Annotated in this window: 39 protein-coding genes and 2 pseudogenes; 19 read left to right on the plus strand and 22 right to left on the minus strand. The window is 63.1% G+C overall.

Annotated elements, in window-relative coordinates:
* A partial coding sequence (locus VGP39_RS11075) for a glutamate--tRNA ligase (RefSeq protein WP_327568146.1) occupies positions 1–548 on the minus strand: 548 nt, incomplete at its 3' end.
* A gap of 145 nt (positions 549–693) precedes the next feature.
* Here VGP39_RS11075 and VGP39_RS11080 point away from each other — a divergent pair.
* Together VGP39_RS11080 and VGP39_RS11085 are read left to right on the plus strand one after the other, a co-directional pair.
* Positions 694–2,376: a glutamine--tRNA ligase/YqeY domain fusion protein gene (locus tag VGP39_RS11080; RefSeq protein ID WP_327568147.1), complete on the plus strand. Its 1,683-nt coding sequence runs from the start codon at positions 694–696 to the stop codon at positions 2,374–2,376.
* A 70-nt stretch (positions 2,377–2,446) separates the two neighbouring features.
* Positions 2,447–4,714 (plus strand): ComEC/Rec2 family competence protein, encoded by a 2,268-nt coding sequence (locus VGP39_RS11085; RefSeq protein WP_327568148.1) that lies wholly within the window; start codon positions 2,447–2,449, stop codon positions 4,712–4,714.
* A 213-nt stretch (positions 4,715–4,927) separates the two neighbouring features.
* Here the strand turns inward: VGP39_RS11085 and lexA are convergent, their stop codons facing one another.
* The 4 genes from lexA to VGP39_RS11105 form a co-directional block, all read right to left on the minus strand.
* Positions 4,928–5,638, minus strand: a complete 711-nt coding sequence (lexA, locus tag VGP39_RS11090) for a transcriptional repressor LexA (RefSeq protein ID WP_327568149.1) — start codon at positions 5,636–5,638, stop codon at positions 4,928–4,930.
* Positions 5,639–5,802: 164 nt separating this feature from the next.
* Positions 5,803–7,014, minus strand: coding sequence for a gephyrin-like molybdotransferase Glp (gene glp / locus VGP39_RS11095; protein ID WP_327568150.1), 1,212 nt, complete (start codon positions 7,012–7,014; stop codon positions 5,803–5,805).
* Between the two features lie 11 nt (positions 7,015–7,025).
* Positions 7,026–7,655: an HAD-IA family hydrolase gene (locus VGP39_RS11100; RefSeq protein ID WP_327568151.1), complete on the minus strand. Its 630-nt coding sequence runs from the start codon at positions 7,653–7,655 to the stop codon at positions 7,026–7,028.
* Positions 7,656–7,721: 66 nt separating this feature from the next.
* Positions 7,722–8,918: an MFS transporter gene (locus VGP39_RS11105; protein WP_327568152.1), complete on the minus strand. Its 1,197-nt coding sequence runs from the start codon at positions 8,916–8,918 to the stop codon at positions 7,722–7,724.
* Between the two features lie 317 nt (positions 8,919–9,235).
* On the opposite strand from VGP39_RS11105, the gene VGP39_RS11110 reads away from it, so the two are divergent.
* Positions 9,236–10,534, plus strand: a complete 1,299-nt coding sequence (locus VGP39_RS11110; protein WP_327568153.1) for a phospholipid carrier-dependent glycosyltransferase — start codon at positions 9,236–9,238, stop codon at positions 10,532–10,534.
* A gap of 139 nt (positions 10,535–10,673) precedes the next feature.
* Here VGP39_RS11110 and VGP39_RS11115 read toward each other — a convergent pair whose 3' ends face one another.
* The 8 genes from VGP39_RS11115 to VGP39_RS11150 form a co-directional block, all read right to left on the minus strand.
* Positions 10,674–11,510 (minus strand): hypothetical protein, encoded by an 837-nt coding sequence (locus VGP39_RS11115; protein ID WP_327568154.1) that lies wholly within the window; start codon positions 11,508–11,510, stop codon positions 10,674–10,676.
* Between the two features lie 851 nt (positions 11,511–12,361).
* Entirely contained in the window at positions 12,362–13,051 is a 690-nt protein-coding gene (locus VGP39_RS11120) for a FecR family protein (protein WP_327568155.1), read from the minus strand.
* 229 nt (positions 13,052–13,280) lie between these two features.
* Positions 13,281–13,748 carry a BA14K family protein gene (locus VGP39_RS11125; protein ID WP_327568156.1) on the minus strand — a complete coding sequence of 156 codons (468 nt, stop codon included), beginning with the start codon at positions 13,746–13,748 and terminating at the stop codon, positions 13,281–13,283.
* A gap of 154 nt (positions 13,749–13,902) precedes the next feature.
* Positions 13,903–14,202: a BA14K family protein gene (locus VGP39_RS11130; RefSeq protein WP_327568157.1), complete on the minus strand. Its 300-nt coding sequence runs from the start codon at positions 14,200–14,202 to the stop codon at positions 13,903–13,905.
* Between the two features lie 84 nt (positions 14,203–14,286).
* A complete protein-coding gene (gene moaC, locus VGP39_RS11135) occupies positions 14,287–14,799 on the minus strand; it encodes a cyclic pyranopterin monophosphate synthase MoaC (protein WP_327568158.1) in 513 nt (170 codons plus the stop codon).
* Positions 14,800–14,801: 2 nt separating this feature from the next.
* Positions 14,802–15,623, minus strand: coding sequence for an indole-3-glycerol phosphate synthase TrpC (gene trpC / locus VGP39_RS11140; protein WP_327568159.1), 822 nt, complete (start codon positions 15,621–15,623; stop codon positions 14,802–14,804).
* A 13-nt stretch (positions 15,624–15,636) separates the two neighbouring features.
* Complete coding sequence (gene trpD / locus VGP39_RS11145) at positions 15,637–16,650, minus strand: anthranilate phosphoribosyltransferase (protein WP_327568160.1); 1,014 nt, start codon at positions 16,648–16,650, stop codon at positions 15,637–15,639.
* Positions 16,651–16,787: 137 nt separating this feature from the next.
* Entirely contained in the window at positions 16,788–18,689 is a 1,902-nt protein-coding gene (locus VGP39_RS11150; RefSeq protein ID WP_327568161.1) for a peptidylprolyl isomerase, read from the minus strand.
* Positions 18,690–18,923: 234 nt separating this feature from the next.
* On the opposite strand from VGP39_RS11150, the gene tpiA reads away from it, so the two are divergent.
* From tpiA to VGP39_RS11165, 3 genes are all read left to right on the plus strand, one after another.
* The gene (gene tpiA, locus VGP39_RS11155) at positions 18,924–19,697 is read left to right on the plus strand and encodes a triose-phosphate isomerase (RefSeq protein ID WP_327568162.1); all 774 of its coding nucleotides are present in this window, start codon (positions 18,924–18,926) and stop codon (positions 19,695–19,697) included.
* A 131-nt stretch (positions 19,698–19,828) separates the two neighbouring features.
* The gene (gene secG, locus VGP39_RS11160) at positions 19,829–20,215 is read left to right on the plus strand and encodes a preprotein translocase subunit SecG (protein ID WP_327568163.1); all 387 of its coding nucleotides are present in this window, start codon (positions 19,829–19,831) and stop codon (positions 20,213–20,215) included.
* Positions 20,216–20,388: 173 nt separating this feature from the next.
* On the plus strand, positions 20,389–22,020 hold the full coding sequence (locus VGP39_RS11165) for a CTP synthase (protein ID WP_327568164.1): 1,632 nt from the start codon (positions 20,389–20,391) through the stop codon (positions 22,018–22,020).
* Between the two features lie 14 nt (positions 22,021–22,034).
* Here the strand turns inward: VGP39_RS11165 and VGP39_RS11170 are convergent, their stop codons facing one another.
* Positions 22,035–22,316: a BrnA antitoxin family protein gene (locus VGP39_RS11170; protein ID WP_327568165.1), complete on the minus strand. Its 282-nt coding sequence runs from the start codon at positions 22,314–22,316 to the stop codon at positions 22,035–22,037.
* Positions 22,317–22,684: 368 nt separating this feature from the next.
* Between VGP39_RS11170 and VGP39_RS11175 the strand changes: the two genes are divergently transcribed.
* The 4 genes from VGP39_RS11175 (at position 22,685) to VGP39_RS11190 (ending at position 25,235) form a co-directional block, all read left to right on the plus strand.
* Positions 22,685–23,011 (plus strand): NIPSNAP family protein, encoded by a 327-nt coding sequence (locus VGP39_RS11175; protein ID WP_327568166.1) that lies wholly within the window; start codon positions 22,685–22,687, stop codon positions 23,009–23,011.
* 22 nt (positions 23,012–23,033) lie between these two features.
* Positions 23,034–23,903: a VOC family protein gene (locus VGP39_RS11180; RefSeq protein ID WP_327568167.1), complete on the plus strand. Its 870-nt coding sequence runs from the start codon at positions 23,034–23,036 to the stop codon at positions 23,901–23,903.
* 51 nt (positions 23,904–23,954) lie between these two features.
* Positions 23,955–24,800, plus strand: coding sequence for a 3-deoxy-8-phosphooctulonate synthase (gene kdsA / locus VGP39_RS11185; protein ID WP_327568184.1), 846 nt, complete (start codon positions 23,955–23,957; stop codon positions 24,798–24,800).
* A gap of 192 nt (positions 24,801–24,992) precedes the next feature.
* Complete coding sequence (locus VGP39_RS11190) at positions 24,993–25,235, plus strand: hypothetical protein (protein ID WP_327568168.1); 243 nt, start codon at positions 24,993–24,995, stop codon at positions 25,233–25,235.
* Between the two features lie 96 nt (positions 25,236–25,331).
* Here VGP39_RS11190 and VGP39_RS11195 read toward each other — a convergent pair whose 3' ends face one another.
* From VGP39_RS11195 to VGP39_RS28155, 3 genes and pseudogenes are all read right to left on the minus strand, one after another.
* Complete coding sequence (locus VGP39_RS11195) at positions 25,332–27,059, minus strand: hypothetical protein (RefSeq protein WP_327568169.1); 1,728 nt, start codon at positions 27,057–27,059, stop codon at positions 25,332–25,334.
* A gap of 59 nt (positions 27,060–27,118) precedes the next feature.
* Complete coding sequence (locus tag VGP39_RS11200; RefSeq protein ID WP_327568170.1) at positions 27,119–27,592, minus strand: hypothetical protein; 474 nt, start codon at positions 27,590–27,592, stop codon at positions 27,119–27,121.
* 226 nt (positions 27,593–27,818) lie between these two features.
* Positions 27,819–28,217 (minus strand): annotated as a pseudogene (locus tag VGP39_RS28155) (chitosanase); the annotation flags it as partial.
* Between the two features lie 254 nt (positions 28,218–28,471).
* Between VGP39_RS28155 and VGP39_RS11210 the strand changes: the two are divergent.
* A complete protein-coding gene (locus VGP39_RS11210; protein WP_327568172.1) occupies positions 28,472–29,647 on the plus strand; it encodes an MFS transporter in 1,176 nt (391 codons plus the stop codon).
* A 233-nt stretch (positions 29,648–29,880) separates the two neighbouring features.
* Here VGP39_RS11210 and VGP39_RS11215 read toward each other — a convergent pair whose 3' ends face one another.
* Positions 29,881–30,552 carry a tectonin domain-containing protein gene (locus VGP39_RS11215; RefSeq protein WP_327568173.1) on the minus strand — a complete coding sequence of 224 codons (672 nt, stop codon included), beginning with the start codon at positions 30,550–30,552 and terminating at the stop codon, positions 29,881–29,883.
* Between the two features lie 283 nt (positions 30,553–30,835).
* The gene (gene queF, locus VGP39_RS11220; protein WP_327568174.1) at positions 30,836–31,312 is read right to left on the minus strand and encodes a preQ(1) synthase; all 477 of its coding nucleotides are present in this window, start codon (positions 31,310–31,312) and stop codon (positions 30,836–30,838) included.
* 66 nt (positions 31,313–31,378) lie between these two features.
* Between queF and VGP39_RS11225 the strand changes: the two genes are divergently transcribed.
* Positions 31,379–31,912, plus strand: a complete 534-nt coding sequence (locus tag VGP39_RS11225) for a GNAT family N-acetyltransferase (protein WP_327568175.1) — start codon at positions 31,379–31,381, stop codon at positions 31,910–31,912.
* A gap of 11 nt (positions 31,913–31,923) precedes the next feature.
* Here VGP39_RS11225 and VGP39_RS11230 read toward each other — a convergent pair whose 3' ends face one another.
* Both VGP39_RS11230 and VGP39_RS11235 read right to left on the minus strand, forming a co-directional pair.
* Complete coding sequence (locus tag VGP39_RS11230; protein WP_327568176.1) at positions 31,924–32,298, minus strand: hypothetical protein; 375 nt, start codon at positions 32,296–32,298, stop codon at positions 31,924–31,926.
* Positions 32,295–33,284, minus strand: coding sequence for a virginiamycin B lyase family protein (locus VGP39_RS11235; protein ID WP_327568177.1), 990 nt, complete (start codon positions 33,282–33,284; stop codon positions 32,295–32,297). Before VGP39_RS11235 ends, VGP39_RS11230 begins: the two co-directional genes overlap by 4 nt.
* Before the next feature lie 169 nt (positions 33,285–33,453).
* Here VGP39_RS11235 and eno point away from each other — a divergent pair, with 169 nt between their 5' ends.
* Together eno and VGP39_RS11245 are read left to right on the plus strand one after the other, a co-directional pair.
* The gene (eno, locus tag VGP39_RS11240) at positions 33,454–34,737 is read left to right on the plus strand and encodes a phosphopyruvate hydratase (protein WP_327568178.1); all 1,284 of its coding nucleotides are present in this window, start codon (positions 33,454–33,456) and stop codon (positions 34,735–34,737) included.
* Positions 34,738–34,917: 180 nt separating this feature from the next.
* A complete protein-coding gene (locus VGP39_RS11245; protein ID WP_327568179.1) occupies positions 34,918–35,958 on the plus strand; it encodes a LysR family transcriptional regulator in 1,041 nt (346 codons plus the stop codon).
* A gap of 221 nt (positions 35,959–36,179) precedes the next feature.
* On the opposite strand, the gene VGP39_RS11250 is transcribed toward VGP39_RS11245, so the two are convergent.
* Positions 36,180–36,704 carry a GNAT family N-acetyltransferase gene (locus VGP39_RS11250; RefSeq protein ID WP_327568180.1) on the minus strand — a complete coding sequence of 175 codons (525 nt, stop codon included), beginning with the start codon at positions 36,702–36,704 and terminating at the stop codon, positions 36,180–36,182.
* Between the two features lie 370 nt (positions 36,705–37,074).
* Between VGP39_RS11250 and VGP39_RS11255 the strand changes: the two genes are divergently transcribed.
* The 5 genes and pseudogenes from VGP39_RS11255 to VGP39_RS11275 form a co-directional block, all read left to right on the plus strand.
* Positions 37,075–37,512, plus strand: coding sequence for a helix-turn-helix transcriptional regulator (locus VGP39_RS11255; RefSeq protein WP_327568181.1), 438 nt, complete (start codon positions 37,075–37,077; stop codon positions 37,510–37,512).
* Complete coding sequence (locus tag VGP39_RS11260) at positions 37,509–37,886, plus strand: helix-turn-helix transcriptional regulator (RefSeq protein ID WP_327568182.1); 378 nt, start codon at positions 37,509–37,511, stop codon at positions 37,884–37,886. Before VGP39_RS11255 ends, VGP39_RS11260 begins: the two co-directional genes overlap by 4 nt.
* Positions 37,887–38,340: 454 nt before the next feature.
* On the plus strand, positions 38,341–39,300 hold the full coding sequence (locus VGP39_RS11265; protein ID WP_327568185.1) for an ABC transporter substrate-binding protein: 960 nt from the start codon (positions 38,341–38,343) through the stop codon (positions 39,298–39,300).
* Between the two features lie 29 nt (positions 39,301–39,329).
* Complete coding sequence (ilvD, locus tag VGP39_RS11270) at positions 39,330–41,024, plus strand: dihydroxy-acid dehydratase (protein WP_327568183.1); 1,695 nt, start codon at positions 39,330–39,332, stop codon at positions 41,022–41,024.
* Positions 41,025–41,061: 37 nt separating this feature from the next.
* Positions 41,062–41,377, plus strand: a pseudogene (locus VGP39_RS11275) (NADH oxidase); the annotation flags it as partial.

The raw sequence follows: 41,377 nt of genomic DNA on the forward strand, positions 1-41,377 counted from the left end.
GTCGGATTGCCGTCGCCGCGCAGCAGCACGAGATCGTCAAGGCTCTCGTTCTGCCAGACGACGGGGCCCTGGACCTGATCTTCGATCACGGTTTCGCCGGTCTGCGGAGCTTTAAGGCGGATCGTCGGTTTGATCCCGGCCTGTGCTTCGGCCGGATCGCGGTCGCGCCACATGCCGTCATAGAAGCGCGTGCGGCCCTCGGCGCGCGCGGTCTCGCGCATCGCCTTGAGTTCGTCCTGCGTCGCGTAGCAGCGATAGGCCTGGCCCGAGGCCAGCAGTTGCTCGGCCACCTCGCGATGCCGCGCGGCCCGCTGAAACTGGTAGATGACCTCGCCGTCCCAATCGAGCCCGAGCCATTTCAGCCCGTCGAGGATGGCGTCGATGGCTTCGGCGGTTGACCGCTCCCGATCGGTGTCCTCGATCCGCAACAGCATCTTGCCGCCGCGCCCTCGCGCATAGAGCCAGTTGAACAGCGCCGTGCGGGCGCCTCCGATGTGGAGAAAGCCGGTGGGCGAGGGCGCAAAACGGGTGACGACGGGATCGGTCATTTGCGGCGGGGTCAGGAGATGGAGAGGGCATGCGCGAAGCGCGGTGTGTATAGCAGGAACGATGCATAACTAAAGCCCTATGCGGGCTTGGCGGGGACCGCTGGATTTGGCAGAAGGTCCGCTATTCCCCGAACAGGAAATTGGAATGACAGTGGAACTGGCGGCGGCGGAGGTGGGGCGCGATTTCATTCGTGACATCGTGCAGGCCGATCTTAATTCACACAAGCACAGCCAAGTCGTGACCCGCTTCCCGCCGGAACCGAACGGCTACCTGCACATCGGCCATGCCAAGTCGATCGCGCTGAATTTCGGCATCGCGCAGGAGTTTTCGGGACGCTGCCACCTGCGCTTCGACGACACCAACCCGACCAGGGAAGAACAGGAATATATCGACTCGATTCAAGCCGACGTTCGATGGCTCGGCTATGACTGGGGAACCGATCTGTTCTATGCCTCGGACTATTTCGAGCGGCTCTACGGCTGGGCGGAGGACTTGATCCGCGCCGGGCACGCCTACGTCGACGACCAGTCGCAGGATCAAATCCGCGCTTCACGGGGTACCCTGACGGAACCGGGCAAGAACAGCCCGTTTCGCGAGCGTTCGGTGGATGAAAATCTCGATCTGTTTCGCCGCATGAAAGCCGGCGAATTCCCGAACGGCGCACGCGTGTTGCGCGCGAAAATCGACATGTCGTCCGGCAACATTAACCTGCGCGACCCCGTGCTCTACCGGATCCTGCACGCTACCCATCCGCGCACCGGCGACACCTGGTCTATTTATCCGAGCTACGACTATGCGCACGGCCAGTCCGACGCCATCGAGGGCATCACGCACTCGATCTGTACGCTGGAATTCGAGGATCACCGACCGCTCTACGAATGGCTGCTCGACAAGCTGCCGGTGCCGTCAAAACCGCGTCAATACGAATTCGCACGGCTCAATCTGACCTACACGCTGCTGTCGAAGCGGGTGCTGACCGAACTGGTGCGCGGCGGCCATGTCGCCGGCTGGGACGACCCGCGCATGCCGACCATTGCCGGATTGAAGCGGCGCGGGGTGCCGCCGGCGGCGATTCGCGAATTCGTCAAACGCATTGGCGTGGCGAAAGCCAACAGCGTCGTCGACGTCGGCATGCTGGAATTCTCGATCCGCGAGGTGCTCAACAAATCAGCGCTACGGCGGATGGCCGTGCTGCGGCCCTTGAAAGTCCTGATCGAGAATTACCCGGAAGGGCAGGTCGAGGAGATCGAGGCGGTCAACCATCCCGACGATCCCTCGGCGGGCACGCGCAAGATAAAATTCGGCCGCGAGCTTTATATCGAGCGCGACGATTTCATGGAAAATCCGCCGAAGAAATTTTTCCGGCTGTCGCCCGGCAACGAAGTCCGGCTGCGCTATGCGTATTTCATCACCTGCCGGGAGGTCGTGAAGAACGCCGCGGGCGAGGTCATCGAACTGCGCTGCACCTACGATCCGGCAACCAAGGGCGGCAACGCACCCGACGGGCGCAAGGTGAAGGCGACCATGCACTGGCTGTCGGCGTCGCATTCGGTGCCGGCCGAGATCCGCCTCTACAACCAGCTGTTTGTAAAACCCGCGCCGGACGCCGCCAATTTCGCGGCCGATCTCAACCCGCAATCGCTGGAAATTTTGACCGACGCGCGGATCGAGCCTGCGATAGCCGAAGTCAATTCCTCTGACGTCATGCAGTTCGAACGGCAGGGCTATTTCGTGCGCGATCCGGATTCCACGCCCGAGCGGCCGGTGTTCAACCGCACCATCGGCCTGCGCGATACGTTTGCCAAGGAAGTGGGCGGAAAGAGCTAAACTCCCGGTTGCTGGCGGCACTTCTCCATTTCATTTTTGATGGTGCCTTATCCTTTAAGGATCGTGCGCCGTGGCGGAGTGGGGAGGCAGCCGGAGCAGGGCGGGCACGTGGCCGCCGCGCGAGGCGGTGCGGGTAGGCGGCCTCGCTCCGTCAGGCTTTGGCACATGGTCTTCCCTGGCCGCGAAGTTGCACGGCTGGGTCCGCGCCGAGGCGGGTGCCGGCCGGTTGCTGCCATGGATTCCGGTCGCGTTCGGCGCCGGGATTGCGTTCTATTTCGCCGCCGACCATGAGCCGGTCGCGTGGGTCACGGCCGCCACCGCGGCAGCGCTTTGCACGGCGGCATTGCTGCTGCGGCGGCAAAAAGTATTTCCCGCCGCTGTCCTGATCGCAGCCTTAGCCGCGGGCTTTGCCACCGCGGCGCTGAAAACCGCGCGGGTCGCGCACGGTGTGCTGGCGCGGCCGATCTATTCGGTCTCGCTCAAGGGCTTTGTCGAGACCCGCGAGGAGCGCGAGCGCACCGACCGCTTTGTGCTGCGGGTAGTGCAAATGGAGAGCCCGCGCGCGCAGGCCAAACTGCAACGGGTTCGTCTGTCGGTGAAAAAGGGCACCGCGCCCGCGGTCGGCAGCTTCGTCGAATTGAAGGCGCGGCTGCTGCCACCGCTCGCGCCATTGCGGCCGGGCAGCTACGATTTCGGCCGCGACATGTATTTCGCCGGCATTGGCGCCTCTGGCTTTGTGATGGGCGGCATCAGGACCCTGGACCCGCCGATCAGCGGCGGTTTTTCGCTGCGCTATGCGGCGTTGATGCAAGGGCTGCGCGATGCCATCGACGCGCGGATTCGCACCGTTTTGAGCGGCGACAACCGCGCCATCGCAACCGCCTTGCTGACCGGACGGCGCGACGCCATCTCGGCGCCGGTGAATGACGCGATGTTCATCTCCGGCCTCGGCCATGTGCTCTCGATTTCAGGATATCACATGGCTGTCGTCGCCGGCGTGGTGTTCTTCGCGGTGCGGGCGCTGCTGGCGTTGATCCCGACGCTCACGGTGACGTTCCCGATCAAGAAATGGTCGGCCGCCGCGGCGCTGCTGGCTGCCGCGTTCTATCTTTTGCTGTCCGGCGCCGAGGTCGCGACCCAGCGCTCGTTTTTCATGACGGCGGTGGTGCTGATCGCGATCATGGTCGACCGCCGCGCGGTGACGTTCCGTACCCTGGCGGTTGCCGCGATGATCGTGTTGTCGACGGCGCCGGAAGCGCTGGTGCATCCGAGTTTTCAAATGTCGTTCGCGGCGACGCTCGGACTGGTGACGCTGGTGCAGGTCGGCATGCCCGGTCTGTTCGCCACGCCGGACAGTTCGGCCACCGCGCGGGCGGCATTGTGGGGCGGCCGCGAGATCGCGATGCTGGCGCTGGCATCGCTGGTGGCCGGGTTAGCTACGACCCCCTATGCGGCGTTCCACTTCCATCGCGTCACGCCGTACGGCGTGCTCGCCAACCTGGCGGCGATGCCGGTGGTGTCCGTGCTGGTGATGCCGGCGGGGCTGCTCGGCCTCGTCGCGATGCCGTTCGGCTTCGACGGCGTGTTCTGGCGGATCATGGGGTTCGGCATCGACTGGATGATCTTGGTCGCGCAATGGGTCGCGGCGTTGCCCGGCGCCATCGGCCGCATCGCCGCGTTCGGCGCCGGTCCGCTGCTCGCCGCAACCGCGGGAATCATTCTGCTGGGACTGCTGAGAACGCCGCTGCGCTGGAGCGGCGCAGGCGCGATTGTGGTCGCGGTGGTGTGGGCGCTCACCGCGCCGCAGCCCGACATTCTGATCTCTGCCGATGGTCACAGCGTTGGCGTGCGCGGGAAGGATGGGCGCCTGCATCTGATGCGCACGGCCAAGGATACGTTCCTGGTGAAGGGGTGGCTCGCGGCGGATGCCGACGCGCGGCTGCCGGGCGATGCTTCGCTCAGCGAAGGCGTCTCCTGCGACGAGGCGGGCTGCGTGGCGCAGTTGCCGGACGGCGGGTTTGTCGCACTGGTGCTGCGGCCAGAGGCGCTGGCGGACGATTGCACGCGCGCTGCAGTGATCATTACGTCGAGGCAGGCATCGCCAGATTGCAAGGCGCTGGTGATCAGCCACGAGCGCCTGCAAAAACAGGCTGCGACCGTGTTGCGGCGAACCGGCCGTGGATTTGTGATCGACGCGGTCAGGCCGAACGGGGTCAATCGGCCCTGGTCGCAGTCGGTTCGCGACGCAACGGAGCCGGAAAATAGCCATGCGCGCCCGGTGAACCCACGTCGCGTCGACGCGACGCCGGCGGAAGCCGATCTGCAGGCGGAGGAATAGCTATCTGACTTAGATGATGGTTTTAACTCGAATCACGCAACGCTCAGCCACCTCTCCCCGCAGGGGAGAGGTCGACGCGCATCGCCAGATGCGCGGCGGGTGAGGGGACTTCTGTGAGTCCCAGTCGCGCGGAGAGACCCCTCACCCGAAGCCTGCGCTGCGCTTCGGCTTCGACTTCTCCCCTCCGGGGAGAGATGAATTCGTCAGGCTCGCTCAATACTTCCGATACAGCCCGATCAGTTTGCCCTGAATTCGCACCCGGTTCGGCGGCAGGATGCGGACCTCATACGAGGTGTTCGCGGGCTCGAGCGCGATCGAAGCGCCGCGGCGGCGGAAACGTTTCAGCGTCGCTTCCTCCTCGTCGATCAGCGCCACCACGATGTCGCCGGTCTCGGCGGTCTCATTGCGCTGGATCAGCGCCATGTCGCCGTCGAGGATCCCGGCGTCCACCATGGAATCGCCGCGCACTTCGAGCGCGTAATGTTCGCCGGAGCCGAGCATGTCCGGCGGCACGCTGATGGTGTGGCTGCGGGTCTGCAGCGCCTCGATCGGGGTGCCCGCCGCGATGCGGCCCATCACGGGGACGGAAACCGGACGATTGCCGTCGTCCTCCGAGCCGCCGCCGGCACTGGGCCGGACCTTGCCGAGATTGCCTTCGATGACGCTTGGGGTAAAACCGCGACGGCCGTTGCCGCCGCTGCTTCCCGACAATTCGGGCAGCTTGATGACTTCGATGGCGCGGGCGCGGTTGGGCAGGCGGCGGATGAAGCCGCGCTCTTCCAGCGCGGTGATCAGGCGATGGATGCCGGACTTGGAGCGCAGGTCCAGCGCATCCTTCATCTCATCGAAGGAGGGGGGAACGCCGGCTTCTTTCAACCGCTCGTTGATGAAGCGCAGAAGTTCATACTGTTTGCGTGTGAGCATGTCGACCAATCCCCAGTTTGACAATGCCGTCCGATTTCCAGCCTGCAGACACAAGCACTCGAAACAAATCATGAACGAACACTATATGTTCCATATGTGTTCTGCAACCACTTAATTTCACGTCAACAGAATGAGGTTTTGCCCGAAGGGTCGCTTAAGGTCCGTCAGACCGGCAGCCTGAGAATGGCGCAGGGCGAGCCTGCTGACGCTGCGGGAGCAAAGGGTGAACGGATCACAAGCGCCCGTGCCGCAGCGAGATTTCCGAGCAGCGAACTGTCCTGATGATCGACCGGCGTCGCAACCAGGACGCGGTCGGCACGCTCTTCGAGCCGGGCGCGGAGATAGTCCTCGCGTAGGTCGTTGGCGGCAAGATCGCGCCCGAGCACGGCGGCCTCCGTGGCATGATGCACGTCCGAGCGGCCCGACAGCGCGCGAATCAGCGGCGCCATGAACAGGAAGCCGCAGACATAGGCCGATACCGGATTGCCGGGCAGGCCGATCACGCGCATCGAGCCCAGCCGTCCGTGCATCATCGGCTTGCCCGGGCGCATCGCGATCCGCCAGAACGCGATTGCGACGCCCTCGGCCTCCAGCGATTGCTTGACCAGGTCGTGATCGCCGACCGAGGCGCCGCCCGTGGTGATGAGGATATCGGCGCCCGAGTCACGGGCGCGGCGGATACCGTCCGTCGTGGCATCCACGGTATCGGCGGCAATGCCGAGATCGACCGTCTCGGCGCCCTCGGCGCGCGCCATCGCCCGCAGCGCATAGCCGTTGGAATAGACGATCTGGCCGGGGCCGGGGCTCGAGCCCGGCATCACCAGTTCGTCGCCGGTGGCGAGCACGGCGACTTTCGGGCGGCGCCGCACGCTAAGTTGCGGATAGTTCATGCCGGCCGCCAGCGACAGGTCGCGGTCGGTGAGGCGGCGGCCCGCGCGCAGCAGCACTTCGCCCTCGCGAAAATCGACGCCGGCGGGACGGATGTGCCGGCCCGCGATCGCCGCCTCGGTGATGTCGATGCTGTCGCCGTCGCGCACGGTATCTTCCTGGATCACCACGGCATCGGCGCCTTGCGGGATCACGCCGCCGGTGAAAATCCGCACGGCTTGCCCGGCCTGCAACGCCGTATCGAACGGCCTTCCCGCTGCGACTTCGCCGATCACTTTCAGCCGCGCCGCAACCTGCGAAGCATCCTTGGCGCGCACCGCATAGCCGTCCATGGCTGACATCGCCCGTGGCGGCTGGGTCCGTAAGGCGGCGAGATCGCGCGCCAGCACGCGGTGATGCGCGGCATCGAGCGCGACCATTTCCTCAGGCAGCGCCTCGGCGCCGGCGAGGACCGCTGCGAGCGCGTCGGCAACCGGCATCAGTGCCACCAGCAGAACTCCTAGATTCCCAGCGCCGTAAGGGCATCGGCGACGTCGCGGGTCGATGTGACGTGAACCGCCTGCAATCCGCGGGCGCGGGCGCCCTCGATGTTTTCCATGACGTCGTCGAAGAACACAATGCGCCCCGCCGGCACGCCAATCTCCTTCACCACATGATCATAGGCTGCCGCGTCGGGTTTCCGAAGCCCGATTGTCGAGGACAGAAACATTTTCCGGAAATGCCCGAGCACCTGCGCAAACGCCCGTGAAAAATGCGCCTCGTGGGCGCGGTTGGTGTTGGAGAAGGCATAGAGCGGCAGCCGCCGCGCCGCCCGCGCCAGCAGGGCTGCGATCTCCGGCATCTCGCCGGCGAAGATCGCATTCCAGCCTTCGAGAAACTGCGCGTCGGTGACATCGATGCCGAGCGAGGCGCGCAAGGCGGCAAAGAATTCGGCGTCCGATATTTCGCCGCGCTCATGACGCTTGTAGGCGTCGTCAGGTGAAAATCGCCCGATCAGCTGCGCCGGCTCACAGCCGGCATGACCGGCCCAGCAGGCGAGCGTGCGGTTGAAATCGATATCGAGCACCACGCGGCCGAGATCGAACAGCAGTGCATCGGCGGAGGTGGGCGTCAGTGACGGCGGGGGCATTTGCGGCGGTTTACAAAAAATGGGGAAGCGGGGCAATGTCCGCATTGCAAGACTACGGTTCTAACCTCAGACCTCCTCCGGCGGCTTGGTGTCGCGGAACATCCGTAGCAGCGCGAGGTCGTAAGCAATCTTCAGGCATCCGCACACCACCAGCGGCATTGCCGAAAACGACCCGGCCAACATGAACCCTGCGATCGCCGGACTGATGGATGACGCCAAGCTCCGCGGCACCGCGGTGACGCTGGCGGCCGCCGTGCGTTCGGGAGGCGTCACCACGGCCATCACGTAGGAGGAGCGGGTGGGCACATCCATCTGCGACAGCGCGGAGCGGACCAGCAGCAGGCCGAGCACTACGGTCAGGTCGGACGAAAAGGCCGCCGCGATCAGGCAGAGGCTGGAGGGGATGTGGGTGAACACCATGGTGTTGACGAGGCCGATACGCCGGGACAGCCAGGCGGCCACCGGAAACGAGATCGCGCCGAGCAGGCTAGAGCAGAAGAAAAACAGGCTCGCTGCTTCCAGCGACAGGTTGAATTTCTGGAACAGCCATAGCGCCAGCAGCGACTGCACGACGAATCCACCGGCGAAGGCGTCGAGGCTGAACAGAGCCGCGAGCCGGTAGACGATGTTGCGCGACGGCCCAAGTGCGGATTTCGGACGACTGTCGGCGTGAGTGTGGTCGCGCGGCAGGCGCGCATAGAGCAACGCCGCCAGCAATCCCAGCGCGGCATAGAGATAAAACATCAGCTTGATGGCGCCGAGTTTTGGCCAGCCATGGGACCCGAGAATTTCCGGCAGGGCCGCGGCCAGCGCGCCCACGGCGGCAGTCAGCGCGCCGATCAGGCTGTAGCGGGCAAAGACGGCCGTACGATCCCGATCGGCGGTCTCCTTGGTCAGCAGCGCGTGCTCGAGCGGCACCAGCATGCCGAGATCGCCGCCGGAGGGATTGATGCTTCCGATGAAGGCGACCAGCAGAACCGGCGCGAGGGCTTCGGCCCAAGGGAATATCAATCCGGTCAGAACGATCAATGCCGCCCCGGCAAAAAACAGGTTTCGCAGCTCAAAGCGCGGCGCGATGAAGCCCGTGATCAAGGTCAGCGCCGCCGTTCCCAGCAGCGAGGCGCTGGCGACGAGCCCTATCTCAAGCGGGCTGAAGCCGATCGCGGTGAGATAGACCGGCAGAATGAGAATCGCAAAGCCGTCGCCAAACCCGCGGAGCGCCCGCGCGCCGTACAGACAAAGAATATCCGGCGGGGTTTTCATCGCAGTTGTCGATGTGAAGGCGGGGAGCCGCAGGACATGTCTCACCTCCCGTGACGGAGCGAGACAACGCTTGGCTGCGCGGCAGCTGACCGGGCGGTTGCCGATGGCCCGACACCATGCACCTATCACGCGAAGGCCTGTGGATTCAAGCGATGAGACTCCACGGGGAGGACAGCGCGGACTAGTTGCGGAAAAGGTTGACCGCCCCGGGCGATGTCCTTCACCTCTCCCTGCGGGAGAGGTGAAGTGGAGAGGTTGACCGCCGCGAATATTTTGTGCGTTCTAGAATTTGGAGACAGCACAGAGCAGGCGGCCTTTTGACCGACATCGATCCGATCGCACGTTTCGAATGGCGCACCGCGGCGACTGGATTTATCGTTTTCCTGCTCAGTTATTTTGTCCTGCTGATCGGGATCGACACCCCCGACTTTCCGTATTTCGACGAGACCCACTATGTCCCGGCGGCGCGGCAGCTATTGCAGACGCATTTTGCCGTTCCGACGCTCAATCTGGAACATCCGCCGCTGGCCAAGGAGCTGATGGCGTTGTCGATCTGGCTGTTCGGCGATAACCCGTTCGGCTGGCGCACCATGAGCGCGCTGTTCGGCGCGCTGGCGATGACGGGAATCTATCTCTGCGGCCGCGCGCTGTTCAACGACCGGCGCGCCGCGCTGTGGGCCGCCGCGGTCACCGGGCTCAACCAGATGCTGTTCGTGCAGGCGCGAATCGCGATGCTCGACATTTTCGCGCTGGCGTTTGTGCTGTGGGGCCTGGCGGCGTTCATGATGAGTTTTCGCGTCCGGGCGCGGCCGCGTCCGCTGCTTTACGCCGCCGGGCTTTGCTTTGGGCTGGCAACCGCCTGCAAATGGAGCGGGGTGTTTGCCTGGGGGATGGGGATCGTCATCGTCACTGTCGTGCTTGTTCTGCAGCGCTGGCGCACGCAATTTCACGATGCCAGGCCGGCCGACTGGTATCGTCCGGATCTGTGGGCCCGCATACGCGCGCGCGACTGGCTGATGTGCCTTGGCCTCGTTCCGCTCGCAGCCTATGCCGCAGCTTATCTGCCGATCTACGGTTTTTCTCCGGCCGCGCTCTTGGAAGCGCAGCGGCGGATTTTCCATGACAACGCGACCCTGGTCACGCCGCATCCCCACATGAGCGCGTGGCCGAGCTGGCCGTTTCTGGTGCGGCCGGTGTGGTTTCTGTTCGAAAAGGCTGGCGACGACCGCTATTGGGCGGTGTTGTCGCTCGGAAACCCCGTTGTGTTCTGGAGCGCGATCCCCGCGATCCTGATCTGCCTGCGCGACTGGATCGTTGAGCGCCGGCGCGATGCGTTTCTTATTCTAGCGAGTTATGCGGCACTTTATCTCGCCTGGATCGTGCTGCCGCGCGCGATCGGCTTCTCATTTTACTATCTGCCGTCGGCGAGCGTTGCCAGCCTGGCGCTGGCCTACTGCTTTTTCCGCAAGGAAACCAAGCGCTGGCTGTGGGCGCGGTGGCTGTTCCTGGCGGCGGCGCTGGCGAGCTTCCTGCTGTTTCTGCCGATCTCGGCGGCATCGATCGAGACGTCGCTGGCCGGCTTTGATCGGCTGATGTGGTTTGCGAGCTGGCGATGACGCCGCCGTCATCCTGAGGAGCGCGCCCTTGCGCGCGTCTCGAAGGATGGAAACGGATACCTTGTGGCCCATCCTTCGAGGCTCGCCGTGAAGAACGGCGAGCACCTCAGGATGACGGCGGAGCCCATGCGGCTCGATCTCAATAATTGAAGCGCAGGCCGACGCCGCCATGCACGGTATTGCCGACGGGGTAGGGACCGAGCGTGCCGTTGACGAACACATCGGCGGTCATGTTCTTTGACAGGCGCGCGCCGATGCGGCCGCCCAGTTCCACCCACTGCTGGTTGCCGAAGGTTGGCAAAATATTGCCGACGCCGACAACCGCGGCTTGCAGCCCTGTCGAACTTGCGAACGACTTCACAAAACCGCCATTGACGTTCACTTCGATAAAACTGCCGAACAGGTGCGTCCACTGCGCGCCGATGCGCGCCAGGTTGATGCGGTCGGTGCTGTCGGCGATCGATGCGCTGAAGGGGTTGGCGAGCGTGGTGATTTCCTGATAGCCGCGCACGCGCTGCCAGCCCTGCCACAACTCGCCGGATACTGCGAACTCGTCGCGGGGTGTGACGCGGACGATCCATCCGGCGCGCTCGAACACCGAATAGTTCGAACTCGTGGTGTCGCTGGTGATCTGCGTCAGCCCGATGCTGGAGATGTAGGAACGCGTGTAGCTGACATGCTGGTTGGGTGAGAGCACGGTTCCGATATCGAAGAACGGCCGCGATTTGCCCCACTCGGTGAAGTCATAACGCAGCGCGAATGCGCCGATCGGCGCGCTGGTGACGTTGAATCCGTTGTCGTTGAACTGGGCATAGGCAATGCCGCCCAGGATCGAAAGGCTGTCGGTAATGTTGTAGCGCCCGTGCACGCCGGCCGAAAACGAGCCCGCCGAGCCGAACGCGCTGACGCAGTTCGAACAGTTCACCTGCTCGTTTATGCCCAGCAGCACGCTCGCCAGCACGCGCGTCGTGATCATTTGCGAGAAGCGCTGGTCGGCCAGATTCTGAATCGAGTTGGCGCTCGATTGCTGGTTTGGCGTCGGTCCGGGCGTTGGAGTCGGTGTGGGCGTCGGTGTCGGTGTCGGTGTCGGTGTGGGAGTTGGAGTGGGTGTCGGCGTCGGAGTTGGCGTCGGAGTCGGAGTTGGCGTCGGAGTGGGCGTCGGCGCCGGGGTAGGGGTCGGAACGGGCGTCGGTGCCGGGGTGGGCGTCGGTACCGGCGTCGGTGCCGGCGTGGGTGTCGGAACAGGCGTGGGCGCGGGGGTAGGTGTCGGCACTGGCGTTGGCGCCGGGGTAGGCGTCGGCACTGGCGTTGGCGCGGGGGTAGGCGTCGGCACCGGCGTTGGCGCCGGGGTAGGCGTCGGCACTGGCGTCGGCGCGGGGGTAGGTGTCGGCACCGGCGTTGGCGCCGGGGTAGGGGTCGGCACCGGCGTTGGCGCAGGGGTAGGTGTCGGAACTGGCGTTGGCGCGGGGGTCGGGGTCGGCACTGGCGTTGGCGCCGGGGTAGGGGTCGGCACTGGCGTCGGCGCCGGAGTGGGAGTCGGAACGGGCGTTGGCGCCGGGGTAGGAGTCGGAACGGGCGTTGGCGCAGGGGTCGGAGTCGGAACGGGCGTCGGCACCGGGGTGGGGGTCGGAGTTGGCACCACGATCTGCGCCCGGGAAGCAACCGGCGCGGCGCCGACGGCGACCGCTATGCCGATCGCAGCCGCGCGGCTAAGCTTTTGTCCCAGCGTGGCGTAACCGGTTTGCGTTTGCCCCGATGCGTTACTCATCAATCCATTCCAAGAAGCAACTCAACTCAAAAAAAATGCTGGTTTCGGTTTGATCGATTTCACTTGCCGCACAAGGCCGAAGCAAATTCGACGTCGATCACGGCGGCATCGGCAAACCGGGTCCGGCTGCACAACGCGGAATTGGCGGCGCACGCGCCCGCAAACGTCCAGGGCGGCGAGGACGTCTTGGTGATCTGGATCTTTCCAGCGGTCGCAGTGATGACGACCGAGTCGCCCGGAAACAGAAGATCGACGAACTGGCCGCCGGCGGATACGCGCGCCTGTCCGTCCTGCAGCACCACGGTATTGCGGAATCTCTGGATGAGAAAATCGAGCGTCGTCCCGCGCACGCCGATGGTCGCAAGCGGGGTGACGATCTTATAGGATTCCTTGGTCGAGCTGCCGGTGACGAAACGAAACGCACCCGATGTCAATTTGACCGCGACATCGCCGACATTGGTCTCGCCGGAAAAAACCGCGCGGTCCAGTTTCAGGGTCGATCCGGGGCCAAGCGAGAGATTGGTATCGTCGCGGAGAACGAATTTGGCGTCGCTGTCGGCGGCGGTGCGGACGGTTTCGTCGCGAAAGATCTCATCGCCGACACTGATCTTCATAACCCGCGGAGCGATCTGGGAAACGTCGTTGCGGACCACGGCGGCGCGTCCGATACGTTGCTGTGCATCGGCCGGGGCAAACGAGCCGCAGATGCCGAGCGCCAGCATCCATGCAATGAAAAACCTGCGATGCATTTTGTTCTCTAAATCAAATCCAATACCCGCAGTGTAACGGCAAACCATTGATCTGCTGTAGCAATGCTGCAACATCCCGCACTTAAATCGCGGCCGGCCTCGACGGCGCCGCCGTCATTGCGAGCGCAGCGAAGCAATCCAGCTGCCGGCACGGCAGTTACTGGGTTGCTTCGCACGGACAAAAAAGGCGGCCCGCAGGCCGCCTTTACTTTTCAGTCAGGTCATATCGTCACTGGCACGCATGGCGCCGGCCGTCGCGGCCGAGATAGGTGCCTGACGCCGGGTCATACGAACGATAGCGCTGCGCGCAATAGGATACGTTGTCGTCCATATACGCATAGGAATTGTCGTTGCGGTATGCGCGGAACGGAGCGCTTGCGATAGCGCCCGCGGTTCCGACAGCGCCGCCCACGACCCCGGCTGCCACGTCGCCGGGCCAGAAGCCGCTGTTGTTGTTCCAGCCATTATTCCAGCTGTTGTTCCAGCCATTGTCCCAGGAGCCGTTGTTGTTCCGATAAGCGGCCCTGCGCTGGTAGTCGCCGGTATAGGGATTGTTCGGCCCTTTATTCTGGCAGTTGGCATTCGGGTAGAACTGGGCGCAGTAGCCGGGATTGTAGATCACTTCCTGCGCCAGCGCCGGGGTTGCGATGGCTGCGGACAGGATCGCCGCTGCGCTCAAGAGTTTGAATTTCGTCATCATGTTGCTCCGCGTTAGGGTCGGGACAGAACAACGCGATCAGCAACGCGTTCCGGTTTTCTCACTCAAACAGATGTGAGGTCCCGGAAATCCTGCGTGGCGAGAAAAAGGCGGCCCGATCAGCCGCCTTTTTTCGTCGTTCCGATTGTGACGGTCACCGACAGGCGACGCGCCGGCCGTTGCGGCCGATATAGGTCCCGGACGCCGGATCGTAGGAGCGATGCTGAGCACAGGCGCTCGACCCGCCGCCCGCATACATGTCTGAGTCCATTGCGCGCTGATAGTAGCCGCTGGAGCCGGTATAGGGGTTGCCGTAACCTTTGTTCTGGCAGTTGGCGTTGGGATAGAACTGGGCGCAATAGCCCGGCTCGGAGATCACCTGCTGCGCCGGCGCCGGCGCCGCGATCGCGGTTGCCAGAATTGCCACCGCGCCTAAAAGCTTGAAATGTGACATAAGTTTCTCCCGCGTTGTGCTCGTCGAGCATAACGGTGGAACACCGCGCCTTCGGCTTTTCGCGATCAAACTAGCGTGATGTCTTCAACAGGCGCGGTAGTGGCCGGACTTGCCGCCTTTTTTCTCAACCAGATGAATGCCTTCGATGCGTGACCCGCGCTCGACCGCCTTGATCATGTCGTAGATGGTCAGGCAGGCAACCGACACCGCGGTCAGCGCCTCCATCTCGACGCCGGTCGGCCCTTTCACTTTCACTGTTGCGCGGACAATGCAGCCGGGCAGCTTCTTGTCGGGCACGATGTCGACGGTGACTTTCGACAGTGCAAGCGGATGACACAGCGGAATGAGGTCGGAGGTCCGCTTCGCGGCCATGATGCCGGCAACACGGGCGGTGCCAAGCACGTCGCCCTTTTTGGCATTACCCGAGACGATCAGGTCGAGCGTTGCCTTGCTCATGACCACGCGGCCCTCGGCAATGGCCGCGCGTTCGGTGGCGGGCTTGGCCGAGACATCGACCATCCGTGCTTCACCCTTGCCGTCGATGTGGGTGAGCGCGGGTTGGTCTTTTGCGGCCTCTTTCGATTTCCTGGCGGCCATGGTTACTGCGTCCCGGTGGCGCGGGCAGCGGCGTCGCGGGCCAGCAAGGCGCGGGTCGCCGCCGCAACGTCGGCCTGCCGCATCAGGCTTTCGCCGACCAGGAAGGTCGATATGCCCACCTGCGCGAGGCGTGCGAGGTCCGCGGGCACGAAGATGCCGCTTTCGCCGACCATCAGGCGGTCGTTCGGAATAAGCGGCGCCAGCGCCTCGCTGGTCGCGAGCGTGGTTTCGAAGGTGCGCAGGTTGCGGTTGTTGACGCCGATCATCGGCGAGCGAAGTTTTAGCGCGCGGTCCAGTTCCTCGCGGTCATGAACCTCCAGCAGCACGTCCATGCCATGCGCCAGCGCGGCGGCCTCGATGTCTCTGGCCGCGCCATCGTCGAGCGCCGCCATGATGATCAGGATGCAATCGGCGCCGTGGGCGCGGGCCTCGGCCACCTGATAGGTGTCGTACATGAAATCCTTGCGCAGCACCGGCAGCGAGGTGGCCGCGCGCGCGGCCACCATGAAATCGAGATGGCCCTGAAATGACGGGGCGTCGGTGAGCACCGATAAGCACGCTGCGCCGCCGGCCTCATAGGCGCGGGCAAGCGCGGGAGGATCGAAGTCGGCGCGGATCACTCCCTTCGATGGCGAGGCCTTTTTTACTTCCGCGATCAGCGCGTAGTCGCCAGCGCTAAGCTTTTCCCGGATCGCCCGGACAAAACCGCGCGGTGCCGGCGCCGCCTTCGCCAAAGCTTCGACGCTTGCAAGCGGATGTGCGCGCTTGGCGGCGGCGATCTCCCCGCGCTTGTAGGCTTCGATCTTGGTCAGGATATCGGACATTCGGATCCTGCGTTCAGCCGTTGGAGACCGCGATCAGGTGTTTTAGACGCGCCGCAGCGGCGCCGCTATCGAGCGATCTGGTGCCGACCGTCACGCCTTCCTTCAAATCCCCGACCTTGCCGGCGACGATCAGCGCCGCCGCGGCGTTGAGCAGCGCGACCTCGCGGAATGCGCTCGGCTTGCCGTCGAGCACGCCTTGCAAGGCGGTTGCATTCACCGCCGCATCGCTGCCCTTCAACGCGTTGCCGTCGACGCGCTTGAGTCCAGCGTCCTCGGGCGTCACTTCGAAGGTGCGGATATTGCCGTTCTCCAGGGCTGCGACGAAGGTCGGGCCGGTGAGGGTGATCTCGTCGAGCCCGTCGGAGCCGTGCACTACCCAGATCGATTCGGCGCCGAGGTTCTTCAACACCTGCGCCAGCGGCTGCACCCATTGCCGCGAGAATACCCCGATCATCTGCCGCTTGACGCCGGCGGGATTGGACAGCGGCCCCAACAGGTTGAAGATGGTGCGCGTCGCAAGTTCGACGCGGGTCGGACCGACATTCTTCATCGCCGGATGATGCGACGGCGCGAACATGAAGCCGATGCCGGCCTCGGCGACGCAGCGGCCGACATGATCGGGCGCAATATCGATCCTGACGCCGAGTGAGGACAGCACGTCGGCGGATCCCGAGCGCGACGACAGCGCGCGATTGCCGTGCTTGGCAACGGGCACGCCGGCGCCGGCCACGATGAACGACGCGCAAGTCGAGACGTTGACCGAGCCGGAGCCGTCGCCGCCGGTGCCGACCACATCGACAGCGTCAGCGGGAGCGGTGACGCGCAGCATCTTGGCACGCATCGCCGACACCGCGCCGGTGATCTCATCGACGGTCTCGCCGCGCACGCGCAGCGCCATCAGCAGCCCGCCCATCTGCGAGGGCGTGGCCTCGCCGGACATCATGCTGTCGAAGGCGGATGCCGCCTCGTCGCGCGACAGCGTTGCGCCGGTGGCGACTTTTCCGATCAGTGATTTCAGGTCGTCCATTAAGTGCTTTCGGGACCAGGCTGGGACCTCATGGTGAGGAGCGCGTCTTCGCGCGTCTCGAACCATGCGGAGTATGGCCCATCCTTCGAGACGCGGCCAAGAGGCCGCTCCTCAGGATGAGGGGAGTTTTATACGCATCAATTATTGGCGCCGGTCACCTGGGCGAGCGCGCTCTGGTTGATGGTGGTGCCGATCTGGGCTTCCAGCTTGGTGACGTATTCGGCGACCTGTTCGTCGCTCAAGCCCCGCAGCAGGGTCTCCTTCAATTTCTTGATCTCGTCGGAGGCGAGATCGACTGGTGGCACGCTCACATCGGTGACGCGGAACACCACCCACTCGGCGCCGCCCGCGCCCGGGGCTTGCGCGCCTACGTCCTTCGGGGTGCGGAAGGCCGCTTCGATCAGGCTGGTCGGCACGCCCGCTAGCGTGGCGTCGCGCCTGAAGCCCGCAGCGGTATCGACTTGTCGTCCGAGGCTCGCGGCTTCATCGGCGAGCTTGGCGCCGTGGTTGAGCTTTTGAACGATCTCGGTAGCCTTGGCGCGCAGGCGGCTGCTGACCTGGTCGTCGCGCCAGCGCGTCTCGACCTGGTCCTTGACCTCGTCGATGCCGCGCTCGCGCGATGGCGTAATGCCGAGCACGTCGAACCAGACATAGCCGCCATTGAACTGGATCGGATCATTGTCGACGCCGACGTCGCTGGAAAAGGCCTGCGTGACTACATTGAGACCCTGCGGAATGCCGGTCACGGGCTGGCCGTTCGGCGCGCGGCCGGAGCGGTCGATGGCGTCGATGGTGACGGAGCCCAACCCGAGTTTTTGAGCGGCCTCGACCACGCCGGCGCCGCCGCCGCGCTCGTCTTCCATCTTGTCGTGAAGGCTTGCGATCTGGGTGCGGGCGCGCTCGGCTGCGATCTCGCGCTTCAACTGGGGCGCGATGCTCTCATAGCGGGCCTGGGTGCCCGGCTCGATCTTGCCGACCTTGACAAGGGCCGTGCCGAACCGGCCCTGCGCCGGCTGGCTGACGGTGTCCGGCGCAAGCGAAAATGCCGCGTCGGCGATCGCGGGGTCGATCATGGAAGACTTCGCAATGATACCGAGATCGACGTCCGACGGGTTGAGCCCGCGTTCCTTCGCCAGGTCGTCGAACGACAGCCCCGACGCGATGCGGCCTCGCGCCGCCTGAGCTTCTTCGACGTTTGGAAATACGATCTGCGAAACCTGACGGCGTTCCGGCGTCGAAAGCCTGTCGCGGCGCTCCTCGAAGATCTTTTTGGCGTCCTCGTCGGAGACCGTGGTCCATTTCCCGATCTCGTCGGGGGTGATGATGGCAAAGGAAATCTTGCGGTATTCGGGCGCGCGGAACTGGGTCTTGTGATCGTCGAAATAGGCCGCCAATGCCTCCGGTGAAGGCGGGTCGATCGTGCCTGCCTGCGCGGCGTCAAGCTTGACGTATTCGATGGTGCGCTGCTCGGTCTGGAAGCGGACCAGTGCATCGATCATGGTTTTCGGCGGCTCGAGCCCGGCGGTAATGGTGTTGGCGATCTGGCGGCGCAGCGAGACCCGCCGCTGCTCGGCGATGTAGCGCCCTTCGGTGTAGCCGACCTGCCGGATGGTCGCCTGGAAGCGCGCCGGATCGAAGGCGCCTGAGACGCCCTTGAAATTCGGATCGCTAGTGATCATCCGCATGGTTTGGGCGTCGGACTGGCCAAGGCCGAGCTGCCGCGCGTTGTCGTCAAGCGCTGCCTCCGCGATCACCTGCTGCAGCACCTGCCGGTCGAGGCCGAAGGCGCGCGCCTGGTCCATGGTCACCGGCCGGCCGACCTGGCGGCCGATCTGCTGCAGCTTCTCGGTGTACAGCTGGCGGAACTGCTCGGTCGAAATCTCGGTACGGCCGATCTTGGCCAGCGTCGATTGCCCGAATCCCTTGAAGATGTCGGCAATGCCCCAGACGGCGAAGCTGATGATCAGCACGCCCATCACCGTGGCCATGACCAGCTTGCCGAGCCAGTTTGATGAGGCTTTGCGTATTCCTCGAAGCATGGGTCCAACTTATTTGGCAGGAGGGAACCGGTTCGCCGGGACGCTTAAGTCCGCGAGAGGGCGTCACCGAGTTGATGCCGTATCATAAAGTGGCAGCCCTCCCGTCGCAACCTCGGCGGGGCGGCGAATTGAAGCGGTTTAACGATCGTTAAGGCGCCGAACCGTATCTGGTCCCGGCCGCTGCGTTCTGCTAGCGCTGGCCGGCACGCCTTTGCGAGTTTGCGAGATTCCCCCATGACTGACGCCATTCGGCCGCTGATCGCCGGCAACTGGAAAATGAACGGCCTGAAACGCTCGATGGCGGAGTTCGAAGCCATGATCGCCGGCGCCGGATTGGTAATCGCGAAGGCCGATCTGCTGGTCTGCCCGCCAGCGACCCTGCTGGCCCTCTTCGCAGAAAAGACCGGGGGCATCTTTCCGGCGGACCGCAAGGCTCTTGCGGTCGGCGCACAGGATTGTCATCCCAAGCCTTCCGGCGCCCATACCGGCGATATCTCCGCGGAAATGCTGGCCGACGCCGGCGCCAGCGCGGTCATCCTCGGCCACTCCGAGCGCCGCGCCCACCACGGCGAAACCGATGCGCTGGTGCGGCAAAAGGCCGAAGCGGCGTGGCGGGCAGGGCTCACCGCCATCGTCTGCATCGGCGAAACCCAGGCGCAGCGCGACGCCGGGCAGACGTTGCACATTTGCGGCGAGCAGCTCGGCGGCTCGCTGCCGGACGGCGCGACGGCGGCCAATCTCGTGGTGGCCTATGAACCCGTCTGGGCGATCGGCACGGGCCTAACGCCGATGGCTGAAGATGTCGAGCAAGTTCATCAGTTTATACGGGATACCCTCACGGCCCGGTTCAACGAAGAAGGAGCCCAAATCCGTATCCTATATGGAGGCTCGGTGAAGCCATCCAACGCAGCGGAATTGATGGCCGTCCGCAATGTCAACGGTGCGCTGGTGGGCGGCGCAAGCCTCAAAGCGGCCGATTTCCTTGCGATTGCGGCCGGGTGTCCCTAACTAAGCGGCGATGCGGCGCGGGGGTGACAATGCCCTGGTCAATCGTGTAGACACCGCGCGACTTCAAACCCCGCAAGCCCCATTGCGTTGCCGGCCTCCGGCGACCTCTGGCTTGTGATGGAAGGTTACAGATGCAGACTGTCGTTATTGTGGTCCACCTGATGCTCGTCGCGGCCTTGATTGCGACGGTGCTGCTGCAGAAATCCGAGGGCGGCGGCCTCGGGATGGGTGGAGGCGGCGGGTTTATGTCCAGCCGCGGGACCGCCAACCTGCTGTCGCGCACCACTGCGGTGCTTGCGGTGGGTTTTTTCCTCACCAGTCTGGTGCTGTCGTGGCTCGCCAGCTATGACCGCAAGCCGAGTTCGATCATCCCCAGCGATCCGGCATCGCAGTCGCAGCCGGCGACGCCGATTTCCCCGCCGCAGGGCGGCGGCATTCTGGATTCGCTGAAGAAATCCGATGAGCGCCAGCAGAACCAGCCGGCGCCCTCGGGCCCCCAGGCGCCCCGATCGCAATAACAATAAAGCAGTGCGGCCATGCAGGACGAAGGCTAGCGTCCTGCATCAGCAGTCTCCATCAAGAGACTGACAACACTTTGTTTTTGACGTCACCCACAGCGAACCGGTTTCCCCGCTCGGAGATTGCGATTCGTTTTGGCGAATCGGGCGGGTAGCCTTAAAGGTTAAGTCCCATGGCGCGGTACATATTCATCACCGGCGGCGTGGTCTCCTCGCTCGGGAAAGGTCTGGCTTCGGCCGCGCTCGGCGCGCTGCTGCAGGCACGCGGCTACAAGGTCCGACTGCGCAAGCTCGACCCCTACCTCAATCTCGATCCCGGAACGATGTCGCCATACCAGCACGGCGAAGTGTTCGTGACCGATGATGGCGCCGAGACCGACCTCGATCTCGGACATTACGAGCGTTTCACCGGACGCCCCGCCACCAAGCGGGACAATATCACCACCGGGCGCATCTATCAGGACATCCTGACCAAGGAGCGCCGCGGCGATTATCTCGGCGCCACCATCCAGGTGATCCCGCACGTCACCAACGCCATCAAGGATTTCATCCTCGACAGCAACGATGCTTACGATTTCGTGCTGTGCGAGATCGGCGGCACCGTCGGCGATATCGAGGGCCTGCCGTTCTTCGAGGCGATCCGCCAGATCAAGAACGACCTGCCGCGCGGCCACGCCATCTACGTCCATTTGACGCTGTTGCCCTATATTCCGAGCGCCGGTGAGCTAAAGACAAAACCGACCCAGCATTCGGTCAAGGAGCGGCGGTCGATCGGCATCCAGCCCGATATTCTGCTGTGCCGCACCGACCGTCCGATCCCGAAGGAAGAGCGCCGCAAGCTCGGCCTGTTCTGCAATGTGCGTGAGAGCGCGGTGATCGAGGCGCGCGACGTCGACAACATCTACGCCGTGCCGGAGGCCTATCACGCCGCCGGCCTCGACGACGAGGTGCTGGCGGCGTTCGGCATCGAGCCCAGGATTCCCCCGGCGCTGCAGAGCTGGAACGTCATCAACGAGCGGGTCCGCAATCCGGAAGGCGCCGTCACCATCGCCATCGTCGGCAAATACACCGGCATGAAGGACGCCTACAAATCGCTGATCGAGGCGCTGAGCCACGGCGGCATCGCCAACAAGGTCAAGGTCAATCTCGACTGGATCGAGAGCGAGGTGTTCGAGAACGAAGACCCCGCGCCATTCCTCGAGCACGTCAACGGCATCCTGGTGCCCGGCGGTTTCGGCCAGCGCGGCGCCGAGGGCAAGATCCGCGCGGCACAGTTCGCGCGGGAGCGCGACGTCCCGTATTTCGGCATCTGTTTCGGAATGCAGATGGCGGTGATCGAGGCGGCGCGAAACCTGGTCGGCATCGAGGACGCCAATTCGACCGAGTTCGGGCCGACGCCCGAGCCGCTGGTTGGTTTGATGACGGAATGGCTGCGCGGCAACGAGCTGGAGAAGCGTTCGAAGGCCGGCGACCTCGGCGGCACCATGCGGCTCGGCGCCTATCCTGCGACGCTGCGGCGTGGCAGCCGGGTGTCGGATATCTATGGCGGCGCCACCGAAATCTCGGAGCGCCACCGCCACCGCTATGAGGTCAACACCGCCTACAAGGACCGCCTCGAGCAGCACGGCCTGCGGTTCTCCGGTTCGTCCCCCGACGGCGTGCTGCCGGAGATCGTCGAATACGAGGATCACCCGTGGTTCATCGGGGTGCAATTCCACCCCGAACTGAAGTCGCGGCCATTCGAACCGCACCCGCTGTTCGCGTCCTTTGTGCAGGCGGCGGTGGTGCAGTCGCGACTGGTGTAGGACGGCTCAGCCGATCAGCTCGCCTTCTTCGCAATCTTGCGCAGGGCCTCGTCAATCTTCGACTGCCAGCCTGGGCCCTTGGCTTTGAAGTAGGAAATCACCTCGGGGCTCAGCCTGATCGACACCGCAACCTTGGTCGGCGCTTTCTGCGGCCCACGGCGGATGCGGGCGAGGATTTCCGGCGTGAGGTCTTTGACCTTGATAGGGGGGTCAAAATACGTTGCCCTCGCAAAATCTTCTTCGGTCCATTCCGGATTGTCGTCGTCGAAGACGGGCTCTTTCAGCTTACGGGGCATAGCGCGTCAACTCCTGGCATGAGCATGTCGTAGACTGATCGGCCGGCGCGCATCGTCACGCATCGTAAAGACCAGGCAATGCGGCAGGCCATCCAACAATCCGTAGGCGCGATAGCGCGGTTCGCCTTAGTCGAACCGGCTGTCGGGAACTGTGGCGGAAATTTTTAGATCAACCCATCGGGCAAGCGAGATGCGATGCTTCGCGAGATTGATCGATTCTTCGGTCGGGTCGAAATCAGACATTATCGTATATACGATCTGCTGTAAATGCCCGTCTACTAACACGCAGTTGCGTCTGCATCGTTTGCGCGCAAGACATCCCCCCAACCACCCGCTATAACCGCCGCGCAAGAAAACGGAGGAAACCTATGATTTGCGAGATGCGCGTCTATCGCTGCCTGCCGGGCCGGTTGCCGGCGCTGCTGAAGCGCTTTGAGAACACCACGCTGAAACTCTGGGACAAGCACGGCATCAAGCAGGCCGGCTTCTTCACCACGCTGATCGGTGAATCCAATCAGGAATTGACCTATTTCCTAGCATGGGAATCGCTCGCCGACCGCGAGAAGAAATGGAACGCGTTTCAGAGCGATCCGGATTGGATCGACGCGCGCGCCAAGAGCGAGGCGGATGGCCAGATCATCGGCAATATCGTCAGCCAGCTGCTGGTGCCCACCGCGTTCTCGTCGGTGAAATGAGCTGAAGGCGAGTACCCGCACGATGCCGAGGGGGCTCGACCATATCGTGCACGCCGTCCGCGATCTCGACGCGGCGGCGGAATTCTATTCCCGCGCCGGCTTCACCGTCGGCGCGCGCAATCGTCACGCCTGGGGGACGCACAACCATATCGTTCAGTTTCCCGGGGTGTTCATCGAGCTGATCGCAATCGGCGAACCCGAACTGATCAGGATCGGCGCCCCCGGGACATTCTCGTTCGGCGCCTTCCTGCGCGATTTTCTTGCGCGCGAAGAGGGGTTGGCGATGCTGGTGCTGGAAGGCAAGGGCGCGCCTGCGGACGCTGCAGCGTTTCGCGAAGCCGGCATCGGCGATTTCAAGCCGTTCAACTTTGAGCGCGAGGCGACGCGCCCCGACGGGTCGCCGACCAAGGTCGGGTTCTCGCTGGTGTTTGCGGCCGACGAAAAAGCTCCCGACATCGGGTACTTTACTTGCCAGCAACACCATCCGGAGAATTTCTGGAATCCGGCCTTCCAGCGCCATCCCAACGGCGCAGCGGGCATCGCGGGAATCGTTATGGCCTCCAGCAACCCCGGAGACCATCGCCACTTCATCAGCGCGTTTTCGGGCGAGCGTCATATCGAGGCCGACGCAAACGGCATTTCCGCCACGACGCCGCGCGGCATCATCCAGGTCATGAATCCTTCCGCCTATCGCGCAACTACGGGGACCGAAGCCCCGGACCTCGCGCGTGGAGCACATCTTGCGGCCATACGCTTCATCGTCCGTGACAAGGCGGCCGCGACGTCGGCGCTAAAAGGCGGCGGCATCGCCGCCACCGAATGCGACGCCGGCATTGTCGTGCCGCCGGACGGGGCATATGGCGCAACCCTGATCTTCGAGGCATCCAAATAGGTTGATCCGGCCGACGCTGCCCGGCATGGTCCGGCCAGAAGAGGAAGCATGTTGAATACCAGTATTTCAGCCGCACCGGTGGTTACCGCTGGCAGTGTGACATTCGGCAATGGCCTGCCGATCTCGATCATCGCCGGTCCGTGCCTGCTGGAAAGCCGCGCGCATGCGCTGGAGGTGGCATCCGCGCTGAAGGAAATTGCGGCGCGTCTGAAGATCGGGCTTGTCTACAAGACTTCGTTCGACAAGGCCAACCGCACCAGCGCGTCAGCAGCGCGCGGCATCGGCCTCCAACAGGCGCTGCCGATTTTTGCGGAAATTCGCTCGTCGCTCGGAATCCCCGTGCTCACCGATGTCCACGAGGTCTCGCAATGCGCCGAGGTCGCGCAGGCCGTCGACGTGCTGCAGATTCCGGCCTTCCTGTGCCGGCAGACCGACCTGCTGCTGGCGGCGGCGGCAACCGGCAAGGTCGTCAACGTCAAAAAGGGCCAGTTTCTGGCTCCCTGGGACATGGCCAACGTGGTGGCCAAGATCACCGGCGCCGGCAACCGCAATGTGCTGGTGACCGAGCGCGGGGCCTCGTTCGGCTACAACACGCTGGTTTCCGACATGCGCGCGCTGCCGATCCTGGCGCGCACCACCGGCGCGCCGGTGATTTTCGACGCCACCCATTCGGTGCAGCAGCCCGGCGGCAAGGGAACATCGTCCGGCGGCGAGCGCGAATTCGTCCCGGTGCTGGCGCGCGCCGCGGTCGCGGTCGGCGTTGCCGGGGTGTTCCTCGAAACCCATCCCGATCCCGATTCCGCGCCCTCCGACGGTCCCAACATGGTGCCGCTACGCGAGTTCGAAGCGCTGCTGCGGACGCTGATGGCATTCGACGCGCTCGCTAAGCAGGTCTGAACCGCAAATACCGTCCGCAGTCGCGCGCGCGACGGTTCGTGAGCGGCGCTGGTGTTAACTTGGCTTGTTGCAGGGGATTGGGGGCCCGTTGCATGTTGTAACCGGACATACCACATTCTTTGCGTTCGGTTGACAGCCTTGACGAAATACGAACGCTGGCCGCGAATCGGAGGCTTCCAAGGAGCTTGAATCATGCCTAAAATCGTTTCCGCGGGAACAGATGCGCCGGCATCCGATCCATATGAGCATGGGCCGCTTCGTGCCGAACGTATCCCGCCGGGGAATTACACCGCCAAGTTCCTGAATGATTTAAAGGTTCAAAACCAGGTAGCGCCGGTGGATGAGAACTGGGACCCTAGCCGGTCCAGCCTGCCACCGCGCGTCAACTGGGTGATTTATCCCAACGGCGATCTTGAACGAGTAGGCTTCGACTGATCGCCTGCCGGCGGCTTCGCTGACGTACCAATAGTGAGCCCTCGGTAAAGATAATAGCGGGCGGGCCTCACCTTATCCGCCCGGCTATGCAGCCATTCAGACGCAGGCGAAACCAGGTCCGTCCTGCTTGCAGAACCCGCAAGCGAAATGGTTTCTCTTCAGCACCTGCTTGCCGCCCTCTGCCACCAGGGAATGTGTTGCGCGTCCTGAATCCTTGGCGCCCATTTCTCCCAGCCGCCGGGTCGCCGTCCCGAGATCGATTTCCCGGCGCTGGATCAGGCCTTCAACGAAGAGCTGCATGGCGGTGTCCGCGCCGAGCGCGCTGTCCGCTTCAGCGCCGACCATTGCCGACGCAACTTCGAACCGCTGCTTCTGCACGGGCGCGTGAACGTCAATGGTAAGCCCCCCGATCGAGATCGGCCTGCTCGGAAGTTCGGGCGTCTCGCCGTAACCCAACCGGAAGCCGTCGTCGACGACTTCGCCTTCGTATGCATACACCGTCGGAGAACCCATCGCCGCGTCCGAGTGGACGATGTTGTCAGCGACCATGACCGCTCCGCGCTGGCGGCCGACCGCTTTCGGAATCGGCGCATCGGCCATCGCTACCGCGGAATCGACCGACAGGATGCCGCGCTCGAGGAAGGCGCTCGTCAGCGCTGGCCGGTTTCGACCGCCGAAGCGAGCCAGGTCGGCCTGGATCATCGCCGCCGCGACCTGACTGAAATACCCTGTCGTGACCGTCGCGGCGAGAACGGCATCGACAACGAGCTGACCGAGATCGCGGCTCACCGCGAGCAGGTTGGCCTCATTGGGAACACCGGTCGCGGTGAACATTCGGGCGAGCACATCGAGGAATGCACCGGTGAACACGCGCGAGAATGAATGCGGTCTTGACGACAGCAGGTTCGCGGGCGCGGACGGTGGAACCGTGTCGATCCGCCGATAAAAAAAGTGGTTCGCAGCGTTGCGTAACGAGTCGCGGTCGACCAGATCCGGTCTGGTTTGGCGAATGGCCCAGCCAAGTTGTTCGGCGAGCCGCGAGAGCCGTGAGTTGGCGTTCAGCCGGCCGCTGGTCTCAGTGATAATGCTCTGGCGCGTCGATGGAAACTGAAGTGCGACCAGCATCGCGCTGATGTCTCCGAACGCCTCGTGGAAAGCGCTGGCCTCGGCATCGCCTGCGTTGAAGAGTTGCGGCCGCAACGCGTCCAGCACCGCATGTCCCAACTCGTGGCACACAATATCGGGGCTTTCGCCGGAATAGATGTCGATACCAGCACTTGCGACCCTGCTCTTGTAAAAGTGAAGTCCGTCAATCCGGCGGTATTGTGCGTTGAGGTCGTCAATCGCATCCACGAGAATAACCCGCATCGGGTTGGAGGTGGACCACGTCGTGCCGGCCGGAAGCAGTGCCCCCCAGAAATTGATTCCGCGGTTGATCGCTTCCGACGCCACCCAATAACGAAAGCCGTCCGTGCCGGGGCTGTAGCGCGCCACCGGCAATTGCGGCTCGACAACGGCCGTTCGCAGCCTGGGATTTGTATTGGTCGCCAAAGCGACTGCCGTCACAGCCGCCCGAGGTGGATTTACCGTCGGCGCCAATTCGCTGAAGGGATCATCCCATGTGTTGATTTCTACCGCGGCCGCTGGTCCCGGAGCGACGCCACCGGCCGGGACGAGTTGTTGCAACTGGTTGCCAACCGTCGTCAGCGCCTCCGTGACCTGCTTCAGCGCACCGATGACCTGCGCAAGATCGACTTGTCCTGACGGCGCTCCTTCGGGTTCGTTTCGTCTTTCGCCTGCCTTCGGTTCGACCTTTTTCGCCATCGCTCCCTCCACTGGAATAAAGCTTGCCGTTACCGTGTCTCAAGCATAGGCGACCAGATTCATGTCAGACGTGGCCATGCCGCGTGCACGTGCGTGTCATGATTAGGACTTCCAGGGCCAAGGACCTCGGTTGCACCGAGCTCGCGGCAGCGCGTCTTGAAGGCGGCGAGAGCCGGATGCGCGGCGCTGATCCGCCGGCCGTTGACGACATTGAAATCGGCGGCGATGCCGGCGTAGTGCCGCGAGTTGGAATTGTGCGAGCCGCCGCAGATTTCGGAGACGGAGAATGTATATTGTTCGGCCAGGGCGAGCATCCCCCGCAGCAACCGTCCATCCAGCATGACGACCCCACCGGGTGCGGTGCCATAACTGCTGCGGTGGGCCGGCCCGCCCGCAGCCATATCGGCAATATTCTGCCGCGCATTGGCTTGATCCTCTACGCCGGACGAATGAACCGTCGCCAGGGTGATGCCGGGATGATTTAGAATGGCGGTGGCGAGCGAGGCCATCGCTGCTGGCGCTTGCAGCAGCACTCGATGCGACCGTGCGGGCGGCGAAAGTATCGTCGCTCCAGATTTCTTCGTAACCCTCTTTTTCGGATTGCACGCCAAGATACGGGATGTCGTCGGCACTCGCGGCGGCGGCAGCCATTCCCATGCCGGCATCCACCGGAGTGCCATTGGCGATGATCGGCAGGAGGCTTAGGTCCCAGTTGCCGCGCCCGATCTCGCGTGCCAGGTCGCGGGTACGGTAGGCGCTGGCGCGAACCGCCGGCCGGTGGTGGTTCAGAAGCCAGTTGTTCCGAACGTCGACATATTGGCGGATCCAGACCTGCTCGTTGCCACCCCGCGCCGGCGGCAGTTCGGGGAAGCGCGAACGCAGAAAATCAAGAATGCCGCCGCTATGAATGAAGGAGTCGTAGATGACGAGAGCGGACAGCGCTTGCGCGAATCCGTTCGCGCCGGCCCAGCTCATGGCTGGTTGAAAGTAGCGACGGTCGAAGAACACGTCCTGCGTCTGGCGCATCACGGGATCTTCCGCGCCGGCCCGGCGGAGCAAAGTCTTGAAGTTGGAATTGTCGACCAAGGCCGTTCGACCGATCAAAGGCACGAATTCGCGCAGGTCGTCTGAGAAGCGTCCGCCCGCATTGAGATACATCTGCACGAGTTCGCGCAGATTTCCGTATTCGGTCGTCTGCGAGCGCCCGTAAGTGATCTGCCGAATATCGTTCGGCCCATCTTCGAAGATGCTGATCGATTGCAGTTAGGCATTAATGGCTTGCGACAGGTTGACGCGGAAGGCGTACGCGACGCAAAGTCCGCGGCAATGAACAGTTCCACTGAATTCAAAATGCACTCCGCCGCCTATCGACGCGTCCTGGCGTGCGGGGCTGCGGCCGCATGAAGCCGCACATGCCGCCGGTCCTGAATATCATCGCGCTGGCGACGTTTGCAGCGAGCCTGTCGGCGCGGGCGCTGGATCCGGTGCTGCCGCATGTCGCCGAGGATTTCGGCGTCAGCATCGCGACGGCTGCGAGTTTTGCAGCCGTCTTCGCATTCACCTTCGCCATCGTGCAGCCGGTGCTTGGAGCAGCGGCGGACCTGTTCGGCAAGGCGCGGCTGATGATCGCCTGCCTGGTGCTGCTTGGGCTCGCCAGCATCCTCGGCGCGTTGTCGACGTCGTTTCCGATGCTGTTCGCAACGCGCATCCTCGCCGGCATCGGCTCCGGCGGCGTGTTTCCGATCGCGCTGGGCCTCACCAGCGATCTGGTCGCGCCGGACAAGCGGCAGGTCGCGATCGGCCGCACGCTCGCCGGCGCCATGACCGGCAACCTGCTGGGCGCGTCCGCCTCCGGTCTGATCGGCGATCTTCTCGGATGGCGCGGCGTGCTCGCGGTGCTCGGCGTGCTGGTGATCGCGGCCTCGATCGCGGTCGCCATCGGCTTCCGCGGCGCGGCGCTGACACCGGCGCCCAGAACGAATTTCTCGATGCTCAAACAGGGCTACAGAACGATCTTCGCCAATGCGAATGCGCCGGTTTGCTATTCGGCGGTCTTTATCGAGGGCTGCTGCGTGCTCGGGTTGTTTCCGTTCATCGCGGCGCTCCTGTTCGAACTCGGTGTGACGAGCCTGTCGATCGCAGGCGTCGTCATCGCCGGCTTCGCCGTCGGCGGCCTGTTCTATACCATCAGCGTGTCGCGATTCCTGCCGCGGCTTGGCGTCAAGGGCATGATGATATCGGGCGCAACCCTGGTCGGGCTGCAGCTTGGCGTCATCGCATTGGGCCCTGGCTGGACCATCCAGGCCTTGAGCCTGCTGTTCATGGGCTGGGGCTTTTACATGATCCACGGATGCCTGCAGGTGTTTGCCAGCGAACTCTCGGCCACCGCCCGCGCCACCGCGCTGTCGCTGCATTCTTTCTTTTTCTTCATGGGTCAAACCATCGGACCGATCGCCTACGGTTTCGGTCTGGCATATCTCGGCAAAATTCCGACGCTGCTTACCAGTGCGGCCATCATGATCGCGCTGGGCTTTGTCTGCGCACGGCTGTTGCGGCAGACGAGGCCCGCGGATGCCGCGGCAGCCTGAGCGGCGGATCTCGCTCCGCCGCAAACGCGCGGTGTCGCCGCATCGGCGATCAAGAATGATCCGGCACACCATGAAGACCGAATTATTTGCAAAGCTTGGTCCGGATCGGCCTGCCACTGGCTTCACGGAAAGGTAACACGAATGCGGCAAGCGACGGGCTGTTTCGCTGACCCGTCAGTCCTGCCGCATCGTGTGCCAGTTCGGATGAACGGATCGCCATCCGAAACCCAAGCCTATGTGCGAACGTAGCGGTAGATATTCCCGGCCGAGTTGACGCCCCATACCGCGCCGTCGACGCCCGCCCCAATGTCGGAAAGGCCGCCCGGTATCTGGACCCAAGGAGTGGCATCGTCCTGCGTGTAGGCGTAAATGTTGGCGGCCGAGTTGACGCCCCAAACATTGGTTCTGGATCCGGCGGATATTCCCTTGAGGCCGCCGCCGATTTGCGTCCAGCTTCCAGTGTCGGCGTATCTGTAGATATTCCCCGCCGAATTGACGCCCCACACGGTACCGTCCGCGGCCGCCCCGATGTCCGAGAGTCCGCCTGGGATCTGGATCCAGGGGTTAGCATCGTTTTGGGTGTAGCGGTAGATGTTGCCAGCCGCATTGACGCCCCACACGTTGGTCTTGGACCCGACCGAGATGCGGGTCAGGCCTCCTGGAATGAGCTTCCAGGACCCGTCTTCCATGTATCGGTAGATATTTCCCGCCGAGTTGACCCCCCACACGGTGCCATCGGCGGCCGACCCAATATCCGAAAGCGCCCCGGGTATCTGGACCCAGTCGCCGGCACCTAAAGTGCTGTAGCGATAGATGTTGTGGGCCGCGTTGACACCCCACACGTTGGTTTCGGATCCTGCCGATATGCGGACGAGGGCTCCTGGTATCTGTTTCCACGCTGTCATGACAAAAATCTCCAAAAAATTGCATGTTGAAATACTAACAACCTATATTTGAATTGCGCGAATTCAAAGTCAAGTTGTCTTTTTGATAATATTCAACGTTAGGATCACGAATGCGAGGGCAAGGGGGATCGGCCGGGTATGCGGCAAATACGCCATGACCGCACGTAGCGGAATGCGTTGCCAGACGATCCAAACGCTGAGCTAGATGCCGCGGCAAGTGGTCGGCGCGTGAAGGGGATCTTTCCCGACGTAGTCGAACGCGCAACTTTTTTGATGCGCAGGATCAACCCCGGCCGCGATAGGGCGCGACGCCCTGGTCCGGAACCCACATGCCCTTCGGCAGCTTGCCGGTCTGCCAGAACACGTCGATGGGAATGCCGCCGCGCGGGTACCAGTAGCCGCCGATGCGCAGCCATTTCGGTTTGATTTCGGCGGCGAGCCGCTTGCCGATCGCAACCGTGCAGTCCTCATGGAGTGCTCCGTGATTGCGGAAGCTCGCGACAAAAAGCTTTAGCGATTTCGACTCCAGCAGCCATTGTCCCGGCACATAATCGATCACCAGATGGGCAAAATCCGGCTGCCCCGTGACCGGACAGATCGAGGTGAATTCCGGCACCGCGAAACGCACCAGATAGTCGGTGCCGGTTTGCGGATTGGGCACGCCGTCGATCTGCGCTTCCTCGGGCGTGCGCGGCCATGGCACCGCGCGGCCGAGCTGCAAGCTTGGTGATTTCGGCGATTTACTGGGCTTCCTGGACATGGTGGTCTCCGTTGATCCTCTGATAGCCAATCGTAGGGCTGAGGTCACGAGGTTACCGGTGCTGTTGTGGCTGGGATAATAATCGAAACGTCACGCACGGGGCTGCGTTGCTGGCAAGACTCCGACCGGAATGCATTTGCCGCCATGCACGCGCACCCGGAGGTGATGGCTGATGCCGGCGGGCCGCTCGACCGCGCAACGAGCGATGCGAAGTTCGACCGCTACGTCGCGGCGTTCGAGCAATACGGGTTCACGCGCTGGGCGGTGGAAAATCTGCGGGGCGGTTTTCTTGGCTACGCCGGGGTCATGCCTTCGCGGCCTGTCCATCCGCTCGGTCCCCATGTGGATATCGGCTGGCGGCTGGTGCGACCCGCATGGGGGCATGGATACGCCAGTGAGGCCGCGGGGGCGGCACTGCACGATGCCTTCAGCCGCTGCGGGCTGACCGAAGTCCTCGCTTATGCCTCCCCCGACAATTCCAGATCGCAGGCTGTGATGGACCGCTTGGGCTTGCGACGTGATGCGGCGCGCGACTTCATCACGCAGTACAATGATATCGGGACCTGGCACGGATGGGTGTGGGTCGGCCGTCCTGCATAAGCGCACCATCATCAACGCGACGCGGGATCCGTCAGAAAACGGACCAGTTCCTGCCGCTGCGCCGCATCCTCGATGCCGCGCATCGACATCCACAGACCCGGAAATATTTCCGCCGGATCGGCGAGAAAAGCATCGAGCCGCCGTGCATCCCAGTGCAAACCGTCATCGCGCGCCCTGCGCAGGACCGGCGAATAATCGAAGGCCGTATCGCCGCCGATCCTGCGTCCGATCAGGCCGGCGAGATTGGGACCGGGCAGGCCTCGCTCCGCCGGATCGAGGCTGTGGCAGGCACGGCAGGGCGCGAACAGGTGGGCGCCGCTTTCTTCTGCGGTCGCCGGAGCGGCCGTCAGCACTGCGAGCAGCAGCAGACCCGCGAAAAACCTCACGCCGGCGCGACGGTCTGGATCACCACCAGCCGGTTGGTGCCGGATTCGCCGCCCCATGTTTCACCGGGCCTGCCGTCCATCTGCCGTACATTCGCGCTCGCTTTGTCACTCGGGAACGAATTGAATTTTTCAGTCAGCGGATCGAAACGCACGATCGCGTTGGCCGAGAAATCGGTGAGCCAGACCTTGTCCTTGTGATCGACATAGACCGCATAGGTGCGCGGGTTGCTGCCCGGCAGCTTCCAGGCCTTCCATGAGCCGTCGGCCGGATCGTGCACCGAGACGTTGCCGCTGTTCCACTCGCTGACCCAGATGCGGCCCTTGGAGTCCGACCATACCCGGCGCGCCCCCTGATCCTTGGTCGGCGGCTCGACGATGGTGGCGTTGCCCGTTGCAAGATCGATACGCGCGATGTGGCTGCCGGCCAGCGAGGCATACCAGACCTCGCCCTTGGGCGTGATGGTCATGCCGTAAGGCCCGCGGCCGCGCGGCGCCTTGAACACAGTCATGTCCCCCGACTTCGGATCGAGCCGGCCGTAAATGCCGCTCTGTCCGGTGAACCAGTAGATGCCGCTCTTGTCGAACACCGCGGTGTTAAGATTGGCGTAGGCGGCGCTTTCGGGAAGCTTGAACAGCGTCACCTTGTGATCCGCCGGATCGACGCGGGCGATCGCATTCTGTCCGCCTTCGGTGACCCACGGCGCGCCGTCCGGTCCGATAATGACCCCGTGGGGCGCGGCGCCCCTGCCGAGATCGACCAGCTTGAATGAGCCATCCCGCGGATCGAGCCGCCCTAGCGTGCCGTTGCGCTGGCCGCAGAACCAGATCGTGCCGTCCGGCGACGGCGTGACGTCGCGCGAGCCCATGCCGGCGGCGACTGGATAATATTTTACCCGGAACGGACTTTCCTGTGCGGCGGCGCCGCCCAGCAGCGCAGGCGTGGCGAGGATCCCGGCGGTTGAAGCGAGAAACTGGCGGCGATTCATTGCGTTACCCCGGCTCTGTGAGAGAAAGGCTTTGGACGCGTCGATCGACCTCAGCTTAGCACAATCCGACCGGCTCTGCGCATTTGGCAGGCAGCCCGCGAGCGTTCACATTTCCTTGCGCGCCGTGTATGACCCGCCCAGCCAGCCCGAACCACGCAGGAAAAATGCCATGACAGCGATCGTCGACATCATCGGCCGCGAAATTCTCGACAGCCGCGGCAATCCCACGGTTGAGGTCGATGTGGTGCTGGAGGACGGATCATTGGGCCGCGCGGCGGTGCCATCGGGCGCCTCCACCGGCGCCCATGAAGCCGTGGAGCTTCGCGACGGCGACAAGGCCCGCTATCTCGGCAAGGGCGTGCAGAAGGCGGTCGAGGCCGTCAACGGCGAAATCTTCGACGCGCTCGGCGGCATGGACTCCGAGCAGCAGGTGCAGATCGACCAGGCCATGATCGCGCTCGACGGCACGCCGAACAAGAGCCGGCTCGGCGCCAATGCCATCCTCGGCGTCTCCCTTGCGGTCGCCAAGGCGTCGGCCGAATCCTTCGACATGCCGCTGTACCGTTATGTCGGCGGCACCTCGGCGCGGACGCTGCCGGTGCCGATGATGAACATCATCAATGGCGGCGTGCATGCCGACAATCCGATCGATTTCCAGGAATTCATGGTCATGCCGGTCGGCGCCAATACCTTTGCGGAGGCGCTGCGCTGCGGCTCCGAAATTTTCCACACGCTGCGCGGCGAGCTGAAGAAAGCCGGCCACAACACCAATGTCGGCGACGAAGGCGGCTTTGCGCCGAACCTGCCGTCGGCCGACGCAGCGCTCGAATTCGTCATGGGCGCGATCGGCAAGGCCGGCTACAAGGCGGGCTCCGACGTCATGCTGGCGCTGGACTGCGCCGCCACCGAGTTCTTCAGGGACCGCGCTTACGTCTATGGCGGCGAGAACAAGACCCGCAGCTGTTCCGAGCAGGCAAAATATCTCGCCGACCTGGCGTCGCGCTATCCGATCGTCTCCATCGAGGACGGCATGAGCGAAGACGACATGGAAGGCTGGAAGGAACTGACCGATTTGATCGGCGGCAAGTGCCAGCTCGTGGGCGACGACCTGTTCGTCACCAATGTGACGCGGCTCGCCGACGGCATCAAACACGGCCGCGCCAACTCCATCCTGGTCAAGGTCAACCAGATCGGCACGCTGACCGAAACGCTCTCCGCGGTCGAGATGGCCTTCAAGGCCGGCTACACGGCGGTGATGTCGCACCGCTCCGGCGAAACCGAGGATTCCACCATCGCCGACCTCGCCGTCGCCACCAATTGCGGGCAGATCAAGACCGGTTCCCTGGCGCGCTCCGACCGCACCGCCAAATACAATCAGCTGTTGCGCATCGAGCAGCAGCTCGGGGGCCAGGCGACATACGCGGGCAGGGCGGCGCTGAAGGCGTTGGCGTAATGAGCGCCGCCGGGCTGTCGGTTGCGTGAAGTTGTAGCTCGTGATCGGTCGCCTTTGTCGAGGTTTCGGAGAAGACGGGCGGCGGGGACGGTTTCGCCGACGTGGGCTGCTCTGAGTGGACTTCCGGCTCGAAACACGGATAAGCTGTGCGCCATCGTCATTCACCTGGCTGGGGATGCCATGCGCCCGTTCGACGAGGAACAACAGTCATTTAACAAGAGTTCGCTTGACGAAGAGACGCTGCTGAGCGGACAGTTCTGGGGCGAACTACGCGTCTTTCTGGCAGTGGCAAAGACGAAATCGTTTAACAGGGCCGCGGAGATCACCAACACCAGCCAGCCGACCGTGAGCCGGCAGGTCAAGCGTCTCCAGGACGTGGTGGGTTCGCAGCTTTTCATCTCGACACCGCGCGGCGTAAAACTTACCCAAAAGGGAGAAGCGCTTGCGCAGGCCCTGTCGCGGCTCGATCACACGCTCTTTTCCATTACCAGTGACTTAAAGGCGGAGAGCCGTGAAGCGGAGGGGACGGTGCGCGTCAGCATCACGGACGGGCTGAATGCGTTTTTTGCCGCGCCGGCGCTGGTGCAATTCTCCGCGCAGTACCCGAAAATCCAGTTGCATCTGAAAAACCCGCTCAACGTTATGAACTTGCGGGAAAACCAGACGGACATGATGATCATTACCATGCCGAGCGAGTCATCCGGTATTCAGTTCAGGAAACTGGGCCAACTTCATTTTATCCCAGTCGTCGCGAAGGACTATATCCAGAAATACGGGTTGCCGACGCGCAACAACCTGGAACAGCATCTTTTCATTCAGTCGGAATACTACCTCGCCAAGACCGGCCTGTGGGATGGTTGGCAACAGGCCGTGTCGCGCGGGCGCGTTGCGCACCACTGCGACAACTCGTTCGCGTATGGCATGTTGGTGAAAGCAGGACACGGAATTGGATTGCTCGGCAGCTATACACTTATGGAGCCGTGTGCCGTACCTTTGGAAATCGGCCTAAGGATTTCCGTTCCTCTTTATCTGATCGCATTCACCGAGCGTCTGAACGCTCGCCCTGTCCGTCTCGTGTTTGATTGGTTGAGCGATATCTTCGGAAGCAATAATCCGTGGTTCAGCGACGAGCTCAAACTGAATAACCCGCCGAGCGAGTACGACGCGGGCTTCAGAAAGATGTTTAATCTTGAAGCGAGCGATGGGAACAGCTCTCGCTGATCCGCTCCGAAATTTGAAGATAAGCTCTCCCGACGTCTTGAAACAGTTCGGCAATATCCTGTCCCATTGCCGAGTCCTCCTCGAACAACAGCTTTTGAAACATCATCTGGTGAATGGCGACCACTTGCCTCAGGTGCAGCCGGTAAAAGTCCACGACGACGCCATCTCCTTTCGCTGGTCTAGCGGCAGTCCGCCCAGCATTTCCTTAAAACCAATTTCGTTCACTGGACGATGGCCTCGAATTTCGATGGCGCGTCCCAAGCCCCCTCGATCCTGAACAGGACGACCGAGTCTGTGCTAACCGAGATTGCGTTGGGCGGAGGTACGAGTTCCTTGACGAGCTCGGTGTAGGGCTCGTCGTGGCCCTCCAAATAGACCGGCTTCTTGCCCTCGGCATTCTTGAATCCGAGGACGATCCTCCACAGCCGCGCATATTTCGATTTGGCATGGGTGATAACCTTGTCATAGCCCTTGCGGGCGACGTGGTCGAACGCGAAATCGGCCGCTGCCTTCAACGTGTGGGTATTGCGATAGTCCTTGCGAAAAGCAGTGCGCTCGAACTTCGCGAAATCCCTGAACCAGCGGATGCGGAGCGTGCCAATCGGTTCGTCACCCGAGTAAACGACGACATGAGTGGCCTGATAATCATTGCCATCGAATTCATATTTAGCCCGGATGCTATGCTCCTCAATGAAGCAGATGCTGCGGATCGCGTAGGCGTACAGCATCTGCTCGGAGGTCGTCACGATCTCGCAGCGGATTTGATTGTGGCCAGACGTGATAGTCCTCATCTTATGTTCCACAAATTCTCTCCTCTCTACGTCAGGTAGCGACGAGTAGATCGGACTGGTTGGACTTGCGGAAGGTGGCAGAACGTGCCGCCGTTCAACGTTGGCGTTGAACTGATCGCCTTTGGTGTCGCGCGAAAGACCAAGGCGTTCCAAGTCCCGCGGCCAGGTTGCTCCGATAAACCGCACACAACCGTGAGGGGCGCGGAGGAAGGGCCGTCTACAGCTACTACCGCTGTTGCACAAAACAGCAGAACGGCTCGGCGAACGGGATGATCTAGGATTGCACATCATCAAGAAACTCTTCCGAAGGTCGTGCAATCCACCAATGACAAAGCAGACGGAGCGGTCCGGAAAACCGAGGGGCCACGACACCAGGAAAAGGCGGCCAACCGCCGCGGACAGCCGAGTTGGAGAGTCCATCCGCGCGCACCGGCTGATCGCAGGAATGTCCCAGGACGACCTTGCGAAACGGCTCGGCGTCTCGTTCCAGCAGGTGCATAAGTACGAAAAGGGTGCGAACCGGGTTGGCGCAGGGCGCCTTCCTCAAATCGCGGAAATACTCGGCGTCCGGATCGGTGCCTTTTTCAATGACCGTGCAGGTACCGGAGCCATTCCCTTCAAGCTCATTACGGACACTGCGACGGTCAGATTGCTGACTGCCTATGCGGGCATTACTGATCGGGCAATTCGGCGCGACCTCAGCGACTTGGTCGAGCGCATCGCCCACTCGGCCAAGAAACAGTCCGGAGACAGAATCCGATGAGCCCGAAAAAGAACACCGCCGACGTCGGGGCACTGGTAGGCAAGCGTATTCGATCGCGCCGCATCGAAGCCGGGATGAGCCAGGAGAACCTAGCCAAGGCTCTCGGCCTCACACTCCAGCAGGTTCGAGAATACGAAAAAGGCACCCAGCGGATAAGTTCCGGGCTGCTGCTCAAGATTGCTGAGTTGCTCGAATGCAATGTCACGCATTTCTTCGAGCACCCCAACCGGGTTCAGACGAGCGCCAGCACGCCGTTCGCGAAATTCATGTCAACGAAGGAAGGCGTCGCCATCATCAAGGCCATGTTGAAGATCAGCAATCGGGACTTGCGCCGAAAGGTCATCGAAATCGCCGAAAAACTCGCCGAAACATAGCTCATGCAGACCGAACAATCCCCTGCATGTTGCTGCCGTGACGTGACCCTCCTGATGCGCGCCGGTCAATAGCCGGTCATCCTCCTCCGCCTCAAAGCGTTCCGCCCAGCGTTAAAACGCCCGCGCGTTGATCCCCAGAATCTCCGACGCATCCGCCTGCGACGGCTCCTTTGCCTCGGCCCGATCCAGCAAACTCGAAAACCGCATCCGTCGTACTCCCTGGTGAATGGATGCCGCGCCCATGGTGCCCCCTTTGTTCAGGCAACCAAAAACGACGACATTTCACGAGCTACAAACACACGACAGATCACGAGCTACTGACAGAATCGCCGGCCGCGCTTGCCCGGCCCTCGGAAGCATGAAAGGCTTGTGTAAATTGATACTTGGGACGGCCGAATTGCGGCTGGAATTTTTGGGGGGAATGCAAATGAAACGGTTGGATTTGAAATGGCTGATGGTCGCTGCAATCGGGATTTGCGCGCTTGGAGGCGTTAGTAAAGCCTACGCGCAGCAGACGATCCGCGTCGGCTGGACCATTCCGGCGGAAGAATCCAAATATTGGATGATGAAGCGGCCGGCGGAATTCCCCAATCTCGGCAAGACCTACAATATCGAATGGACCCAGTTCCAGGGCACCTCACCGATGACGCAGGCGCTGGCGGCGGGCGCGCTGGATTGCGCGACGCAGGCGCCGCTGTCGTTGTCGAATGGCGTGGTCGGCGGCAATCTGAAGGCATATATCGTGGCGCAGCACGTCTACGAAAAGCCCGGCGGGTTTTCGGTCTATTGGGCCGTGATGGACGATTCCCCGATCAAGAAGATCGCCGACCTCAAGGGCAAGACGGTCGGCATTTCGGTCATCGGGGGCGGCACTCAGGGTCCGTTCGAGTTGCTGCTCAAGAAGAACGGCGTCGACCCCAAGACAGACATCAAGCTGGTCGAAACCGGCTTCTCGATCTCCGAGGACGCCTTGCGCCAGGGACGCGTCGACGCCGTGAACATGAACCAGCCGTTTGCCGCGCGGGCGGAGGCCAAGGGCGGCACGCGAAAGCTGTTCTCGCTGTCCGAGGAGATGCCGAACATCGTCCACATCCTAGAGGCCTGCCGCGCCGATTTTGTCGACAAGAATCCGGAACTGGTGAAGGCCTATGTGCGCGACATCACCCTCGGCATGAAGAAAGCACTGGCCGACCGGGCCGAAACCCTCAAGGTGGTTTCCGAACAGTTGAAGGCGCCGATAGCTGTGCTGGATACCTATCTCCTCAAGGACAATGATTTCGGCCGTGACCCCGGCGCCGCGCCGAACTTCGAGGCGATCCAGAAGATGCTCGACATCTATGCCGCGACGGGGATGCTGCCCAAGCTCGACGTCGCGCAGTTCAAGCATCCGAGCATCGTCGCGCCGCTGCAGTAGGAGTTCCGGCGTTCGCCGGGACGACAATCATGAAAAGATGGCGATCGCGCGTAACCACGGACGGCCTCGATCGCGCGCCGCACCGCGCCTTCATGCGCGCAATGGGGCTTGACGACGCGGCCATCGCCAAGCCGATGATCGGTGTCGTCAGCATGAAGGGCGAACAGACGCCCTGCAACATGACCCATGACTTCCAGGTCGATGCCGCCAAGGCCGGAATTACCGAGGCCGGCGGCACACCGCGCGAATTCACAACTATCTCGGTGTCCGACGGCATCAGCATGAACCACGAGGGGATGAAATTTTCCCTGCTGTCACGCGAGTTGATCGCGGACTCCATTGAGGCCGTGGTCCATGGTCTGGCCTATGACGCCTTGATCGGGTTCGGCGGCTGCGACAAAACGCTTCCGGGCGTGATGATGGGCATGGTCCGCTGCAACGTCCCATCGATCTTCATCTATGGCGGCAGCGCGCTGCCCGGGCACCTCAACGGACGAACCCTCACCGTGCTGGATTCCTATGAGGCCGTCGGCGGCTTCATGACCGGCGACATCGACGAGGCGACGCTGGCCGGGATCGAGCGCGCCTGCCTGCCGACCATCGGCGCCTGCGCCGGGCAATTCACCGCCAACACCATGGCGATGGTTTCGGAGGCGATGGGGCTGACCATTCCGAACGTGTCGATGGTGCCCGGGGTCTATGCCGAGCGCGCGCAGATTGCGCGCCGGGCCGGGCGCCTGGTGATGGAGATGCACGAACGCGGCGGGCCGTTGCCGCGCGAACTGGTGACGCGAAACGCGCTGAAAAACGGCGCGGCCATCGTTGCCGCCACCGGCGGATCGACCAACGCCGCGCTGCATCTGCCGGCGATCGCCAACGAAGCCGGAATTGCCTTTCCGCTCGATGACGTCGGCGAGGTGTTCGCGCGCACACCCCTGCTCGGCAATCTGCGTCCCGGCGGAAAATATACCGCGAAGGATGTCCATGACATCGGCGGGACCGCCGTTGTGATCCGCGCGCTGATCGAAAGCGGTCACATCGATGGCGGCTGTCTGACCATCACGGGCAGGACGATCGCGGAGGAATACGGCCAGGCGAACAAGACCGACGGCGAGGTGATCTATCACACCAGTGCGCCGATCATGCCTGACGGCGGCGTGGCCGTGCTCAAAGGCAATCTTTGTCCTGATGGCGCCGTCATCAAGGTCGCCGGCCTGAAGAAGCTGGTGTTCGAAGGCAGCGCGCGCATTTTTGAAGATGAGGAAGCCTGCGTCGAGGCCGTCCGCCAGCGTAATTATGCCGCCGGCGACGTCCTGGTGATCCGAAACGAAGGTCCCGTCGGGGGGCCCGGCATGCGGGAGATGCTGGGGGTAACCGCTTTGATCTACGGCCAGGGGATGGGCGAGAAGGTGGCGCTCGTTACCGACGGCCGGTTCTCGGGCGCAACCCGCGGCATGTGCATTGGCTATGTGTCGCCGGAGTCCTTTATCGGCGGGCCGCTCGCGGTGCTGCGTGAAGGCGACCGGATCCGGATCGACGCAGCCGCGCGCAGGATGGATGTTCTGATCGACGATGCAGAACTGGCGCGGCGGCGGCAGGAATGGACCCCTCGGCCGCCGCGGCATCGCGCCGGCGCATTGTCCAAATATGCGCAATTGGTCGGGCAGGCGCCGGGCGGCGCGGTAACCCATCGGGGCGCTGCGGATTGGCCATGGTTCGACTAATCATACAAAACTCAAAATTCAGGCAGGGAGGGTTAAGATGGCTTCTGACAACAAGACCGGACTTGAACTTCGGTCGCTGATCAAGAAGAGCGGTGAACTCGAACTGTCGCTGGCCAGCGTTCCAATTCCCGAACCTGGACCCGACGAAGTCCTGGTCCGGGTCGAGGCCTCACCGATCAATCCGTCGGACCTTGGCCTTCTTGTCGGCGCCGCGGACATGTCTACGGCCAAGGCCGCGGGCACTGGCGATGCAGCGGTCGTGACCGCGAAGGTGCCGGATGGGGCGATGAAAGCCATGGCGGGGCGGCTCGATGAATCGATGCCGGTCGGCAACGAGGGCGCCGGCGTGGTGG

It is taken from the genome of Bradyrhizobium sp. (assembly GCF_036009065.1).
Taxonomy (GTDB): domain Bacteria; phylum Pseudomonadota; class Alphaproteobacteria; order Rhizobiales; family Xanthobacteraceae; genus Bradyrhizobium.

Bases quoted from the DNA above. Each gene is read 5' to 3' on its own strand.
- VGP39_RS11080 (WP_327568147.1), top strand. From the start codon at position 694: ATGACAGTGGAACTGGCGGCGGCGGAGGTGGGGCGCGATTTCATTCGT.
- lexA (WP_327568149.1), bottom strand. From the start codon at position 5,638: ATGCTCACACGCAAACAGTATGAACTTCTGCGCTTCATCAACGAGCGG.
- VGP39_RS11100 (WP_327568151.1), bottom strand. From the start codon at position 7,655: ATGCCCCCGCCGTCACTGACGCCCACCTCCGCCGATGCACTGCTGTTC.
- VGP39_RS11105 (WP_327568152.1), bottom strand. From the start codon at position 8,918: ATGAAAACCCCGCCGGATATTCTTTGTCTGTACGGCGCGCGGGCGCTC.
- VGP39_RS11115 (WP_327568154.1), bottom strand. From the start codon at position 11,510: ATGATCACGACGCGCGTGCTGGCGAGCGTGCTGCTGGGCATAAACGAG.
- VGP39_RS11120 (WP_327568155.1), bottom strand. From the start codon at position 13,051: ATGCATCGCAGGTTTTTCATTGCATGGATGCTGGCGCTCGGCATCTGC.
- VGP39_RS11125 (WP_327568156.1), bottom strand. From the start codon at position 13,748: ATGACGAAATTCAAACTCTTGAGCGCAGCGGCGATCCTGTCCGCAGCC.
- VGP39_RS11130 (WP_327568157.1), bottom strand. From the start codon at position 14,202: ATGTCACATTTCAAGCTTTTAGGCGCGGTGGCAATTCTGGCAACCGCG.
- moaC (WP_327568158.1), bottom strand. From the start codon at position 14,799: ATGGCCGCCAGGAAATCGAAAGAGGCCGCAAAAGACCAACCCGCGCTC.
- trpC (WP_327568159.1), bottom strand. From the start codon at position 15,623: ATGTCCGATATCCTGACCAAGATCGAAGCCTACAAGCGCGGGGAGATC.
- trpD (WP_327568160.1), bottom strand. From the start codon at position 16,650: ATGGACGACCTGAAATCACTGATCGGAAAAGTCGCCACCGGCGCAACG.
- VGP39_RS11150 (WP_327568161.1), bottom strand. From the start codon at position 18,689: ATGCTTCGAGGAATACGCAAAGCCTCATCAAACTGGCTCGGCAAGCTG.
- tpiA (WP_327568162.1), top strand. From the start codon at position 18,924: ATGACTGACGCCATTCGGCCGCTGATCGCCGGCAACTGGAAAATGAAC.
- secG (WP_327568163.1), top strand. From the start codon at position 19,829: ATGCAGACTGTCGTTATTGTGGTCCACCTGATGCTCGTCGCGGCCTTG.
- VGP39_RS11165 (WP_327568164.1), top strand. From the start codon at position 20,389: ATGGCGCGGTACATATTCATCACCGGCGGCGTGGTCTCCTCGCTCGGG.
- VGP39_RS11170 (WP_327568165.1), bottom strand. From the start codon at position 22,316: ATGCCCCGTAAGCTGAAAGAGCCCGTCTTCGACGACGACAATCCGGAA.
- VGP39_RS11175 (WP_327568166.1), top strand. From the start codon at position 22,685: ATGATTTGCGAGATGCGCGTCTATCGCTGCCTGCCGGGCCGGTTGCCG.
- VGP39_RS11180 (WP_327568167.1), top strand. From the start codon at position 23,034: ATGCCGAGGGGGCTCGACCATATCGTGCACGCCGTCCGCGATCTCGAC.
- VGP39_RS11190 (WP_327568168.1), top strand. From the start codon at position 24,993: ATGCCTAAAATCGTTTCCGCGGGAACAGATGCGCCGGCATCCGATCCA.
- VGP39_RS11195 (WP_327568169.1), bottom strand. From the start codon at position 27,059: ATGGCGAAAAAGGTCGAACCGAAGGCAGGCGAAAGACGAAACGAACCC.
- VGP39_RS11210 (WP_327568172.1), top strand. From the start codon at position 28,472: ATGCCGCCGGTCCTGAATATCATCGCGCTGGCGACGTTTGCAGCGAGC.
- VGP39_RS11215 (WP_327568173.1), bottom strand. From the start codon at position 30,552: ATGACAGCGTGGAAACAGATACCAGGAGCCCTCGTCCGCATATCGGCA.
- queF (WP_327568174.1), bottom strand. From the start codon at position 31,312: ATGTCCAGGAAGCCCAGTAAATCGCCGAAATCACCAAGCTTGCAGCTC.
- VGP39_RS11235 (WP_327568177.1), bottom strand. From the start codon at position 33,284: ATGAATCGCCGCCAGTTTCTCGCTTCAACCGCCGGGATCCTCGCCACG.
- eno (WP_327568178.1), top strand. From the start codon at position 33,454: ATGACAGCGATCGTCGACATCATCGGCCGCGAAATTCTCGACAGCCGC.
- VGP39_RS11245 (WP_327568179.1), top strand. From the start codon at position 34,918: ATGCGCCCGTTCGACGAGGAACAACAGTCATTTAACAAGAGTTCGCTT.
- VGP39_RS11255 (WP_327568181.1), top strand. From the start codon at position 37,075: ATGACAAAGCAGACGGAGCGGTCCGGAAAACCGAGGGGCCACGACACC.
- VGP39_RS11260 (WP_327568182.1), top strand. From the start codon at position 37,509: ATGAGCCCGAAAAAGAACACCGCCGACGTCGGGGCACTGGTAGGCAAG.
- VGP39_RS11265 (WP_327568185.1), top strand. From the start codon at position 38,341: ATGGTCGCTGCAATCGGGATTTGCGCGCTTGGAGGCGTTAGTAAAGCC.
- ilvD (WP_327568183.1), top strand. From the start codon at position 39,330: ATGAAAAGATGGCGATCGCGCGTAACCACGGACGGCCTCGATCGCGCG.